At 68.3% G+C, this 54,287-nt stretch carries 44 protein-coding genes, 1 tRNA gene and 1 pseudogene; 32 read left to right on the forward strand and 14 right to left on the reverse strand.

Annotated features, from left to right (window positions below):
• Window positions 1–188: 188 nt before the first annotated feature.
• The 6 genes from ACFXHE_RS02685 to ACFXHE_RS02710 form a co-directional block, all read right to left on the reverse strand.
• Window positions 189–1,151 (reverse strand): DNA polymerase domain-containing protein, encoded by a 963-nt coding sequence (locus ACFXHE_RS02685; protein ID WP_379379098.1) that lies wholly within the window; start codon window positions 1,149–1,151, stop codon window positions 189–191.
• Window positions 1,152–1,213: 62 nt separating this feature from the next.
• Window positions 1,214–2,443, reverse strand: coding sequence for a VWA-like domain-containing protein (locus ACFXHE_RS02690; RefSeq protein ID WP_379379100.1), 1,230 nt, complete (start codon window positions 2,441–2,443; stop codon window positions 1,214–1,216).
• Window positions 2,440–3,687: an AAA family ATPase gene (locus tag ACFXHE_RS02695; protein WP_379379102.1), complete on the reverse strand. Its 1,248-nt coding sequence runs from the start codon at window positions 3,685–3,687 to the stop codon at window positions 2,440–2,442. The genes ACFXHE_RS02690 and ACFXHE_RS02695 overlap by 4 nt, the downstream gene beginning before the upstream one ends.
• A gap of 39 nt (window positions 3,688–3,726) precedes the next feature.
• Complete coding sequence (locus tag ACFXHE_RS02700; RefSeq protein ID WP_379379104.1) at window positions 3,727–5,133, reverse strand: hypothetical protein; 1,407 nt, start codon at window positions 5,131–5,133, stop codon at window positions 3,727–3,729.
• A gap of 145 nt (window positions 5,134–5,278) precedes the next feature.
• The gene (locus ACFXHE_RS02705; RefSeq protein ID WP_379379106.1) at window positions 5,279–6,547 is read right to left on the reverse strand and encodes a glycosyltransferase 87 family protein; all 1,269 of its coding nucleotides are present in this window, start codon (window positions 6,545–6,547) and stop codon (window positions 5,279–5,281) included.
• A 78-nt stretch (window positions 6,548–6,625) separates the two neighbouring features.
• A complete protein-coding gene (locus tag ACFXHE_RS02710; RefSeq protein ID WP_379379108.1) occupies window positions 6,626–8,635 on the reverse strand; it encodes a serine/threonine-protein kinase in 2,010 nt (669 codons plus the stop codon).
• 505 nt (window positions 8,636–9,140) lie between these two features.
• Here ACFXHE_RS02710 and ACFXHE_RS02715 point away from each other — a divergent pair.
• The 6 genes from ACFXHE_RS02715 (at window position 9,141) to ACFXHE_RS02740 (ending at window position 16,981) form a co-directional block, all read left to right on the forward strand.
• A complete protein-coding gene (locus tag ACFXHE_RS02715) occupies window positions 9,141–9,551 on the forward strand; it encodes a hypothetical protein (protein WP_356999960.1) in 411 nt (136 codons plus the stop codon).
• Window positions 9,551–10,927 (forward strand): hypothetical protein, encoded by a 1,377-nt coding sequence (locus ACFXHE_RS02720; protein WP_379379110.1) that lies wholly within the window; start codon window positions 9,551–9,553, stop codon window positions 10,925–10,927. The genes ACFXHE_RS02715 and ACFXHE_RS02720 overlap by 1 nt, the downstream gene beginning before the upstream one ends.
• Window positions 10,924–12,264, forward strand: a complete 1,341-nt coding sequence (locus ACFXHE_RS02725) for a VWA domain-containing protein (RefSeq protein ID WP_379379112.1) — start codon at window positions 10,924–10,926, stop codon at window positions 12,262–12,264. Before ACFXHE_RS02720 ends, ACFXHE_RS02725 begins: the two co-directional genes overlap by 4 nt.
• 10 nt (window positions 12,265–12,274) lie before the next feature.
• Window positions 12,275–13,393 carry an AAA family ATPase gene (locus ACFXHE_RS02730; protein ID WP_354835976.1) on the forward strand — a complete coding sequence of 373 codons (1,119 nt, stop codon included), beginning with the start codon at window positions 12,275–12,277 and terminating at the stop codon, window positions 13,391–13,393.
• Window positions 13,390–16,191, forward strand: coding sequence for a DUF5682 family protein (locus ACFXHE_RS02735; protein WP_379379114.1), 2,802 nt, complete (start codon window positions 13,390–13,392; stop codon window positions 16,189–16,191). Before ACFXHE_RS02730 ends, ACFXHE_RS02735 begins: the two co-directional genes overlap by 4 nt.
• A gap of 160 nt (window positions 16,192–16,351) precedes the next feature.
• Window positions 16,352–16,981: a hypothetical protein gene (locus ACFXHE_RS02740; RefSeq protein ID WP_379379116.1), complete on the forward strand. Its 630-nt coding sequence runs from the start codon at window positions 16,352–16,354 to the stop codon at window positions 16,979–16,981.
• Window positions 16,982–17,063: 82 nt separating this feature from the next.
• Here ACFXHE_RS02740 and ACFXHE_RS02745 read toward each other — a convergent pair whose 3' ends face one another.
• Window positions 17,064–17,789 (reverse strand): BTAD domain-containing putative transcriptional regulator, encoded by a 726-nt coding sequence (locus ACFXHE_RS02745; protein ID WP_379379117.1) that lies wholly within the window; start codon window positions 17,787–17,789, stop codon window positions 17,064–17,066.
• Between the two features lie 399 nt (window positions 17,790–18,188).
• Here ACFXHE_RS02745 and ACFXHE_RS02750 point away from each other — a divergent pair, with 399 nt between their 5' ends.
• From ACFXHE_RS02750 to ACFXHE_RS02860, 23 genes and pseudogenes are all read left to right on the forward strand, one after another.
• A complete protein-coding gene (locus tag ACFXHE_RS02750; protein WP_379379119.1) occupies window positions 18,189–18,785 on the forward strand; it encodes a TetR/AcrR family transcriptional regulator in 597 nt (198 codons plus the stop codon).
• 242 nt (window positions 18,786–19,027) lie between these two features.
• The gene (gene fabD / locus ACFXHE_RS02755) at window positions 19,028–19,960 is read left to right on the forward strand and encodes an ACP S-malonyltransferase (protein WP_379379121.1); all 933 of its coding nucleotides are present in this window, start codon (window positions 19,028–19,030) and stop codon (window positions 19,958–19,960) included.
• Between the two features lie 87 nt (window positions 19,961–20,047).
• On the forward strand, window positions 20,048–20,473 hold the full coding sequence (locus ACFXHE_RS02760; RefSeq protein WP_379379123.1) for an acyl carrier protein: 426 nt from the start codon (window positions 20,048–20,050) through the stop codon (window positions 20,471–20,473).
• Window positions 20,473–21,252 carry an SDR family NAD(P)-dependent oxidoreductase gene (locus ACFXHE_RS02765; RefSeq protein ID WP_379379125.1) on the forward strand — a complete coding sequence of 260 codons (780 nt, stop codon included), beginning with the start codon at window positions 20,473–20,475 and terminating at the stop codon, window positions 21,250–21,252. Before ACFXHE_RS02760 ends, ACFXHE_RS02765 begins: the two co-directional genes overlap by 1 nt.
• A gap of 21 nt (window positions 21,253–21,273) precedes the next feature.
• Window positions 21,274–21,723 (forward strand): hypothetical protein, encoded by a 450-nt coding sequence (locus tag ACFXHE_RS02770; protein ID WP_379379127.1) that lies wholly within the window; start codon window positions 21,274–21,276, stop codon window positions 21,721–21,723.
• The gene (locus ACFXHE_RS02775; RefSeq protein ID WP_379379129.1) at window positions 21,723–23,027 is read left to right on the forward strand and encodes a beta-ketoacyl-[acyl-carrier-protein] synthase family protein; all 1,305 of its coding nucleotides are present in this window, start codon (window positions 21,723–21,725) and stop codon (window positions 23,025–23,027) included. Before ACFXHE_RS02770 ends, ACFXHE_RS02775 begins: the two co-directional genes overlap by 1 nt.
• Complete coding sequence (locus tag ACFXHE_RS02780) at window positions 23,024–23,521, forward strand: 3-hydroxyacyl-ACP dehydratase FabZ family protein (RefSeq protein ID WP_379379131.1); 498 nt, start codon at window positions 23,024–23,026, stop codon at window positions 23,519–23,521. Before ACFXHE_RS02775 ends, ACFXHE_RS02780 begins: the two co-directional genes overlap by 4 nt.
• Window positions 23,518–24,792: a beta-ketoacyl-[acyl-carrier-protein] synthase family protein gene (locus ACFXHE_RS02785; RefSeq protein WP_379379133.1), complete on the forward strand. Its 1,275-nt coding sequence runs from the start codon at window positions 23,518–23,520 to the stop codon at window positions 24,790–24,792. Before ACFXHE_RS02780 ends, ACFXHE_RS02785 begins: the two co-directional genes overlap by 4 nt.
• An 18-nt stretch (window positions 24,793–24,810) precedes the next feature.
• Window positions 24,811–27,216, forward strand: a complete 2,406-nt coding sequence (locus ACFXHE_RS02790) for a beta-ketoacyl synthase N-terminal-like domain-containing protein (protein WP_379379135.1) — start codon at window positions 24,811–24,813, stop codon at window positions 27,214–27,216.
• A gap of 13 nt (window positions 27,217–27,229) precedes the next feature.
• Window positions 27,230–28,360 (forward strand): 3-oxoacyl-ACP synthase III family protein, encoded by a 1,131-nt coding sequence (locus tag ACFXHE_RS02795; RefSeq protein WP_379379137.1) that lies wholly within the window; start codon window positions 27,230–27,232, stop codon window positions 28,358–28,360.
• Window positions 28,347–28,886 carry an ester cyclase gene (locus ACFXHE_RS02800; protein WP_379379139.1) on the forward strand — a complete coding sequence of 180 codons (540 nt, stop codon included), beginning with the start codon at window positions 28,347–28,349 and terminating at the stop codon, window positions 28,884–28,886. The genes ACFXHE_RS02795 and ACFXHE_RS02800 overlap by 14 nt, the downstream gene beginning before the upstream one ends.
• Window positions 28,883–30,106 (forward strand): FAD-dependent oxidoreductase, encoded by a 1,224-nt coding sequence (locus tag ACFXHE_RS02805; protein WP_379379141.1) that lies wholly within the window; start codon window positions 28,883–28,885, stop codon window positions 30,104–30,106. Before ACFXHE_RS02800 ends, ACFXHE_RS02805 begins: the two co-directional genes overlap by 4 nt.
• 1 nt (window position 30,107) lies before the next feature.
• The gene (gene ubiG, locus ACFXHE_RS02810) at window positions 30,108–30,815 is read left to right on the forward strand and encodes a bifunctional 2-polyprenyl-6-hydroxyphenol methylase/3-demethylubiquinol 3-O-methyltransferase UbiG (protein WP_379379143.1); all 708 of its coding nucleotides are present in this window, start codon (window positions 30,108–30,110) and stop codon (window positions 30,813–30,815) included.
• Window positions 30,812–31,777 carry an NADP-dependent oxidoreductase gene (locus ACFXHE_RS02815; protein WP_379379145.1) on the forward strand — a complete coding sequence of 322 codons (966 nt, stop codon included), beginning with the start codon at window positions 30,812–30,814 and terminating at the stop codon, window positions 31,775–31,777. Before ubiG ends, ACFXHE_RS02815 begins: the two co-directional genes overlap by 4 nt.
• Window positions 31,767–32,174 carry a hypothetical protein gene (locus ACFXHE_RS02820; RefSeq protein WP_379379147.1) on the forward strand — a complete coding sequence of 136 codons (408 nt, stop codon included), beginning with the start codon at window positions 31,767–31,769 and terminating at the stop codon, window positions 32,172–32,174. The genes ACFXHE_RS02815 and ACFXHE_RS02820 overlap by 11 nt, the downstream gene beginning before the upstream one ends.
• A 193-nt stretch (window positions 32,175–32,367) precedes the next feature.
• Entirely contained in the window at window positions 32,368–32,802 is a 435-nt protein-coding gene (locus ACFXHE_RS02825; RefSeq protein ID WP_379379148.1) for a DUF1772 domain-containing protein, read from the forward strand.
• A gap of 66 nt (window positions 32,803–32,868) precedes the next feature.
• Window positions 32,869–34,677: a BTAD domain-containing putative transcriptional regulator gene (locus ACFXHE_RS02830; protein ID WP_379379150.1), complete on the forward strand. Its 1,809-nt coding sequence runs from the start codon at window positions 32,869–32,871 to the stop codon at window positions 34,675–34,677.
• A 2-nt stretch (window positions 34,678–34,679) separates the two neighbouring features.
• Complete coding sequence (locus tag ACFXHE_RS02835) at window positions 34,680–35,183, forward strand: DUF2505 domain-containing protein (protein WP_379379152.1); 504 nt, start codon at window positions 34,680–34,682, stop codon at window positions 35,181–35,183.
• Window positions 35,180–36,112: an SDR family NAD(P)-dependent oxidoreductase gene (locus ACFXHE_RS02840; protein ID WP_379379154.1), complete on the forward strand. Its 933-nt coding sequence runs from the start codon at window positions 35,180–35,182 to the stop codon at window positions 36,110–36,112. Before ACFXHE_RS02835 ends, ACFXHE_RS02840 begins: the two co-directional genes overlap by 4 nt.
• A gap of 5 nt (window positions 36,113–36,117) precedes the next feature.
• Window positions 36,118–38,304, forward strand: coding sequence for an MMPL family transporter (locus tag ACFXHE_RS02845; protein ID WP_379379155.1), 2,187 nt, complete (start codon window positions 36,118–36,120; stop codon window positions 38,302–38,304).
• Between the two features lie 609 nt (window positions 38,305–38,913).
• Complete coding sequence (locus tag ACFXHE_RS02850; protein WP_379379157.1) at window positions 38,914–43,512, forward strand: hypothetical protein; 4,599 nt, start codon at window positions 38,914–38,916, stop codon at window positions 43,510–43,512.
• Between the two features lie 736 nt (window positions 43,513–44,248).
• Window positions 44,249–44,851 (forward strand): annotated as a pseudogene (locus ACFXHE_RS02855) (replication-relaxation family protein).
• The gene (locus ACFXHE_RS02860) at window positions 44,755–45,606 is read left to right on the forward strand and encodes a recombinase zinc beta ribbon domain-containing protein (protein WP_379380358.1); all 852 of its coding nucleotides are present in this window, start codon (window positions 44,755–44,757) and stop codon (window positions 45,604–45,606) included. Before ACFXHE_RS02855 ends, ACFXHE_RS02860 begins: the two are co-directional and overlap by 97 nt.
• A 76-nt stretch (window positions 45,607–45,682) precedes the next feature.
• On the opposite strand, the gene ACFXHE_RS02865 is transcribed toward ACFXHE_RS02860, so the two are convergent.
• Window positions 45,683–45,758, reverse strand: a tRNA-Ala gene (locus ACFXHE_RS02865).
• A 129-nt stretch (window positions 45,759–45,887) separates the two neighbouring features.
• Here ACFXHE_RS02865 and ACFXHE_RS02870 point away from each other — a divergent pair.
• A complete protein-coding gene (locus ACFXHE_RS02870) occupies window positions 45,888–47,480 on the forward strand; it encodes a DUF222 domain-containing protein (RefSeq protein WP_379379159.1) in 1,593 nt (530 codons plus the stop codon).
• Window positions 47,481–47,669: 189 nt separating this feature from the next.
• Window positions 47,670–47,990: a hypothetical protein gene (locus ACFXHE_RS02875; RefSeq protein WP_379379161.1), complete on the forward strand. Its 321-nt coding sequence runs from the start codon at window positions 47,670–47,672 to the stop codon at window positions 47,988–47,990.
• Between the two features lie 16 nt (window positions 47,991–48,006).
• On the opposite strand, the gene ACFXHE_RS02880 is transcribed toward ACFXHE_RS02875, so the two are convergent.
• From ACFXHE_RS02880 to crcB (ACFXHE_RS02905), 6 genes are all read right to left on the reverse strand, one after another.
• Window positions 48,007–48,744, reverse strand: coding sequence for a DsbA family protein (locus ACFXHE_RS02880; RefSeq protein ID WP_379379163.1), 738 nt, complete (start codon window positions 48,742–48,744; stop codon window positions 48,007–48,009).
• Window positions 48,745–48,816: 72 nt separating this feature from the next.
• Window positions 48,817–50,043 carry an MFS transporter gene (locus tag ACFXHE_RS02885; protein WP_379379165.1) on the reverse strand — a complete coding sequence of 409 codons (1,227 nt, stop codon included), beginning with the start codon at window positions 50,041–50,043 and terminating at the stop codon, window positions 48,817–48,819.
• 77 nt (window positions 50,044–50,120) lie between these two features.
• On the reverse strand, window positions 50,121–51,761 hold the full coding sequence (gene pgm, locus ACFXHE_RS02890; RefSeq protein ID WP_379379167.1) for a phosphoglucomutase (alpha-D-glucose-1,6-bisphosphate-dependent): 1,641 nt from the start codon (window positions 51,759–51,761) through the stop codon (window positions 50,121–50,123).
• 47 nt (window positions 51,762–51,808) lie between these two features.
• Window positions 51,809–52,171 (reverse strand): fluoride efflux transporter CrcB, encoded by a 363-nt coding sequence (gene crcB, locus ACFXHE_RS02895; protein WP_379379169.1) that lies wholly within the window; start codon window positions 52,169–52,171, stop codon window positions 51,809–51,811.
• The gene (locus ACFXHE_RS02900; protein WP_379379171.1) at window positions 52,168–52,512 is read right to left on the reverse strand and encodes a DUF190 domain-containing protein; all 345 of its coding nucleotides are present in this window, start codon (window positions 52,510–52,512) and stop codon (window positions 52,168–52,170) included. Before ACFXHE_RS02900 ends, crcB (ACFXHE_RS02895) begins: the two co-directional genes overlap by 4 nt.
• A complete protein-coding gene (gene crcB / locus ACFXHE_RS02905; RefSeq protein ID WP_379379173.1) occupies window positions 52,505–52,936 on the reverse strand; it encodes a fluoride efflux transporter CrcB in 432 nt (143 codons plus the stop codon). The genes ACFXHE_RS02900 and crcB (ACFXHE_RS02905) overlap by 8 nt, the downstream gene beginning before the upstream one ends.
• Before the next feature lie 131 nt (window positions 52,937–53,067).
• Here crcB (ACFXHE_RS02905) and ACFXHE_RS02910 point away from each other — a divergent pair, with 131 nt between their 5' ends.
• Window positions 53,068–54,225 carry a lipase family protein gene (locus tag ACFXHE_RS02910; protein ID WP_379380360.1) on the forward strand — a complete coding sequence of 386 codons (1,158 nt, stop codon included), beginning with the start codon at window positions 53,068–53,070 and terminating at the stop codon, window positions 54,223–54,225.
• Window positions 54,226–54,287: the final 62 nt, after the last annotated feature.

Below are 54,287 nucleotides of genomic sequence, written 5' to 3' on the forward strand. Positions count from 1 at the left end.
GACGCCCAGGGTTAGGACAGATTTCTCCGGATCAAGGGGTAATCCTGCGCCGACGCTCGTAACTCTTTCCGGTATTCGGCGACACCCCCGGCGCTCGCCTATTTCCGCGTGCCCTTTCTCGAATACATGCGGATTCATCCAGTACGACGCCGACGAGCACCTGCTGACCCGGGACGCGGCGGCCCGAGTCAGTTCTCCCGGCGGGCGCGGGCGCGGCGCTTGCCCTCGTGCATGGCCTGCACCCGCGCCACCGGGATGGTGTGCCCCTCGGCGATGAGATCGGCTGGGAGAGACTGGGGTTCGGGCATGGCCTCGGCCCAGGGATCGCGGTCGCCGAGCATCTTGGCCGCCGTGCGAATCGTGAAGTCGTGCGGGTCGACGTCGGGCAGGTCCGCCCAGGCGACCGGGAACGAGACGGTCGCGCCCGGGCGGATCCGCGGGCTGTAGACCGACACCACCGTCGCGCCGCCGGCGCGGGTCGAATCGAGAAAGACCTTGCCGCCCCGGTCTTCTCGAATGAACGCCGTGGTGGCGAGCTGCGGATCGAGACGTTCGGCGCGCGCGGCGATCGCCCGGGTCGCCGCCGCGGCATCCTCGAGATCGACGCCCGGCACGACCGGGACGAAGATGTGCACGCCCTTGGAGCCACTGGTTTTCACCGCGCCCGCCAGCCCGTCCGCCGCCAGCGCTTCCCGAATGAGCTGCGCGGCCCCGACCACCTGAGCGAAGGGCTGATCCGGCGCCGGGTCGATATCCAGCACGAGATGCGTTGGGCTGCCGGAATAGTCGGCGAGACCCTCCGCGTACAGCAGTGTCACGTGGTACTCCACCGCGCGCTGATTCCCGAACCACAGCAACGTCCGCACGTCATCGCACAGCGCGTAGGACACCTCCCGTTTCGAACTGCCCGCCCACAGCGTCACCCGCCGCACCCACTCCGGTGTGTACTTGGGCAGATTCTTCTGCATGAACGGCTCCTGCCCCGGCCGCACCCGCACCACCGACAGCGGCCGCTCCCGCAACGACGGCACCATCCGCTCCCCGATCGCCTCCAGATAGTCGATCAAATCGCCCTTGGTGGCCTCGGCCCCGTCGAACAAGGGACTGTCGAGACTGGAGAACTTCAGCCCGGCCCGCACGTCATCGCCCATCGGCCCACCATGCGCCACACCCGTACCGCCGTCAACCATCCCGGCCGTGGCAGTCCGCGCCGTCACCCGATATCGACGACCCTTGCCCAGGCGGGCGGGCGGTCCGGTACGTACTCCGGATCGTCTTCCCGCCAGACGGGGTCCCGGCGGAACAAGCCCACGACCGTGCGGCACGCGGGGCGGGCGGCCGGCCACGGCGTCTGACCGTCCGTCAGCACCACGACCACATCCGGACGAGGTTGCGCACGTAGCGCTTTGGCGAAGCCGGTGCGCAGATCCGTTCCCCCGCCGCCGATCAGCGGGATGCCCTCGGCACGGCACAGCGGATCCGCGATCCGGGCCGCGGCGTCGCACGACAGCACGGTGACCAGGTCACGGCGGCCGCCCACGGTCCGGGCGATGGCTGCCGTTTCGAGCAGCGCGCTGCCCAGTTCGGCGTCGCTGACCGACCCCGAGGTATCGATGATCACGGTGACGCGGGGTGGGGTGCGCCGCAGGCTCGGCAGGACGACGCCGGGCACTCCGGCCGAGCGCCGCGCGGGCCGCCCGTAGCTGTAGTCCGCGCCGGCGCCTGGGGCGGAAGCCGCCGAGCGGATCGCCGCTCCCAGCAGATCCCGCCACGGCTGCGGCGGGTGCACCGCCTCCTCCGCCCACCGGCGCCACCCCTCGGGTGCGTGCCCCGGACGGGCGATGATGCCCTGTGCCACGCGAAATCGGACGGCGTCGCGTTCCTGTTCGCTCAGTCCGTCCGCGCCGTCCGGCCCCAGTTCCCACTCCCGGTCGAGGCCGTCGGCGCCACTGCCGCAGTCCAGCCAGGCCAGGTCCGCGGTGCGCGGCCCGAGGCGGAACTGACGCAGATAGTCCTCCATGAGCTCACCGGAGCCCAACCCCAGCGTCGACGGCAGCACTGCCCCCTCGGGCTGGACCAGGCCGTCGCCGAACGCGTCGTCGTTGATCTCGGCATCCGCGGCGATATTCATCCGCAGTCGCTCCGCCGGGCCGGTCAGGTCGTGCTCCCGGGCGAATCGGTCACTGCGCCTGTGATGTTCGCGCAGCAGATGCGACACCTCGTGCACCAGGACCGAGGCCAGGTCCGCCACCGGCGTGTAGTTCACGAACGCCGGCGACACATAACACCGCCAGTACCGGTCCACACCCATCGTCGGCACCCGCGGCGACTCGACCAGGTGCAGGGCGAACAGCGCGGTCGCCAGATATGGCCGGGCCCGGGCGGCCAGCAGCCGGGCGGCGAAGAGCTTGTCGAAGTCGAGCCGCGCGGTGTCCGGTGTCATCGGCGCGCCTGCGCGGCGACCCGGGCCGCGGCGCGATCCGCGCCCTGCGACACCGACACCATGCCGGCCAGTCGTTCGATCGAGGCGGGCACGTCCCAGTCGTCCCGGCGCAGGGTGGCGAGGGTCGTCGCGGGGACGACCACCAGGTCCGGCGCACCGGATTCCACGGCCTTCACCAGCAGCGCCCACGCCGCGTCCCAGCGGGATCGCTCCGGGCGCAAGCGGACTGCCGCCACCACACCGTCGAGCACGGCCTGACGGAGATCGCCGCGCTCGGGCAGCTCGGCGGCGGCCGGATCGGCGAGCAGCACCTCGGGATCGGGCAGGTCCATCCGGTCGATGCTGGTCAGCAATTCGAAACCTGGACCGTCACCGACGGCGCCCCGGACCAGCAGGGACAGCACATCCCGTCCGGAGCCGGCCGCGGTGGCGAAGGCGATCAGCCGCACCGTCATCTCCCAGCTGCGCGGCGACGGCCAGGCGCCACCCCTGCGGGTTTCGGTGCTGGGCAGTTGATGGACGAGTTTGGGACGCGCCGCGAGCAGCGCGCACACCGCGCGGCGTGCGAAAGCCACTGCCTCCGTGACCTTTTCCGGATCGAGCGTGGGCAAGGTCGCGCGCGGCCAAGTGCCGCCGAGGCCCCGGACGACCACATCGTGATCGTGCGTCCACTGCAGGTGCACGAAGCGGTTGGCCAGCGGCGGACTCAGCTCCCAGCCGTCGGCCGCCGAGGAGCGCGGGTTGGCGGCGGCGACGATGCGGACACCGTCGGGCAGGCGCAGTGCACCGATCCGCCGTTCCAGGACCAGGCGGAGCAGGGCGGCCTGCACGGCCGGCGGTGCGGTCGACAGTTCGTCCAGGAACAGCAGCCCGCGACCGGCCCGCACCAGGCGGACGGCCCAGTCCGGCGGCGCCATCGGCACGCCGTGCGTCGCCGGGTCGTCTCCGACGATGGGCAGACCCGAAAAGTCCGACGGCTCATGGACACTCGCGATCACGGTGGTCAGTGGAAGATCCAGGGATGCGGCGAGCTGGGTCAGGGCCGCGGTCTTGCCGATCCCGGGCTCGCCCCACAGCAGCACCGGCAGGTCGGCGGCGACCGCCAGTGTCAGCGCGTCCAATTGGATATTCGGGCGCGGCTCGGTGGTCACCGCGCCCAGCAGGTTCAGCAGTTCACTTGCGACGTCGAGTTGGGAAGGGTGGGCGTGCTCCGCGGCCGGAGCACACGTGGTTTCTACAGGCATGTGTGAATCACCTTTGGGTGTAAAGGAATTGGGGAAGGATCAGCGTGCGGTCGCGTGGCGCGGATGCGCGCGACTTGCGCTGCGGCATCGGCGAGCATGATCGTGTTCGGCCGCCGGTGGGGTCAGCGCTGGTCTGGTCAGCCCGGCCCGGAACAGTCCGTAGCCGATCCGCCGTTGCGCGGAAGCCTCGAGCTCGTCTCGCAGCGCTCCCGCACGCAGCAGCGCGTCGGGGCCGAGCAGACTCTCGACGACGGCCAGTGCACCGGCGGTGTCGCCGTGGTCCAGCCGTTCACGAACGCCGACAAGACAATCCGGATGCCGATGTGCCCGGTCGATGGCCTGCAGACAGGGCAGCGGAGTGCCGGTCAACGCGACCAGCAGCTCCTCCCTGCGGATCTCCGCCGGATCGTGGTCCAGTGCGGCCAGCACCCCGTTCACCAGTCCGATGCGGTGCAGCTCGCCCCGGCAGTCCACCAGGTGCGGCCGGCCCGCCGGGTCGGCAATCGGGGAGACAGCGGCCGGCGAACGGTCCGGCACCAGTGCCGACGCGACAAGTGGATGCAGCAGATCCGGCGTGATCGCACCGGCACGAAGCAGTTCCAGATCGGGTAACGCCCAGGTCGCCGCATCCGGCAGCACTGGCAGCGCGGATATCCCGCCCCGCGGAAACGTCTCCTCGATCCGCAATACCGGCGAATCATCCTCGGGCACAGACACATCGGCGACGACGCGCCGCCGTGCGCCACACCGCACCAGGACCGGCCCGGCCCGGCGCCCATGGGCCTGCAGCAGTATTCCCGCCTCAGCCGCCCATCGGTCGACGGCGCACCCCGGCGGCACCAGCTCCGACAGCCCGGAGTCCGGCGTGCCTTCGTCGGCGAGTCGCGCTGCACCGGAACGCATCCGCAGCTCATCACTGCTGCGGGCATCCCACAGATGACGGTGCAGATCGAGCCGGAACCGCCGGTTGGGACGGGAGTGCGGGTGCAGGCCGGCACCGGAGCGGGATCCGTCCCAGAGTGCGAGGCTGATTCGCTGGCCCGCATCCGCCCAGGCGGGCGCGGTCCGGACGACCAGATGCACGGAATGCTCTCTGCCGCAACAGATTCCGCAGTCCTCCGGATCGTATCGTGCCAGGGTGATCGTCAGCCCCGGCCGAAGCAGACCGTCGGGAGCAATCCGCGGCATGTGCCAGCGCAACAGGTCCGGTGCCAAGTGGCGCAGATCGGCCCGCACCCGAGCGGCGAGTTCCCGGCCGTGGGCGCGCACCAGCGAACGCATATCGATATCGACATCGAAACCCGCTGCGGCACAAGCCCCAGCCCAGTCCCCGACACAACGCCGGGCAGTCGCGGTCTCGATCATGGACGGCGGCACGGCGTACTCACGCACGCGCAGCCAGCAGGAAAAGCGGGAATCGTCCCTATTCGTACTCGAAGTGCGCATCAGCACTCACCTGGCACGAACGGGACCCCCAATCTTTGTTCAGAAGGAGTCAACACCTGGCCGAGAATAACCCCTTCCCCCGATCCGGTCCAGCCGCGGTGCATTACCGCGAGCTGATACAGGAAATGGTGAAACAGGAAGGGGCCTAACGGACCAGCGCGCCAACCGCATGGTTCTGGTCGACCGGCCGCGCGCGCCGGGTGCTGAGCAGGAACAGCGCCACCAGCAGCACGCTGAACCAGACGTAGGTGTTGCCGATGAGGTGCTGCCAAGGCGTCCAGTGCGATTCGCGATGTTCACCGTCCGGGAGCCAATTCTGCGGGCCGATCACGAAGATCGCGGCCGTGATCGCGGTGACCAGGTACCAGCCCGTGGCACGGCGCCAGGGCAACCGGGTCGCGTAGCCGAGCATCGCCAGCAGGGCCGGGGCGATCCAGATCCAGTGGTGCGACCAGGAGATCGGAGACACCAGCAGCGTGAAGACCGCGTTGATTCCGAGGGCCAGCGGCGGGAAGTCCGCCGCGCGGCGCATGGCGGGCACCACCAGCGCCAGCAGTGCGGCGCTCAGCACCAGCCACAGAATCGTGAGCAGTGGCTTGTGGATCTCGAACCGAGCCAGCACCGCCTGAATCGACTGATTGGTGTGGAATGCCGAACCGCTGAGCCCCGACACATTGCCCAACCCGCCGAACCAGTACTTCACCGACGCCTGCGGCAACACGGCAAAGGTCAGCGCGGTCGCAACGGCACCGGTGACCGCGGCCGTGACGGCGGCCTTGTAATCACGGCGGATCAGGAAGTAGAGGATGAACGCGGCCGGCGTCAGCTTCACCGCGGCCGCGATACCGATCAGCATGCCGCGTCGCCACTTCGGCTTCTCCGTCAGGCAGTCGGCCACCACGAGCACCATCAGCAGCAGATTGACCTGCCCGAAATCCAGCGTCGAGTGGGTCGGCTCCAGCAGCAGGGCCAGCGGCGTGGCGCAAGCGGTCACCCACAGCCCGAGCCGCTGCCGGCTCTCCCCCGGCCACACCCGCAGCGCCACCAGATAGAACGAAATCGCCAGCGCGGCCACCGAGGTCACGAAGAACCCGGTGCGAGCCACGTCCCAGGGCAACGCCGCGAACGGCGACAGCACCAGCGCGGAGAACGGCGGATAGATGAAAGGCAGCCCGATCCCGATCGTGGTCTGCGGCAACTGCCCGTACATATCCCCGCCGTGCCATAGCGTCTGCACGCCCAGCCGATACACCTGCAGGTCGATGAACCCACCGGTGATCTGCTTGAACGGCCACACGGGCAGCATCAGGCACAGCGCGGTGAAGGCCACACACAACGCCGGAACCAGCCACATCACCCGCCCGAAACGGCGGGTCAGCGACTTCGGGTCAGCAACAGCGGTAGAACAACTCATCCGACATCACATTATCGGCGTCCCCTCCCAGGCATGCACCCGCACCCACCGAGACTCGCCAATGGAGATCGATGCCGGTCACAGACGGCCGCGCGCACCGCTCGGACCAGCGCGGCCGCCGCGCCCGTGTGGGGCTCCCGACCGCTGGTCCTGCCGCCGAGACGACTCCGATGCCGTATCGGGGTTCGGCTCGTCCGTGCCCGCGGCACACGTATCGGATGCGGACGCAACCCGTTCGAGTGCCTCGATATCTTTCTCGATGACCCCGTAGAGCAGATAGGCGAGCACGAAGCCGATGATGCCGCCGATGCACAGGATCCGGACCGCCCAGATAATGGATTCGATCTCCGCACCCGGAAGGAACGTTATGCCGGTCACGCCGACCAGCGGCACCGCGGCCGCCACGGTGAGGTAGAAACCGGTGCGCCCGGCGAGGCGGCCCAGGTGGTCGATATCGGCGGCGTCGGACCGTCCGTGCACCAGGAAGACGGGATACAGGCACCGCACCACGTACCAGGTGACCGCGAAGTACGGATACGCCACCGCGATTGCGCCGCACACGACGACCGACAGCAGGAAATGCACGTAGGTGCCGCGTGGAACGCCGCCTGCGATCAGGTTCAGCATCAAAGGGACAATCACGCCGCAGAGCACCCAGAACACGAAGGCAATCCGCGCCGCCCGGCTACCGAGCCGCAGCGCATCGATACGCGTCCGAGTGAGGGTCTGGTCGCTGTAGTTCCATCCGAGCCGCAAACCAATGGGTACGACAATCAGGCGGCGCGACGCATAGAGAATCAGGATTCCGCCCACCGCGATAGCGAGCGGATACAACACCGAGGCGACATAGTCGAAGGACCGCTGAGCTGCGGGCGCGAGCTTACTGACGATGAGCGTTTTGTTGTAGTAATAGTTGTACCCAGCCGCCACCACATTCGGTATCCCGATCGCTATCGCGATCATCGGCAGCGGCCACAGCGGTCCGGTCGGCCGCCGGGAGTGCTGCGGCGGGTCGACCAGATCCCGGGCCCGGGGGTCGAGGCACAGCTCGAATTGCTGAGCCAGCTCCGCGCCATTGGCCCACCGATCATCCCGTCGTGGCGACAGGCAGGTCAGCAGCACGCGGCGCAGCGAGGCCGGGCAGTCGGCGGGCAGGTCGTCCAGGAATTCCTCGGCGATCGGGCGGCGGCGGATCGCGAGCTCCTGCTCGACATAGTCCTGCGAATCCTTCGCCTCGACCCGGGGGAACGGCCGCCGCCCGGTCAGCAGCTCCCACAACACGACGCCGAGGGCGTAGATGTCACTGCGCGTATCCAAGTCGTCGACCGTGCCGGGCAGCGACGGGTGGCTCGCCGCGAGATGCTCGGGCGACATGTAGGCCAGGGACCCGCCGAAATACGCCACCGGACTGCTGCCCGCGAGGTGGTCACTGAAACTGATATTGAAATCGGCCAGCTTCGGCACACCGTCGGCGGAGAGCAGGATGTTCGCGGGCTTGATGTCGCGGTGCAGTACACCCTGTCGCTCGGCGTAGTCCAGTGCCTCGGCGAGCCGGCGTCCGAGCCAGGCCACGGTCTCCGGCCACGACAGGTCGGCGATTTCCTCACGCACCCGCAGGCCGGTGGTGCGGATCTCGCCCTTCTCCTCCAATGCCGCGTCGACGGCGTCCAGCAGCAACCGCCCGCTGCGTTGCTCCGGCCGGGTCTCGCGGACCCGCGTCAGCACCGCTGACAGCGTTCCCCCCGGCAGGTACTGCATGTACAGGAGTTTCAGCCCGAGGCCCGGCAGCACCCGCTGGTCGTAGACCCGAACGATGTACTCGTGCTCCAACCGGGCGAGCGTCTTGGGTTCGATGCCGTGGTCCGTGGAAACCTTCACCGCCACCAGTCGCTGCATCGAGCGCTGCCGGGCCAGGAACACCCTGGCGAACGAGCCGTGACCCAGCTCCAGCAGCAGATCGAAATCGTCGATCCGATTCCCCGGCTCGAGTTCGTCACTCGCGATCGGCGCGCTCGACCGCTCACTCACCGCCCGATCGGCCAATGGATCGAAGGCAGCGGTGGCATCGCCGGTCGGCCGATCACCCATTGCACATCACCCCGAGCTGAAACCCCGAGCCATGATCGATTTTATCGCGCGGCGAGTTGCAGAGCGCACCGATCTTCGTGGAGCTGAGGGGACCATCCATGGGCACGGATGCGACGGAAATCCGAGTGACCGTTGCCGGTTGACGAGCCGGGTCACGGCACCGGGCGATGCGAATGGCGATGAATTGCACAACATCCCGAGCCTGGCATCGGAATTGCGTTGCGAGTCAATGAAATACGTCCGCTTCGGGCCCCGCGGCTCCGTTCACGGCAGCCGCCGTCGCCGGCGGATGGGCCCGGGAGCTGCCACGGGAAGGGGTCCTCACCAGCCGTGTCGGGGGTGGGACGGGACTTGTCGGTGGGGTCACATACCTTGGGCGCATCGTGATCGACCGGGAGGGAGAACGATGGCCTCGAATCCGAGTGCCACGCCGGGTGAACCGGCTTGGGAAAGCGCTGCTGTGGTGCGGGTTTTGCCCGCTGTCGCGCCGCGGAAATTGAACAAGGTGCCGTTCGTCGAGCTGGCCGACGGACGCCTGCAGGGGGTGGTGTCGAGTGGCTCCGATATCTCACGGGTGTACGTGGCATCGGTGACCGCGGGGACGCACGGGCTGAGCTGCAGCACCAACAACAACCGGCCGTGCGGCGGGTTGAACCAGGGGTGGGCCTGCAAGCATCTGGACGCGCTGATCGATGAAGCGGTGCTCCAGTACGGGCAGGATCGGGTGGCGCGGTTTCTGCGGGTCGAGGTCCCGGAGGGTTCTCGACTTGCCCACTGTCTCAATGGAACTCGTGATCCGGCTCCGGCCGCCGCGGTGTTCAGCCGGTTCCTGCGGCATCTGACCTATCTGGAGCTGCCGGGTAGCGCGACGCCGATTCCGGAGCTGCACTGGTTCCCGGCGGGGGTGGGTCGCTGATGCAGGCGGTACAACTGGCGGCGCTGGTGGATGGGCCCGTCGGCGTAGAGGCAGCGCTGGACGCGGTGAGCGGGTTCGATTCCGCTCTGGTCAATGGCTTCGCCCGGGTTTCCGAACCGCAGAGCGCGGCGCTGGCGGCACTGTCCGCGGCGGTGGCGGGTTCGCCTCTGGCCGAGGCGGTTTCGGCGGCGGTGTCGAAGGTGAGCACGGGGGCGATCGGCACGGATGAGCTGTCGGCGCTGGCCGCCGCCCGGGCCGCCCTGCTGGGCGCGGTGCACGACGCACTGGTCGACCAGGCCGATACGGCCATGGGCCGCAATCGATCCGAGTGGACGGGCACGCCGGATGCGGCCGCACCGAGCCCGCTCGCGGCGGGTTCCCGCGCCTGGCTGGGTGAACTGGCCATCGCCGGATGGCGCGGCGTGGACCATGACCTGGTGGCGGCCGCGGATCAGACCGTGGAGTCGCTGCTGGCCGAACCCGCGCGGCGGCGGCTGGCGATGCTGCTGGACGGCTTCACCGCCGAACTGGGCGCGTCCGCGCCGATCGCCACCATGGACCGGGTACCCGCGCGACGCTGGGCCGATCTGTGGACGCGCGCCCTGCTGCTGTCCTGGCGCGGCGCGGAATCCGCTGCCACCGAGCCGGTTTCGGGTCGCCTGCTCCCGCTCGGCGTGGACCTGCACGAGCACGGGACCGCGGTACAGGCACAGGTGCACGGCGTGCTCGAGGTCGCGGGCGCACCGGCCCGCCGGGTGCGGGTGTCGGTGGCGGCGGCCAAGGTGGACACCATTGTGGGACCGGCGGTGTGGCAGCTGCTGGGTGTGCATCGCCAGTTGCTCACCGCACTGGCCGGGCAGCGCGCCCTGGAGCTCACCGATATGCCGCTGACGGCGACCGGTGACCTGCTGTGGGATGACGATCGGGCGAAGGCTGGGGAGGCCGCCGATCCGTTCGTCACCGCCACCGTGCAACTGCCGCAGGCGCAGGCCCCGGCCGTCGCACCGCTGGATCGCGATCCGGTGCACATCGCCGAACCGGTTGTGCTCGAGGGGTACCGGTTCCGCGACGGCGTACTGGAGATGGGTGACCAGCGGATCCGGGTGGAGCTGGACGCGCTGCCGTCCGCCGGTCCACTCACTCCGGCCGGGGTGACCGGGTCCAGCGTCATGATCGGATTGCTGCGCTGGGATGCGGGCGTCTGGTCGGTGCGGCCGCTGGCCGTGCAGCGCAAGGTCAAGGGCGCGCTCACCGCCTTCCACAACGGTGATTGGGCGCTCGGCCCGACGGATCCGAAAGTCGCCAAGGCACAGGCCAAGTCGGGCGATGCCGTGGCGGTGCTGCGCGAGCGCGCGGGACGGCTGCTGCGCAAATGACGAATCATGAAACGCGACGCCAGATCCTGTACTGGCGTCTCCTGGCCGGTGTCTTCACCGGAGATCAGCAACCGGCGCTGGAGCAGGCCAGCGCGGGCATCGTCGACGATCTCGGTCTGCCGCTGGCCGTGCTCGATCCGGGCATCTCCATCGACAATGTGGTGCAACGCTATCCGGAGATGCGGGCGGAGTTCGAAAGCCTCGACTTCTCCGAAACCGGGGACTCCGCGACCGAGGGAGCGGCGGCCGAAGACGCCGGGAGCGAGACCGAAGACGCGGCGCTCCAATCCATCGGCGCGGCCGATGTCCGCACCGCCGCACTGGTTTCCAAGCTGCTGCTGAACGTCTTCGCCACCGGCTCCGGCCAGGTCAGCGCCACCCAGCTGGCGGGCTGGCAGTCCGATGCGAACTGGCTGCGGCGCTGCCTGGGCGAGGAGCAGGCCGGCGCCGTGCAAGGCGTGCTCACCGGTCTGGAAGGCGAGCTGGTGTCCCGCATGCGGCTGCGCGAGGTGCTCGCCGATCCGCACCTGGCCGCCCAGCTCACCCCGAGCATGTCGCTGATCGAACAACTGTTGCGCGACAAGCACAATCTGTCCGGCGTGGCCCTGGCCAATGCCAAACGCCTCATCCGCCGCTACATCGACGAGGTCGCCGAAGTGCTGCGCACCCAGGTGCAGCAGACCAGTGTCGGCACCGTCGACCGCTCGGTCCCGCCCAAGCGCATCCTGCGCAACCTGGATGTGGACCGGACCATCTGGAAGAACCTGCCCAACTGGAACCCCCAGGACGAGCGGCTCTACGTCGACCGGCTCTACTACCGCCAGACCGCCAAGCGCACCGTCCCCGCCCGCATGATCGTGGTGGTGGACCAGTCCGGCTCCATGGTCGACTCCATGGTGAACTGCACCATTCTGGCGTCGATCTTCGCGGGCCTGCCCAAGGTGGATGTGCATCTCATCGCCTACGACACCCGCGCCCTGGATCTCACCCCGTGGGTGCACGACCCGTTCGAGGTGCTGTTGCGCACCAATCTCGGTGGCGGCAACGACGGCCCGGTCGCCATGGCCATGGCCCAGCCCAAGATCACCGACCCGAAGAACACCGTGCTGGTGTGGATTTCGGACTTCTACGAGTTCGATCGCTCCCAGCCGCTGTTCGAGGCCATGGAGGCGGTGCACCGCTCCGGGGTGAAGCTCATCCCGGTCGGCTCGGTGAACAGCTCGGGCCACCAGAGCGTCAACCCGTGGTTCCGCGAACGGTTCAAAAACCTTGGCACCCCGGTGATTTCCGGACGCATCCAGAAGCTCGTGCACGAACTCAAGAACTTCCTCGACTAGGAGACCCATCATGAACGACGTTTTGCGCGCCCCCGCCGAGGTCAAGTACGCCGAGGAACTGGATTGGCTGGAGTCCATCGACGACGGCCCCAAGCCGTTCGCGTGGCGGCTGAGCCCGAAGATGGTGCGGCTGTTCATACTCGGCTCCGAACGTGCCGACGGACTGGACCGCGAGGTGGAGCAGAAGTGGTTCGGTGACCGCAGTTTCGTCGAGCGCAGCATTGTCACGCTGGCCTCGGACCGGGGTCTGCTGCTCATCGGCGATCCGGGTACCGGCAAGAGCTGGCTGGCCGAGCTGCTGTCGGCGGCCATCAGCCGCAATTCCACGCTGGTGGTGCAGGGCACCGCCGGCACCACCGAGGACCACATCAAGTACTCGTGGAACATCTCCATGGTCATCGCCAAGGGTCAGTCGCGGGAGTCGATGATCCCGTCCCCGATCATGACGGCCATGGAGCAGGGCGTGATCGGCCGCTTCGAGGAGCTCACCCGCTCCACCAGCGATGTGCAGGACGCGCTGATCTCCATCCTGTCGGAGAAGTACGTCTCGATCCCCGAGCTCGATGACGACAATGTGGTGTTCGCGCAGCCGGGCTTCTCCATCATCGCCACCGCCAACAGCCGCGACCGCGGCGTGAACGACCTGTCCTCGGCACTCAAGCGGCGCTTCAATTTCGTGCGAATTCCGGTGGTGTCCAACAAGAAGAGCGAGGCGGAGATCGTGCGCTTCCGCACCGCGGAACTGCTGCGTCGCCATTCCATCGAGCTGGAACTGCCACCCACGCTGCTGGACATCCTGCTGGAGAGCTTCGCCGATCTGCGCGCCGCCGCGGCGGCCGCCACCAGCGACGACGACAAGCTGGAGTCGGCACTGTCCACCGCCGAGCAGATCGGCGTGCTCGAGGACGCCATCCTGCACAGCCAGTTCTTCGGTGCGAAGGAACTGCGCGCGGAGACCCTCGCCGGTTCGCTGGTCGGGTCCCTGGCCCGGCGCACGCCCGAGGATCTGGCCATTCTCAACAAGTACCTGCACGGCGTCGTCGAGCCGCGCACCAAGGACAAGAAGGGCGATGCCGCCTGGGGCGAATTCCTCGAGGGCGGCCGGGCGGCGATCGCGAGGCTGTCGTGAGCGTGTCCGACATCCGGCCCGCGCCGAATACCTTTGCCGCGCTGCGTGATCAGCTGGCGGACGCGGCCGTCGCGTTCGCCGGCGCACCCGGGGCGGCGGGCGACATCCTGGCGGGCATCGTCGACGATGTCGACCGGGCGCTGTCGGAGCGGCTGGAGATCTTCCCGGTCTGTCACCACTCGCCCGCCTCCGGTCTGGCCATGGTGCGACGGCTGCGCGAGAAGCAGCCGAGCGTCATCTACCTGGAATTGTGCGAGGACATGCGGCCGCTGCTGGACGAGCTGCGCAACTGCCGCCTGCCGATTGCGCTGCAGGCCTTCGCCACCGAGATCGAGGGCTTCCCCGCGGAATGGGCGCCGCTGTCGGTGGTCGCGCCGATCACCGAATCGTCGGCCGAGTACCAGGCCATCGCCTACGCGCTCGATACGCCGGGCGTCGAACTGGTGCTGGTGGATCGGTCCACCGATCACGTCTTCCAGTGGGCTCCCGAGGCGAAGCAGTCCGAGACACCCGCCGACGGCGAGCAACCCGAGGACGACGGCCTGCACGGCGGCGCGGTCGGCCTCGAAATCGGTGATCTGCGACCGCGTTTCGCCGAACTGGAAGAACACCTGCTGCACCACGGCAAGGTCCGGCACTGGTCGGAATGGTGGGACCAGTACGTCGAGCAGCCCCTCGTGGACGCCGACTACGACACCTACCGCCAGGTCATGGTGATGATCGGCAGCCTGTTCCGGCGACTGCGGCGCGGCAGCACCGTCGAGGACGAGGACCGCGAACGGTACATGTGGACCCGCATGCGGGAACACCTGGCCGCCAACGACATCGATCCGGCACAGGCGTTGTACGTGTGCGGCGCGGCCCATGCGGCCAGCCCGGTCGAACAGTTCGGACTGGCCGCGTCGGAGCCGTTCGAGATCTCGCCGCGCTCGGCCACGAAATGGCACTACGGGCTGATCCCGTCCAGCCACTCCGCCATCGAGGCGCAGTTCGGGCTGGCCGGCGGCGCGGTGTCGATCGCGGCGGCCACCTGGGCGAAGGGATTGCGGCGCGGCAAATTGCAGTCGTTCCAGCTGGAAGGCCAGCAGGGAGCGAAGAAGCGCGCCAAGCAGCCGCCGTTTCCGGCGGAACCGGAAGCCGGAGTGACGGACCGGCTTTCGGGCTTCCTGTCCCGGCCACCGGTCCTGGACCCGCTCGACGAGGCCGAGCTCCTGGAATGGTCGGTGGATATCGTCCGGCTGGCCCGGCGCAACGGCTACCTGGCCAGCACCGCCGACGCCATCGCCATCTTCGAGACCTCGATCCTGCTGGCGGGCTTGCGCAATCGTGCCCGTCCGACGCCGTACGACTTCCAGGACGCAGCCGTCACCTGCCTCGAGAAGGACCGGGTGCCGGGCCGGCGGGATGTGCGGCGGCTGTGCGAGATCCTGCTCGGCGGCGACCGCATCGGCCAGGTCGGGTACGCGGCGCTGCCGCCGCTGGCCCGCGACGTGCTCGACCGGCTGGCACCGCTGGGACTGGATCTGTCCAAGCGGACGCTGCAACGCGCGCTGCTGGACCTGAAGGCGAATCCGGACCTGCGGCCCTGCTCGGATCTGCTGTGGCTGCTGCGCAGGCTGCTGCCGCAGGACGCGCTGCGGCCCATCATGGGCTCACGCGGACTGGGCGAGACCTCGATCCAGGAGAGCTGGGACATCGGGCTCGGCAAACATCAGCGCTCACTGGTGGAGCTCGGGTACGAGGGCGTGTCGGTGGAGCAGGTGCTGGAGCAGCGCCTGCGGCGCGCGGTCGCCGCGCCGGACGCGACCGCGGCCGTGGCGCTGGGCGCGGTCGAGGACGCGCTGGTGTATCTGGGCTCGGTCCGGCTCGCCGACGAGCTGGGCCACCGCGCGGTCGAACTCCTCGCCGCCGAACGGACAGTGGACGACGCGCCCGTCGTGCTGCGGCGGATCCGGGTGCTGCTCAACTACTTCCGCTCCACCGAGGACGGCCTACCGGCCTGGTGCGAACGGTTCGTGACAGCCGGGTACGCGCACTACTGCACCCTGCTGCCCACCGCCTTCGCCGCGGAGGAGACCGGGCCGGCGCAGGTAGCGGCCATGCTGGGCTTCCTGTTCGGGATGGAGAACCTGGCGCTGTCGCTGGGCTGCGATCACACCCAGCTGGAACTGGCGGTGCTGCAATCGCATCCGGAGGCGCCGGCCAAGGTGGCCCTGCTGTGGGCGGCGCGGTTCCAGCTCGGCCTGTTGACCATGGCCGAGCTGCGCGCGCGGTGCGACGGGATGCTGGCCAATCCGCTGGTGCTGCCGACGGTTCCGCAGTACGTGAGTGGTTTCGTGCAGGCGATCGACCCGGCTCCGGCCCTGAAACCCTTTGTGGTGGAGCTGTTGTCGAAGGCCTTCGGCACGCTGCCGGACGCGGTGCTGCTGCCCTGGCTGCCGAAGTTGATCACCACCCTGAAGCATCAGGCGGGCGACCTGATCCCGGGCCTGGTCCGGGAAGCGGGCCGCACCTTCCCCGGCGCGCTGCCCGCCGTGGACGCCTTCGTCCCGCCGTGGTCGGTCGAATTCACCACGGCCGCACCGCCGGTGGCCGCCGCACCGCGCGGGCCGGTCACCGAACTGCTGGCCGCCCACCCCGCCGCCTGCAACGCGCTCAGCGGACTGCTCGGCATCGAGGGCGGCTGGCAGGAGGCCGGCCCGGCCGGAAACCACGAGGTAACCGGCCTGCTCGAGCGATTCCCCGGCACCGCTGCGGCATTGGCCGCGCTGCTCGGCGTGCCGGCCGCGCGGAGCTGACGCGGGTCCGGCCGGCTCGTCCTTCCGACGGGCGGCCGGCCGGACAGTCATTCGAACCGTGCATTGCTGGTAGGCGGGCCGCACAGCACAATTCAAACGGTTCGGTCTCGAATTCGGGAGCGCCTCGCGATCGGGCACGAGAACACGTTACAGTCCGCCCGTGAAATATCTTGTGGGATGCGCAATGGCCCTGTCGTTCGCGGCGGGTTCACCGGTGGCGCAGGCGGATTCCGCACCGACCTGTACCGACACCCCGAACGCCTACACCGCCGGCTGGCAGACCGGCTGGGCTACGTATCAGGCCGAGCAGAAGAGTCCGTCGTCCGGCACGTCGTCGCGGACGGTCGATCTGCCGATCACCATCAATGCGCCGATCGCCAAGGTATGGACGGTGTACTCGAACCTGCGCAACGACATCGGGCGGCATCCGTTCCTGAAGGACATCATCGTGCATCGCACCTGCACCGACGGCGCCACCGAGACCATCGATTTCACCGCGCTGGAGAACATCCCGATGGGCTCGGTCGACTACCCCGCGAAAACTCAGGCCGAACAGCGCCTCTACGCGGTCGATCACTACTACCTCACCGACAGCTATGACTCGCCCGGCGTCATCACCCATCAGAAGGTCACCTTCGTCGACAACGGCAACGGCACCACCTCGGTGAACGAGCACCTCACCTTCATCGCCAACCCGCTGCTCATCAACTTCACCGTCGACAACGGCGTCTCATCCCACCAGGCGTACCAGGCGGCCCTGAAACGCGACATCGAAAACGGCACCCTCTGAATGCGGAAAGGCCCGGTCCATCAGGACCGGGCCTTTTCCCATGAGCAGGGTTGCTCGGGCACGGCGCGCTCGGTCTCCGCGGTCAGGCGATCGAGCCCATGCGATTCGAGACGCCGTCGCGAGCCCGGCGGCCCGCACGGACCGGGCGGGAACCCTCCAGGAATTCACTGCCGAGCAGGCGATGCCGCAGCGACCGCGTGTCCTGGTTGGGATCGATTTCGAACTGCTCCCGCAGACGTTGCGCACACAGCGCGTACCACTGTTCCGCCTGCTGCAGCTCCCCGCGCCGGGCGTGGATCGTCATCAGTCGGCGAAAAGCCGCCTCGTTCGCCGTATCGATGGCCAGCGTGCGGCGGCACGCGTCGGCGGCGTCGGCGAGTTCTCCTGCCTCGAGCGCGTATTCGGCCAGCGTGTTCAACGCGCTCAGGATCATCGAACGCAGCCAGTGCCGGTGTTCGATCACCCAGCTGTCGGATTCGCCATCGAGAAACTCGCCCGAGTAGAGTGCGGCGGCCCGTCGATACAGGCCCAGTGCCTCCTCCCGCAGGCCCCGCGCGGCGGCCTCACGCGCGGCCGCCGTATACCGCTCGAATTCCTGGCAATCGACGATCACATCGTCACTCACGTCCATGATGTAACCGAAATCCCGGAACTCGATGCGCAGGTCTCGCCGTTCGGTTCCGAAGTGGGTATCCAACGTTCTGCGCAGGGCGTGCACCGTAACCTTCAACGACGTACTGGGCCCATCGATGTCCGGCCACAACAACTCTCGTAGCCGCTCCTTGCCCACAACGCTGTTGCGGTTCACGAGCAACACTCCGAACAGTGATCGAGCCTTGCTCGCACGCCACCGAACACAATCCGCACCGGAGACCGAAATGGCGAACTCGCCCATCAGTTTGACATGGATCGCCCGTTCACCAGATGCTCTCAATGAAACTCCTTGCGTCATGGGCGAACCGCAGAAATATTCAAATCTATTTCGCCACAATCCATCTCGCATCCCATTTCCGCTGGCGGCTATGTTCGCACGGCCAACTTGCCTGCGCAAGTGGATGTTTCGCAAATTGACTTCAGCCGCGAGACTTCTTCAAACGACCCACGAAACAGTAATGTTTCCTTCACGCCGCTACCTGGCCGATCGGACGAAAAGTCATGTTCCGCTCATGTTTTGCCGCCACGCCGAGTCGTCTGCGATCATGATCGCGTGTCCGAGCTAGGGCGCCTCCGACGCGCACCTGTGCAGTCGCGCAGCAGGGAACGTGTCGAGCGCATCCTGGACGCGGCACGGGAACTCGTGGACGAGCACGGCGTGGAAGCCGTGACGACCCGCGCGATCGCCGAGCGCGCCGCCGTGCCGATCGCGACGCTCTACCAGTTCTTCGCCAATCGGGAGGCGGTGTTCCGCCAGCTACTCGACCGCGACCTGGACCGGATCGACCGGCGGGTCGCGGCGGAGATCGAAACGCTTCGCGCGGACAGCATCCCGCACGCGATCGACCTGTTCGCCGCCGTGCATCGCACCCACTTCCTGCGGCATCTCGAATTCGTCGCGCTCTACTTCGCCTACGGCGACAGCGACGTGGTCCACGTCCATCAGCGCCGTTGCGCGCACTCGTTCGGCCACCTGCTGCTGAAATCCGGGGTGATGCCCGCACACACCGATCCCCGGGTGTTCGGGGTCGCGATCGCGATCGCCGAGGGCACCATCGAACACGCCTATCGGGACGCTCCCCGCAACGAGTGGGTGGTCAGCCAGGGCCGGCTGGTACTGCGGCTCTATCTCGAAAGCCACTGCGGCTGAGGCCGGATCGCGCCCGCCGACCCCTAACCCGGTCCTAACCGCCCCTGGTTAGCGTCGCGCCATGTCCAGTTACCGCACGAGCAGCGGCCGGCAGAAAAGCGGGCGTCGCTCAGATAGTTACTGCGTGTTTGGTTTTCCTCGAGGACTGCTCGAGCCGGGATTCACATACTCGGGGCGAGAACAGCGACGTTCGGGATTTGTCTCGCAGTAGCCGTGGCTACCGGCAGGATTCGGAAGACAACATGAACGCCAATGTGATCGCCATGTTTCCCGGCCAGGGTTCCCAGCGCGAGGGCATGGCCGCCCACCTGATCCGGGAACACCCCGGCACGGCGGGGGTGGTATTCGAGCGCGCCGACGAGGTGCTGGGCCTGCCCCTGGGCAAGCTGTGCACCGAGGGTGACGCGGAACAGTTGCGGGCCACCGAGATCGCGCAACCCGCGATCCTGGCCACCTCCTTCGCGATCTTCGAGGTGCTGCGCGCCGAGGGCTTCTCCCCCGACATGGTGACCGGGCACAGCCTCGGCGAGTTCACCGCCCTGGTCGCGGCCGGGGTGCTGGACCTCGCCGACGCGCTGACCCTGGTGCGACGCCGGGGCGAGCTGATGGCGGAAATCGCCGCGGCGATACCGGGTGCCATGACGGCCGTGTCCGGGGTGCCGGCGGCGCGGATCGAGGAGATCTGCGCGGGAGTGGCGGGCGTGGTCGAACTCGCCAACTACAACGCACCCGATCAGTCGGTCATCTCCGGCACGGCGGACGCGGTGGACGCCGCCGTGGAGTTACTGCGCGAGGAAGGCGCGGGCTCCTTGGTCGCGCTGCGGGTCGGAGCGCCGTTCCATTGCTCGCTCATGGCCGCGCTGGAGGAGCGGTTCGCGGCCGACCTGCATCGTGCCGAATTCCGCGCCCCCGCCATCGATGTCCTCAGTTCCGTTACCGCGCAGAAGATTTCGAGCGGCAATGATGCCCGCGACCTACTGCGCCGACAGCTCACCGCCCCCGTCCGCTGGATCGAGGTGATCGGCACCGCCGCCGATCTCGGCTGCACCGACTACCTCGAGATCGGTCCCGGACGCGTGCTGTCCGGGCTCGCCAACCGCATGCTGGACGCGGCCACCGTGCGCAGCACCCAGGACGCCCGCCGCATCGCCGCGGCCATCGCCGCCTACGCCTGATCCGCCGAATCCGGCCGATCCCCACCCCTGTGGCGTCCCGCGCCCAGGGGACCCAACGGTGTCCCCACCACGAAGGAAGAGATAACCATGCCCGAAACCAGCACCGATTTCGCTCCCGCCGTCATCGACGCGATCGCCGACGCCCTGGGCATCGACCAGTCCGAGGTGACCCTCGGCGCCACCCTCATCGACGAGCTCGGCGCGGAATCCATCGACCTGCTCGACATCCTGTTCCGCATCCACCGCGACACCGGCGTGAAGATCGCCGTCGCCGATGTCCAGGAGCTGCTGCAGGGCGGTATCCCCGACGACGAGTTCGGTGACGAGAACGAGATCGTCTCCGACATCGGCCTCGCACACCTGGAAAAGGTGCTGCCGCAGTTCGATCGGACCAAGCTGAACGGCCCACTGCGCGGTGAGCAGGTGCTCGGCCTGGTCACCGTGCGCAATCTGGTGGACCTGGTCGCCCAGCGCGCCGCTGCCGGTCCGGCCGACGCCGAGGCTGTCGCCTGATGTCCGGCGACTTCGCCGGCCGGGTCGCGCTGGTCACCGGCGCGTCCCGGGGCATCGGGCGGGCTGTGGCCCTGACGCTGGCCGGTCGCGGCGCGGCCGTGGCCGTCAACTACCGCTCCCACAAGGACGAGGCCCTCGAGGTGGTCGCCGAGATCGAGCGCTCCGGCGGGCGCGCGGTCGCTATCGGGGCCGATGTCGCCGACGGCGGCGCGGCCCGCGATCTGGTGGAGCAGACGCGAGAACAGTTGGGCGGCTTGCACATTCTGGTCAACAACGCGGGCATCACCCGCGACGGCCTGCTGCACGACATGGATCCCGAGGTGTGGTGGGAGGTCATCCGGGTGAACCTGGGTGGCGCCTTCAACTGCACGCATGCCGCGGCCGGGCACCTCATGGCCCAGGGCGAGGGGGCGATCGTGAACGTGTCGTCGATCATGGGCGAGAAGGGGCTCACCGGGCAGTCCAACTACTCCACCTCCAAGGGCGCGATGAACGCCTTCACGCTGGCCTGCGCGGTGGAGATGGCCCGGTTCGGGGTCCGTGTGAATGCCGTTCTGGGCGGCGTGATCCCGACCGATCTGATCGGTGACCTGCTGCAGCGCGACGGCGGGCGCGGGCGCACCCATGTCCCCATGCGCCGCTACGGGACCGTCCAGCAGGTCGCCGAGGCGGTGGCCTACCTGGCGAGTCCGGCCGCCGACTACGTGACCGGCGAGTTGCTGCGCGTGGACGGCGGACTGGCGGTGCAGCTCAGCAATGGCCGCCTGGTCTCCCGCTGAATCGGAAAAGGAGTGACTGCCGTGCGATTTCATCTCATCGACCGCATCGAGTCATGGGAACCGTTGCAGCACATCACCGCTCGCAAACTCACCTCGGTCTACGAGAACGTCTGGCAGCCCTCCGCCGGCGGCCCGGTGCTGCCCTTCGGCCTCGCGCTGGAGGCGCTGTGCCAGGCCGGCGCCTGGCTGGTGCTGCTGAGTTCGGCGCACACCCGCCGGGCCGCGCTGCTCACCGTGGGTGAGGTGACCGTGTACCGCGACGCGGTGCCCGGTGACGTGCTGCGCATGACCGCACAGGTGGTGCACGCGACGCCGGAGGCGGCGGTGGTGGACGGCTGGATCGAGGTGAACGGCGAGCGAATCCTGTTCGCCCGCAACATCATGTGCGCCCTCATCGAGGCCGATCGGCTCGACGATCCGGTCGACACCGAACGGATGGCGCGCCAGCTGCTCGGCGAGGAGCTGGTCTGATGAGTGCCACGAACGCGGCGGGACTGCGGCGGGTGGCCGTGACGGGCGTGGGAGCGGTCACCCCCCTGGGCGTCGACGCGCCGACCACCTGGGCCGGAATGGTGGCGGGCCGCAATGCCATCGGGACATTGACCACTTTCGACTGCACCACCTTCCCGGTCCGGATCGCCGGGCTGGTGCCCGACTCCTTCGATCCGGCCACCGCCGTCCCGGCGGCCGCCGACCGGCGCTGGATGTCGCGGCCGGGGTTGTTCGGGCTCGCCGCGACCGGCGAGGCCCTGCGGTCGGCGGGCCTCGACCCGCTCACCGAGACCCCCTACGCGCCGTCGGATCGCGGTGTCGCCATGGGCGCGAGCGTGGGCCGCCCGGATCTGAACCTGGTGCTGAAGGTATCCGAATTGCGTTCTCGCACCGGGCAACCCGATGCCTTCGTACGGCCCGCGCCGTCGGCGACCCTGACCGGGAATCAGAACCTGGCGCTCAATGCCATGGTGCGGCTGATCGGCGCGACCGGGCCCATGGTGGGCATCCACACCGCCTGCGCCGGCTCCGGGCACGCCCTCGGCGAGGCGTTCCGGCTGATCCAGGAGGGCGATGCCCGCATGATGGTGGCGGGCGGCTACGACTCGCTCACCACCTGGGCCGACATTCTCGGATTCGGTCTGCTGGGCGCGATGACCGACCGCTACAACGACAATCCCGCCCAGGCGTCCCGGCCCTTCGACGCCGACCGCAGCGGGTTCGTCATCGGCGAGGGCGCGGTGGCCTTCGTCCTGGAGGATCTCGAGTCCGCGCTGGATCGGGGTGCGCCGATCCTGGGCGAGTTGCTCGGGTACGGGTCCACCATGAACGCCTGGCGCATCACCGACTCGCCACCGGACGGCTCGGGCGCGATCGAGGCCATGGAGTCCGCGCTCGGCGAGTCCGGCTTGGGCACAGCCGATATCGACTACATCGCCGCGCACGGCACCAGCACGCCGGGCAATGACGTCTCCGAGACCCGGGCGATCAAGAAGGTCTTCGGCGACGACGCGCACCGGCTGGTGGTGTCCTCCCCCAAATCCATGACCGGGCATCTCACCGCCGCCGCGGCGGCGCTCAATCTGCTGGCGGCGCTGGGCGCGCTCCGGGATTCGGTGGTGCCGCCCACCCTGAATCTCGACACCCCGGACCGGGCACTGGATCTCGACTACGTCCCCCATCGCGCGCGCTCCATGCCGGTGCGCGCGGCCATGATCAATGCCCTCGCGTTCGGCGGTTCCAATACCTGCCTCGTGGTGGGCACACCCCAGGAGCTGCCATGACCGCGTCCTACACCGTGCCCACCGCACTCCCGACGCCCGCCGAAGTCCCGGCCGCGGGTATCGGCACCCCGGGATTCGATCGAATCCTGGAGGTGAGTCCCGGAATTCGCGCCGAGGCCCTGCTGAACGTGACCGGCACCCTGCCGTTCTTCGACACCCATTTCCCGCGCCGGCCCATCCTCCCCGGCGTGCTGCTGACCGAGAGCATGATCGCGCTGGCCGTGCTCGCGGCCGGTGATCCGCTGCTGCGGCTGCGGGCCGCCGACGGGCTGCGCTTCCGGCGCTTCGTGACGCCCGGCGACCAGGTGCGCATCACCGTCGAAACGGCCGGTGCCGGCCCGGATCCCGCCGAATCCCGGTGGAAGGCCACCGCTCGCGTGGGCGAGGCCACCGTCGCGGCCGTCCGCACCCTGCGCCTGGTCCGCGGGCCCGTCGCCGAGGTAAATGGGCACACCGCGGAGGCGAATGGGCGTACCGCCGAGGCGAAGTCGTGAACGCGCGGCGCGTCGTGATCACCGGGATCGGTCTGGTCACGGCGCTCGGCGAGGGTGCAGACGACACCTGGTCGGCGATCGTGGCCGGGCGCACCGCCATCGGCCCCCTGCGCGCCTACGATCCGTCGCCGCTGCGCACCCGGCTCGGCGCGGAGATCCCCGACTTCGACCCCAGCCGGTTCCTGTCGCTGCGCTCCATGCGCACCTCCACCCGCGGCGACCAGTACGGCGTCGCGGCGGCCACCCTCGCGCTGCGGGACGCGGGACTCGAGGAACGCGACCTCGGCCACCGCACCGGCCTGTATCTCGGTGGGAACAAGGACATCTGCCAGCGCGACGACTCGATCGCCGATATGGAGGCCATCCGCGGCGCGGACGGCGGACCGGACATGCGGCGGCTCGGGGAGCTGGCCCGCTCGATCGTGCCGCCGCTGGCGTACGTGGAGGGTTTGCAGAACGGCGGGACCTACCACATCTCCTCGCTGTTCGGCCTGCGCGGACCCAATGCCTTCTATGCGGGCGCGGCGGATTCCGGGGCGACCGCGATCGGGCGGGCCATGCGGGCGATCCGCCGGGGCGAGGCCGATATCGCGGTGGCGGGCGGGTACGACGACGCCACCAACTGGTGGGCCATGGCCAAACTGGACGGGCTCGGGGTGCTCTCGCCACGCAACGACCTGGGCGGCAAGGCTTTTCGCCCCTTCGACAGGGAGCACAGCGGTTCGGTCATCGGTGACGGCGCGGCGATCCTGATCCTCGAAGAGCGTGATCGGGCACTGCGACGCGGCGCGCGCTGTTATGCCGAGCTCGCGGGCTATGGCATGGGCAACGACTGTGTGCGCGTACCAGCCTCCGATCGGGACGGACGGGGACTGGCCCGCGCCATCTCGACGGCCCTGTCCGACGCCGGAGCGCCGGCGGTGGACGCCGTGTTCTCCCACGGCTGCGCCACCGCGCTCGGCGATGCCAGCGAGGTGCGCGCCCTGCGCACCGCCCTCGGTCCCGAAGCCCACAGAGCCGCGGTGACCAGCGTCAAACCACAGACCGGTCACCTGGTGGGCGGAGCCGGTGCGCTCAATGCCGCACTCGCGGGACTGGCCCTGGACTCCGGCGTCGTGCCCGCCACCGGCAACCACGAAACACCCGCGCCCGGCTGCGATCTCGACATCGTGTCCGGCGCCGCGCGCCAGGCGAATCCGCGGGTCGCGCTGGCCCTGGCTCGCGGCCTGGAGGGCCAGGCCGTGGCGCTCACCCTCACCGCATCGAACTGACCGACAGGAACTTCGGCCATGCACGAAACCCCCCATCCCGCGCCGCACCGGCGCATCGTGATCACCTCGCTCGGTGCGATCACCGCGCACGGCGTCGGCGCGGAGGAACTGTGGCAGCGGGTGCGCGGCGGCGAGGTGGCCATCCGGCCGCTGCGCGAGCTCGCGGTGCCCGGACTCGCCGGAGCCATCGGCGGCGAGATCCTCGACCCGCCGCGTCCCAAGTACGACTATCTGACCCCGCTGGGCCTCACCGACCCCGAACCCGCCGTCGACTACGCGCTCATCGCCGCCGAGGAGGCCATGGCGGGCGCGGGTCTGGGCGTGCTCGAGGACGGCGCGGAACCGAGACCGGACGCCCTACCCGCGCACCGGTGGGGAGTGGCATTCGGCAGCTGCAACAGCGGAATCCGCAGTGCCGAGAAGGCGGTGCGCCGCGCGGTCGCCGCCGGCCGGTCCGTCGACGCGGACGGGCTCGGTCTCGGTGACGACCGGCATCTGCTGCTGGTGCCGCCACAGTTCTGCGCGGAGGCGCTCAGCGCGGCATTCGGACTGAAAGGTCCTGTGCTGTCGGTGAATACGGCGTGCGCGTCCAGCGCTCATGCGCTGGCGCACGCGGTCGAACAGATCCGCGCGGGCCGGGCCGACGCCATGCTGGTGGGCGGCAGCGACGCGCTCACCGAGATGGCGTACTACGGATTCACCAGCGTCGAATCGCTGTCCGCGCGCCCGGCCCGGCCGTATTCCCGTGATCGCGACGGGCTTTCGCTCGGCGCGGGCGCGGGCATGATGGTGCTGGCGGCCGCCGAGGTGGCGCTGGCGGCCGGTGCGCCGATCCTCGCCGAGGTGCTCGGCTACGGCATGTCGGCCGACGGCTACCACGCCACGGCCCCGCATCCGCAGGGCGCGGGCGCGGCCCGGGCGATTCGCGCGGCCATCGACACCGCCGGTCTGGCGCCCGAGGATGTGCCCTACATCAACGGCCACGGCACCGGCACCCCGAAAAATGATGCGGCGGAGAGCAATGCGGTGCGGGCCGCACTGGGCGAGGCCGCGTCGACGGTGGTGCTCAGCAGCACCAAGTCCATGATCGGCCATCTGCTGGGTGCGGCCGGGGCGGTCGAGGCCATCGTGACCATCCTCGGGCTGCGCGATGAAATGGTCCCGCCAACAGCCGGTTTCGCCGAGACCGACCCGGCCTGCGGCCTGGACCCCGCACCCGAGGCGCGGGCGCTGCCCATGCCGGTCGCGGCGTCGAACAACTTCGCATTCGCCGGAGCCAATGCCTGTGTGGTGTACGGCCGGCCCGGTACCGCCCGCACCGATCTCGACCCCGTCGCCGCCGACGAGGTCGTCGTCACCGGGATCGGCGTGCTGATCGGCGGGGCATCCGATGCCGATCAACTCTGGGACGCCTGGACCGGTGACACCGTGACGACGGAGCCGCACCAGGGATTACGGCTCGCCCGCGTCGGCACCGACCCGGGTGCCGATATCCCGGCCAAGGCCCGCCGGCGCATGGACCGCCTCGGGCAGCTGGCGGTCGCGACCAGTCAGCAGGCGCTCGCCGCGGCCGGACTCACCGCCCACGAGGGCGTGGGTGTGGTCGTCGGCACCGGTATCGGGCCGATGAGCAGCATTTCCCGATTCTTCGAACCGACCGTGCTCGGCGGACCCACCCAGGGCAGCCCCGCCATCTTCCCCAACACCGTCTTCAATGCCGCCGCCGGACAGGTGGCCATGGCCTTGGGGGCCAAGGGCCCGACCTCCACTCTGACTTCGGGCCACGCCGCCGGGGCCGCCGCCCTCGGGACCGCGTTCGACCTGCTGCGCGCCGGACGCGCGGACGCCGTGCTGTGCACGGGCGCGGACGAGCTGTCCCCCTACGCTCTCGACGCGTACCGGGGTGCGGGGCTTTTCACCGGCCGCCACGGCCGGGGCTTCCGGCTCGCCGAGGGCAGCGTCACCCTGCTGCTGGAGCGGGCCTCGGTGGCGCGGCAGCGGGGCGCCACCCCGATCGCGGTGCTCGCGGGGTACGCGACCACCTCCGATGCCCTGGGCATCGCCCGGTGGGATCCGCGCGGCCGCGGGATGGAACGGGCCATGCGCGACGCCCTGGCCGCGGCCGGGGTATCCCCCGCCGACCTCGCCGCCGTCTGGACCGCCGCGGCGGGCCTGCCGGTGGTGGACGGCCCGGAGCGGCGTGCCATCGACCGGCTCGGTCTCAGCGCGAATTGCGCCCGGCCCGAGCCGAAGCGGGTCCTGGGCGATCCCATCGGCGCGGGCGCGCAACTGGCCGCCGCGCTGGCCATCACCGCCTGGCAGCGCGGCGGCGACCACGGCCCGGTGCTGGTCAACGGCTCTTCGCTGGGCGGCACCCACACCAGTTTCGTGCTGCGGCATCCCGCCGCGGTCATCCACTCGTGAACGGAGACACCACATGCCGAATCCCGAACCACGTCACGTCTCGATCCTGGCCACGGGCTCGTTCCTGCCCGGCGACCCGATCGACAATGCCACCCTGGAGCGCCTGTGCGGCGCCCTGCCCGCCGAGGTGCTCGACAATATCCAAGTACGCCAACGGCATTGGATGATCGATCCCGCCACCGGCAAGCACGGCACAGGCACCAACACCATGGCCGCCACCGCCGCACGGCGCGCCCTCGCCCGCGCGGACATCGATCCGGCGGAGGTGGACCTGCTGGTGGTGTCCTCGGCCAGCCCCGAATACCAGCTGCCTGCGGTGGTCACCTACGTCCAGGAGCAATTGGGCCTGGCGCACTGCGCGTCCATCGAATTCCGCGCCGCCTGTACGGGTTTCGTGCAGGGGCTGGACTACGCGCGGCGCATGCTCGCGGACGGCACCTACCGCACCGCCGTGGTGATCGGCGCGGAGGCGATCTCCCCGCTGCTGGCCCCGATGTACCTGGGCATGGACCCGGAGTCGGTGCGCATGCGTGACCGGCTGGTCATCAACTCCTTCGGCGACGGGGCCGGGGCGGTCGTGCTGCGCGCCGGGGGGCCGGGCAGCGCCGACCCGAACGGCGAATTCCAGTTCGCCACCGCTTGTTTGGGCGGCGACCGCAAGCCCGGCATGCAGATCGTGGGCGGCGGCACCCACGAGCCCGTGGCCGATCAGGCCAAACGCAAGCGCCTGGTGGAGATGAAGCTCGATGTCTCCGGGACCGCCACCTTCGGGCCGAAGGTCTTCGTGGCGGGCATGCGCGACATGCTGAACCGCACCGGGCTCACGGTGGCCGAGATCGACGCCTGCGTGCTGCCCGAGGGCAATGCCGACTACTTCACCGCCGAATTCGACGCCGCCGGAGTCTCTCCCGAGGACCAGGCGGTGCTGGCGAAGAACATCGTGGAGAACCTCGCCACCGTCGGCGCGACCGGCTCCGCCGCCGTGCCACTGGCCCTCGACGAGGGCTGGGTACAGGGCCGCGTCCGGCCGGGCGACCGGGTCCTGCTGCTGGCCGTGGAGGCCAGCCGCTACCTGTACGCCGGCCTGTCGCTGCGCTGGGAAGCGCCCGCGCCCGGTGAGGAGACCGCGAATGTCCACGCCTGAGCCGGTTTTCACCCCCGAGGACAATGCCCGCATCATCCGGCGGGTGTTCGACGAGTTCGTCAACGCGGGCGACTTCTCCGTGGTCGACGAGATCTACGCGCCGGACATGGTCGATCACCAGCCCCTGCCCGGCGCGCCGGAGGGCACCGAGGGCGTCAAGTACACCATCGCCGGTCTGCGCCAAGGCTTTCCGGACCTGCACGTCACCATCGAAGCGCTCAGCGCGCACGCCGACCACGTGGTCATCCACAACACCTGGCGCGGCACCTTCACCGGTGAGTTCCTGGGAATGGACCCCACCGGGGAACAAATCGAATTCCACGGTGTCGTGGTGTGGCGGCTGGCGAAGGGGCTGATCGCCGAGCGCTGGGGCATCGGCGTCGAGTCCTCCATGCTGGAGGCGCTGGGCCTGGGCTGGCTGATGTCGGGCGCGTTGGCCCGCAAGGGCCGACGCCGCGGCGGCGGGATGGATCTCGCGGACCTGGCGGCGGCCGCCACCGCGCTGACCGCGACGGAACAGCCGTGACGGCCCAACCGTTCACCGTCCTCATCTCCGGCGGCGGCATCGGCGGCCTGGCCGCCGCACTCGCCCTGCGGGAGCGCGGCATTCGCGTGCGGGTGTTCGAGCGGGCCACCGAACTGCGCGATGGCGGTGCCGGACTGCACATCTGGACCAATGGCACCATCGCGCTGCAACGGCTGGGCGTACTCGACGAGGTGCTGGAAACCGCGCCGATCCAGCACATCACCCACTTCGGCACCTGGCGCGGTGACCTTTTCGGCGCGTGGCCGGTCGGCGACTTCGTCGACCGGTACGGCGCTCCGACCATCGCGGTCGAACGCTCGGTGCTGCATCGGGTGCTCAGCGCTGCGGTGTCGGCGTATCCGGCCGGCACCGAGATCCGCACGGGCGCCGGAGTTGCCGGCTTCGAGCAGGACGACGCCGGCGTCACCGTGGAACTGTCCGACGGTGAGCGGGTGCGCGGCGACGTCCTCATCGGCGCGGACGGCATCAACGGCGCGGTGCGCTCCGGACTGCTCGGCGAGCGCCCGCCGCGCTACACCGGCTACATCGCCTGGCGCGGCAAAGCCGAACTGCGACACGAGAAGATCCCGCCGGGCACCTTCCACGCGCTGTTCGGTCCCGGTACCCGCTTCACCTTCTACGACGTCGCCCCTGGCGTCGTGCATTGGATGAGCGTCGCCAACGGCGCACCCGGCGGCCGCGATACGGGCGACGTCCGGGCGATGCTGCTCGAGCGCCATCGCGGCTGGATGCCGCCGATCGCGGACATCCTGGAAGCCACGCCGCCGGAGGCCATCATCCGCAGCGATGTCCTGGACCGGCCGCCGGACCGGCGCTGGGGGTCCGGCCGGGTCAGCCTGCTCGGCGACGCCGCCCACCCGATCACCTTCAATATCGGCCAGGGCGCGTGCCAGGCGCTCGAGGACGCGCTGGTGCTCGCCGAGGAACTGGACCCCATCGATCCCGTGAACGCGTTGCGCCGCTACGAGAAACAGCGCCGCGCCCGCACGGCCGGTCTGCAGCAGGTCGCCCACCGCATCGGCCGACTGGGCGCGCTGGAGAACCCCCTGCTCATTCGGCTGCGGGAACTCGGCATGCGCGCGGTGTGGCCGCGGCTGGTGTTCCGGATCGCCGAGCGCGACCAGATCGCCTACGCCACCCGCTGGCACACACCAGCGAAACCCCTGCCGGACAAGAGTTTTCAGACAGACGGAGCATGACATGAAGCAAACCCAGACGGAGAGCGACTTCTTCGGCGACTTCGCCGAATCCTGGTGGGACGACGATTCCGCCATGAAAGGGCTCACCTCCTTCCAGCGCCCGCGCTTCGAGTACTTCGACCGATTCGTGAGGGACTGGTCGGGCAAGAAGGTTCTCGACGTCGGCTGCGGCGGCGGCTTCACCACCGAGTTCCTCGCCGGGCGCGGGGCCGTGGTCAGTGGGATGGACCCGTCCGCCCGCCTGGTCGCCGCTGCCCGCGCGCACGCCGAGGCCACCGGCAAGGCCATCGACTACGCGGTCGGGCGGGCCGAGAAGCTGCCGTACCCCGACGCCGCCTTCGACGTCGTCACCTGCGTGGACGTGCTCGAGCACGTCGACGATCCGGCGCTGGCGGTCGGCGAGATCGCCCGCGTGCTGCGCCCCGGCGGAATCTTCTGCTACGACACCATCAATCGCACGCTCATGGCCCGGATCGTCATGATCTGGATCCCCGAGTACCTCACCGGCATGGTGGCCCGCGGCACCCACCATCACCACCAGTTCATCAAGCCCGCGGAGCTGCGCCGCCACCTCGACGCGGCGGGCCTGACACCGCTGGCGAAGCAGCGCGGGCTGACCATTCTCGGCAAGCGGCGCGACGGCAACCTGCTCATGTTCACCACCCCGGACCTGTCCTCCACTTACATCGGCGCGGCGGTGCGGTCGTGAAGGCGGTCTTCTACCGGCGCTACGGCGACGCGTCGGTCCTCGAATACGGCGAACTGCCGGTGCCCAAGATGGCGCTGGACGGGGTGCTGCTCGACGTCAAGGCGGCCTCGGTCAACCCGATCGACTGGAAGGCGCGCGAGGGCTATCTGGATCCCTTCGCCGACACCGTGTTCCCCATCGTCCCCGGGGCCGACGTATCCGGGGTGGTGCGCGAAATCGGCATCGGCGTGACCGAATTCGCCGTGGGCGACGAGGTCGTCGGCTGTGTCCGCGAGGACTATCTGAGCCGGGGCGCCTTCGCCGAGGTCATGCCCGCCCCGGTGCGAGCGCTCGCGCTCAAGCCGCCGAATCTGGGCTGGGCCGAGGCCGCCGCCATGCCGCTGGCCGCGCTCACCTCCTACCAGGCACTGGTGCGGGTGCTGGATGTGCGACGCGGCGAGACGGTGCTGGTGCACGGCGCGGCGGGCGGCGTCGGCAGCGTCGCGGTGCAGCTGGCGGTGCACCTGGGCGCCCGCGTGATCGGCACGGCCAGCGACCGCAATCACGCCTTCCTGCGCGAACTGGGGGCGGAGCCGGTGAATTACGCTGTGGGACTGGCTGATTCGGTGCGGTCGCTCGCGCCGGCCGGGGTCGATGTGCTGCTCGACGCGGTCGGCAAGCGCATTCAGCGCACGGTGCTGCCGCTGCTCGCGCCCCACGGCCGGTTCGCCTCGGTGGTCGATCCCAAGGCCCGCGAACTCGGCGGTGCGTACGTGTTCACGCGACCCGACACCGGGGACCTGCCGGTGGTGGCCGCGCTCGCGGGCAAGGGCGTGTTCCGGGTACCGGTCGGGGCGGTCTACCCGCTGCCCGACGCCGCGCAGGCGCACTTGCTCAGTCAGGGCGGGCATGCCCGCGGAAAGGTGGTGGTCGCCGTCGACGTGGCCGCCTGTGCGGAGGAAAGACCTTACGATGAACGGTAATTCGATGCTCGCCCGTCGTACCCAGGCGATGGTGCGGCAGGCGGCGTGGTCCCAGGCACTGGCCCGCATCGCCATCGGCACCGGCATGCTCACCGCGCCCGCGGCCGTCGCGAAGTCCTGGTCCGGTGAGTACGACGAGGACGCCTCCTCGCTGCCGACCCGCGCGTTCGGCACCCGAGACGTGGTGATCGGGCTCGGCACCGTCTGGTCGCTGCGGCGCGGACATCCGGTGCGGCACTGGTTCGTCCTGGGCGTCGCGCTCGAACTGGTGGATGCGACAGTGACGCTCAACAAGCGCGCACGCCTCGGCCGCACCGGGCCTCCGGACACCTGGGAGTTGCTCACCGCGGCCGGATTAGCGGGGGGAATTATGGTAGCCGCGGCCTTGCGCGAGTAATACCTGACCAGCTCCACTTATATCGGATCACAGCCCACACCGGGCGGGAACTGGCCATCGTGACAATCACAGCTCGGTGAAACCTGTTGTGCCGCAAGGTGCAACATACTATTCACGACACCTTGCGACGATAACTACGCCGAGGATTCTTCCCATGAATTATTTCTTACTGTCCGCCATCGGAATTTCAATCATGACGACGGCTGTGGTCTACGGGACGGATTTTTTCTGCGCCCTGGTGCTGCGCACGGCGCTGGCTCGCATCGACGACCGCGCGCTGACCGCCGCCACCGGACGCATTCACGAGGTCGCCGACAAGCGCATGCCCATTCCCGGCGCCGTCGGCGTGGTCGCGGCGGTCGTCGCCACCGGGGCCGCCTTCCTGGACGGGAAGGCGGTCGCGGGCATTCTCGCGGCGGCGGCCGTGGTGGCCCTGGCCATCTGGCTCGGTATCTACGCGCGGGTCAGCGCGCCGGTCAACAAGGAACTCACCGCCGCGGTGCTGGCCGACCGGGTGCCGGTCGACGTCCGGGACCTGCAGCGCACCTGGGACAGCGTCATCGTGGTCCGCGTGATCCTGCAGGGAATTGCCCTGGTCGCACTATTTCTCGCGGCGCTCTCGGTGTAATCGAGTGCGCCGCACCACAACCCGCCCGCGCGTTCGCGCGCGACGGCGGGAAACGAAGGCGTGGCAATGATTCAGTTCAAACTCCTGGGACCCGTGCAGCTGCACGTGCACGGCAAGATCGTGGACCTGGGTCCGCCCCGGCAGTGCAGCCTGATGGCCGCGCTGCTGGTGGATTCGGGCCGGCCGCTGTCGATCGACACCCTGATCGACCGGGTCTGGGGCGACTCCCCGCCGGCCGCCGCGCGCGACGCCGTCTACACCTATGTCGCCCGGCTGCGCGGTCTGCTCACCGAGGCCACCTCCGGCACCGGCGCGGACCCGGTCCAGGTGCACCGCGGCCCCGGCGGCTACATGCTCTCCACCCCGCCGGAATCGGTCGACCTGTGGCACTTCATGGATCTGGTCGACCGGGCCCGCGCCACCGACATCGACGATCCCGATCGGGTCGAGCGGCTGTCGGCGGGGCTGAACCTGTGGAACGGCAGTGCCATGACGGGTCTGGACAGCGAATGGGCCCGGCGGCTCAGCGAATCCCTGCACCGGCTCAAGCACGAGGTGACCGCGGACTGGGCCGACGCGGAGATCAGGCGCGGCAATCATTCGCTGGTCATCAACCGGCTGCACACCACGCTGCTCGAGGATCCGCTGGTGGAGGGGTTGCAGGAGCGGCTGATTCGCGCCTACTTCCTCAATGGCGAGACCGCCCAGGCGCTGCGGCAGTACGAGCTGGCGCGCCGGCTCATCGCCGACGAACTGGGCGCGGACCCGAGTCCGGGGATGCGGGATCTGCACAGCCGCATCCTGCGCGGCGACCTGCCCGAGCTGGACGCACCGGCCTACCCGCCGCTCACCGTGCGCGCCGAATCCGGTGGCCTCCGGCCGCACGGCCTGGCCCTCGCGCCCGATACGCTGCCGCTGGCTCCGCTCGGATTCAGCGGCCGGGACACCGAATTGGCGACCCTCACCGGCATGCTGACCGACGATCCCGCACCGCGGCCGGTGCTGGTGACCGGCGGCGCGGGGGTCGGCAAAACGGCGCTGGTCCTGCAGGCGGCGGACTGCCTGCGCGACCGCTTTCCCGAAGGACTGCTGTACGCCGACCTCGCCGAGGGGCCGTGCACCACCCCGGAGACGGTGCTCGGACGGCTGCTCACGGCGCTGGGCATACCGGCCGACGCCATGCCGAAGTCCCTGGCCGAGCGGGTCAATCTGTACCGGGCGCGGCTGGCGCATCGGCGGGTGCTCGTCATTCTGGACAATGCCGCCACCGAATCCCAGGTCATCCCGCTGCTGCCCCCGGGCGGCGTCGGCACCGCCCTGATCACCAGCCGATTCGCCCTGGGGCTCACCACCGTTCGCACCTTCGTCCTGCACGAGCTGTCCCGCACCCAGGGACTGCAGATGCTGGTCGCCACCGTCGGGCGCGCCCGCGTGCTGCCCGAATGGGAGGACGCCGGGACGGTCGCCGACCACTGCTCCGGCATTCCGCTGGCCTTGCGCGCCGTCGCCTGCCGCATGACGACGCGGCCCCATTGGACCTTCGCCCACATGCTCGCCCGGATCAGCGATGAACAGCGCCGCCTCGAAGTGGTGTCGTATCAGGCACTGGACATGCGCGCGAGCCTCGATCTCACCTTCGACCGGCTCGACCCCACCGCCGCCGGACTGTTCCGGGAGCTCGGTCGCCGGATACCGGCCGGAACCGAGTTCACCGCACCGGCATTGGCCGATCTGCGCGTCGATCAGGTGGAGGACGCCCTGGACCGGCTCGTCGACGCCTACCTGCTGTCCGAGGTCGGTCGCGACGATGCCGACCGCACCCGCTACCGAATGCTCGACATCCACCGCATCTACGCCAAGAACCTCGGAGACTGATCATGTCGCGTTCCGTGCAACACACCACCCCCTACCCGTACCCCGACACCCTGTTCCATCGCGTCCTCGGCTCCCGCGATTATTGGGAGCAGCGCATTCGCGAAATCGACGGTCCCGACGCGGAATTGGCCGCCTTCGATGCCGCGGGCGGCCTGGCAATGGTCACCGTGAACACCGTCATCCCGGCCTCGGCGCTGCCCGGTCCGGCCGCGACCTTCCGGCCCCACGGGGTGCGCTACGGCTACAGCGAGTCGTGGAACGAACCCGAGGACGGCGTGGCCCGGGGACGGATGCAGGGGCAGGTGGAAGGCATGACCATCTCACTCACCGCCGATCTGGTGGTGCGCCGCACGGAGATCGGTTGCGAGTTCACCATGTCGGGCTCGATCGAGGCGCGAGTTCCCCTGATCGGCAGGCTGATCGAGGCCGATATGAGCAAGACCTTCGCGAGCACCGCCGCCGCCATCGACGAATTCACGATGAAGTGGCTGGAGAACGCGGAATGAGCGACCCCGTGCTGATCACCGGGGCGACCTCGGGCCTCGGTCTGGAGACCGCGAAATGCCTGGCCGCCGCGGGTATTCCGCTGATCCTCGGATGCCGTGACCCACAGCGGGCCGAGACTGCGGTTCAGCGGATCCGCGTGCACGCGCCCGATGCCGGGATCGAACTGGTCGAACTGGAGCTGGCCTCGCTCGATTCGGTCGACGCGGCCGTGGCGGAACTGCGCCGCCGGAAGAATCCGCGGCTGGGTGCGGTGGTGTGCAATGCCGGCCTCCAGATCGTGGACCGCGTGCGGACCTCCCAGGACGGCTACGAACTCACCTTCGCGGTCAATCACCTCGGGCATTTCGCGCTCGTCACCGGGTGCGCCGATCTACTCGCACCGGGCGCACGGGTCATCGTGGTGTCCAGCGATGTGCACCAGGGACCGCGCAAGTCCATGGGCTTCCCCGCGCCGCAATGGCGTCACCCTGGCCAGCTGGCGGACCCGGACGACCAGCGGGACTCCGGTGTGGACGGCCGAATCCGTTATGCCACCAGCAAACTCGCCAATGTCTATTTCACCTATGAGCTCGCGCGGCGTTGGCACGACCGGGGTATCACGGCCAACGCCTTCGATCCCGGGCTGATGCCGCAGACCGGGCTGTCGCGCGGCTACCCGACTGTGGCGCGCATCGGATTCCGTTTCCTCGCGCCGGTTCTCATCAAGGTCATGCCCATTGCCCGCACCGTCACCCGGTCGGCGGCGGACCTCGCCTGGCTGGTCACCGCACCCGAACTCGCCGACACCACCGGTAAATACTTCACGGGGGCGGCGGAGGTGCCCAGCGCACCGGAGTCCTACGACGAGGAGCGAGCCACCGAACTCTGGCGGGTCTCCGAAGATCTGGTCCGGGCCGCGCGACACGTGCCGCCCGCCGAATGGCGGTGAGCCCCATGCTGACTCGAATCGCACTCTTCGCCCAGCGCCGCGCGCGGGCCGTGCTGGCGATGGCGGGGCTGGCAGCCGTGCTCTGCTACGCCGTCGGCTGGTCCGCGCCGATGCACCTGCAGTCCGGTGGCTTTCAAGCGCCCGACTCCGAATCCACCTGGGTGGAACAGTATCTCGAACAGCATTTCCCCGGTGCCGCACCGAACGTCGTGCTGTTGCTCACCGCGCCCGACGGCATCGACGGCCCGGCCGCCACCACGGTGGGACGGCAGCTCACCGATGAACTGCGCGCCGATTCGGATCTGCAAGGCGTGCAGTCGTATTGGAGCGTCGCAACCGAGATGCGGCCGGCCTTGCGCAGCAAGGATCAGCACAGCGCCGTCATCGTGGCCTTCGCGCGCGGCGATGACACCGCCGCGCCCAAGGTGGCCGACGCCATCGCCGAGAAGTACAACGGCACCCGCGACGGGGTCGGGATCCGGGCGGGCGGTGAAGCGGTCGCGCTCGCCCAGATGAGCCGCCAGGTGACCCTCGATCTGGTGCTCATCGAATCGATTGCCGTCCCGCTGGCCGGTATCGCCCTGGTGCTGGTGTTCGGCAGCCTGATCGCCTCCATGCTGCCGCTGCTGGTGGGTGTGGTGACCGTCGGCGCGGCGCTGGCGGTTCTGCGCGGGCTGGCCGCCGTCGGGCATGTCTCGATCTTCGCGTTGAACATGACCACCGCGCTCGGGTTCGCGGTGGCGCTCGACTCCAGCCTGTTCATGGTGAGCCGGTTCCGGGAGGAGATCGCGGCGGGCGCGGACACCGTCGAGGCCGTGGTTCGCACGGTGCGCACGGCCGGGCGCACCGTGTTGTATTCCGGTCTGACCGTGGCCCTGTCGCTGTCCGCGCTGCTGGTGTTCCCGCTGTACTTCCTGCGCTCGTTCGCCTACGCGGGGCTGGCCGTGCTGGCGGCGGCGGTATTCACCACGCTGCTGGTGCTCCCGGCGGCCCTGGCGCTCATGGGTTCCCGGGTCGACGCCTGGGATGTGCGGCGGTTCCTGCGCCGCCGTCTCGGACGCCCCGACCCCGTACCCGTTCCCGTCGAAGACGACCGCTGGTACCGCTTCGCCATGGGTGTGATGCGCCGTCCCGTGCTGTGGATCACCGCCGTGGTGGCGGTCCTGCTGCTGCTCGGATCGCCGTTCCTCACCGTGCGTTTCGGCTGGGCCGACGATCGGGTGCTCGCCGCCGGCTCCAGCCGTGATGTCGGCGACGCCTCCCGGTCCGACTTCTCCGAGAACCTGACCGCGGGCATCCTGGCGATCCTGCCCGATGATCACGGCGACACCGCGGCGGTCGGCGACTACGCGAAGACGCTGTCCCAGATTCCCGATGTCACGTCGGTACTGTCCAGCGCAGGGGCCTACGCAGGCGGATTCCAGGCGGCCGGACCACAATCCGCACTGACCGGGGACGCGGGCACGTACCTGCGGATCGGCACCCGCCTCGACCCCTATTCCACGGCGGCGACCACTCAACTCGACCGCCTGCGCGCGGTCCCCGCCCCGGGCCGGGTGCTCTTCGGCGGACCGGCGGCCCGCAATGCCGACTCGGTGTCCACCCTGGCCCGGCGAGTTCCCCTGGCGCTGAGCATTATCGCGGTGTCCATGTTCCTGGTGCTGCTGATGTTCACCCGCAGTGTGGTGCTGCCGATCAAGGCGCTGGTGCTGACGGTGCTGTCGCTGGCGGCCACCTTCGGCGCGATGGTGTGGATCTTCCAGGACGGACACCTCTCGGGCGTACTGGGATTCACCTCGACCGGCTATCTGGTCCCGACCATGCCGATCCTGATGTTCTGCCTGGCATTCGGCGTATCCATGGACTACGAGGTGTTCCTGCTGTCACGCATTCGCGAGGAGTATCTCGCCTCCGGCGCGACCGGTCGCGCCGTCGCCGTCGGAATCGCCCGCACCGCAAGGATATTCACGGCCGCAGCGGCCCTGCTGGCCATCGCCTTCGTCGGCATGGTGTTCTCCGGGGTGTCCTTCGTCCAGCTCTTCGGCCTGGGACTCACCCTGGCCGTGCTGGTCGACGCGACGATCATCCGCACCATCCTCGTCCCGGCCCTCATGCAGACCATGGGCCGCCTCAACTGGTGGGCTCCGGGCCGGCGGCATCCGGAACCAGCCGAAGTGGCCTGCAGCCCGTAGGTGTTGAAATCAGCAAGGCGGCGCTGTCTGAGCCTGCCGACCGCCCGGATTCATGCATCGCAGGAAAAGCAAAAGAGCCGCAGGTCATTGACCTGCGGCTCTGTCGTTCGGTGGACCTGACGGACCAGCATACGAACCGCGTGGTGCTGGTAGAAGGACCTGACATCGCGATTCGCAGTGGGATCCCGCCTACAAAACGCGACGTATCCACCACGTCCATAGCGACATAAGCCAACGACTGGATGAAACGCAGTCGCGACTCGCTGGTGTCGCGAAGGCGACGACCTAGGTGGGCGGGGAGGGCGCAGCTATCGCGCCGGGAGCCGGGGGTGACGCGCCACGATCCACCACCACCCCTCCTCCTTGATGAGCGCAGAGCGCGGCCATGGCCGGTTCGATGTCGCCATCCGCCGCGACCGTCCGTGCCGCCTTGTGCACGTCCGGGTGATATCCGGCCGAGGAAAGTTGAAAGTGCCGCCACCTAGGCCGACCCCCGACTGTCCCATCCAATTCGCCAGTCTCGCAAGCGAAACGACAGACGATGGGACCGGCTGTCGGTGCCGAACCGTAGCATCTGGAACGTTGGCCTCGTGAACTCAAGGAGCACAAGTGGCGGGCGAACCATCGGAACCGTCCAGCCGGTACCTATACGAACGTCTCGGCAAGGAACGATTCCAAGAACTGTGTGCCGCGTTGCTGAAACATTGCTACCCTGACGCGACCTGCTATCCGGTCGGTGAGTCAGACGGCGGACGAGACATCACTCTGGACCGGGATGCGGTGATCTTCCAGGTCAAATGGTCGAAACGGCAGCCTCCGAACCCGGCGACCTGGTTGAACCAGGCGATCAGTAGGGAGACGCCCAGCATCCGTCGGCTGGTGGCGGCCGGCGCACGTGAATACATCCTCATGACCAGTGTCGCTGGGACCGCCACGCCCGACATCGGGTCGATGGACAAGCTGGTGAAGCAACAGCTCGAGACCCACTCGAAAGTCTTCGGCATCATCATGCGATGCGAGTGGCGTGCGGATATCGACGCTCGAATCGCGTCGGCACCAGAGGATCTCGTGTGGAGCTTTCCCGAGATGCTCGCAGGAACCGAAGCTATCAGATATCTGGCGGAGACCGGGCCGAGCGACCAAGCCATGGAATTTGGCTGGAACCTTCTGGACCGCCTAGCGGTTGCACTGCGAGACCGTACCGGTTTCGCGCTGAGCGGGCCCGAAGGAAATCTGGAGATCGACCGGGTCGAGGCTCGACACTCACTTCTCGACACGCTTCTGAACGTGGCGGGCGAACCGAGTGTCGTCATCGTGAGCGGCGAGCCGGATATCGGTAAGTCGGCACTCACCGTAAAGGTCGCCGAAGAACTGCGATCCCGAGGCGGCTGTCTGGCAACGCTCAGCCTGTACGACCTCCCCGAGACTATGGTCGAACTCGAAACTGCTCTGGGTACAGGGTTTTCGGAAGTCCTCGCCAGTCGCCAGGCCGAGCACTCACTCATCGTGATCGACGGTGCCGAGGCAGTTCTGGAGGGCAAGTCCGCTCTACTGTCACAACTTGCAACCGCTTCCTTGCGCGCTGGATTCGGCGTCGTCGCAGTGACTCGCACGGATGCCACCGTTGCCGTCGCCGACAGTTTGTCCATTTCACTCCGAGCTACAGGCATACCGCGCCCGTGCCGCACACATGAAGTGCCACTGCTCCTCCCATCGGAGCTGCTGGAGATCGCCGAGTACTTTCCACGATTGTCGGGACTGGCCGATCAGCAACGTCCAGGATGGGTGTTTGGCCGCCTCGGGCTGATCGACATGTTGTTACGCAGTGGCGACGCCGCTGCACTGCCCGACCGCCCCCTGTCCGAAGCGGACGTCTTCTCCGCCATTTGGAGCCGGGTCGTACGGCGGCCGACCGCTGCTACCCGCGATGCACGGCACTACACCCTCCTTATGCTCGCACGTCGCCGGCTGTTGCCTGATTCGCCGCCGGCATCGGCGGTTGAGGTCGAGGCATTGCCTTCGCTACGCATGGACGGGTTGCTGCTCCGCAATACCGACGACAGAGTGTGGAGTGCGAGCGAGGACTTCGCGAACGATCTGATCCGCGACTTCGCAGTCGCGATGTTGATCCTGTGTGACGGGTGGTCCGTGTTACGAGAGGCGGGAGCACCGCGATGGACACTGCGTGCTACTCGACTGGCCTGCCAAGTTACCTTCGCCTCGCCTCGAACAGAATTCAATGCCGAATACGCGCGGTTGCTGACGATCTTCCGCGACCTAGCGAAAGAATTCGGACGTCGCTGGGCTGAGGTCCCGTTGGAAGCTGTTCTCACAGCGGGTGATTCCCGTCCTATGATGGAGCACGTCTGGCCGGTATCACCGGATGAGGACCGTCGAGATCTGATTCGTCTTGCCGTGGATCGGTACACGTACGAAGGCGTCGGCGACCCCGCCATTTTGGGCCCCCTCGTCGATCACGCATACCTCCGGATTCCTCTGGAGGACCGAAGCGTCCTGTGGCCAGGATCCTCCGTCGAGCACCTGGTCCTCGCCTGGCTACGCGGCCTACTACTGGCCGAAACGGACCCTTCGGGTCACCGCACTCAAGTACGCGCTCTGACGCTGACGCACGAGTGGCACCTCAACGATTCCTTTCCCTCGGAGGTGTCGGCGCTATTGGGACCGGACCTGGACGAACACGCCGAGAGGTTCCTCCGCGACCGAGGCGCAACACAAGGAATACAGCCTTTCGGCATGCGCCGAGTACTCGAATCACGTTGGGCAACAGAATCATTGGCATCCAACAACCTCGCACTACTCGCAGATATCACCGAGTCTTATTACTGCGGAGGCGCCACACTCGCCCCGCCCGTGAACAATCTCGCACGGATTCTGCTCGATACCGCTGATTGGGTTCCTGGCCCGTTTACCGCCATGATCGGGGCCGACCCGGCCGTTGCCATCCGAGTCGTCCAGACCCTCTTGAATGACTTCGCGAAACGCGACGGCGAAGAGCGCGCAAAACACATCTCCAGCGAGATCAACGGTGCCGAGCTGGAGTTTCCCGATGGCGTGCGCAGGTTCTGCTACGGCAGCTTCAGTCATTGGGATATGCACTGGGGAATCGACTTTCGAGCCGCCCACGAACCGGCATTCGCGGGATTGTCAGCATTGAAACGCTATGCCGAATCGCTGATCGAGTCCGAGGTACAACCGATCGGGCGTGTCGTCGAAATGCTGCTCGGCAACTGCCACAATCTCGCGATGCCGGGATTAGTGGTCTCGCTACTGATAGACCATTTGGACCAGGTCCAGGACGAGCTGGACTGCTGGCTCCGACAGCCCGAGGTATGGAATCTGGAACGACACGGCCTTCTGAGCCACAGGTTCATGACGAAAACCGAAGGTGGCCAGGAGCTTCTGGCTCAAAGAACCGAGGTCACCCTTTCTGTCGCTGTCTGGAGACTGGTGACCGCCGCGCTCATTGGCCGCTCTGACGAATATATGCAACTGCTCGGAGGAATCGGTGCGGAGCTCTTGCAGCGTAGCGAGCGCCTGACTCAGCAGGATGCCGAGTACACACGCGCCTGTGCAGCCTTACTCGACGCCGGCAACTACCGGCTCCGAACGGACAACGATGTCGTCGTGGTCGTCGATCTCCTGACGACACTGCCCGCACTGGTCGAGGTGCCCGAAGAGCAGGAGCCCAGCTCCGACGAAATATCGTGGCAGACAATGAATCGCATCGGGCTGCGATACATGCTCGGACGCGAGGACGTGCTCCCCCACATCGCCGGCGATCTGCGAACAGTCCGCGCTCTGGAATGCGATCTTCCAACGGTCGACTCCGACAAGACCATACGAAACACTATCGCGCAGGTATCCCTGGCCGCAGTGGTCGCCCACGCCAGATCCGCCATTCGATTCGGCGATGACGATATTCATTGGGCCACAACCCGACTCCTGGCGGCCTCGGCCGACCAGTTCATGCCGCGGCTCGGGTTCGAACACACGTTGTCCGGACTGGCAAGCAGTCCCTCGACGAGCCACGGTCTCCTCTACTTGTTCTCCGCGAACTTCCATCACGTACCGCTCGATTTCGAGTGTCTGAACGACGCTCTCGAAATGTGTGTGAAGGAACCGCTCAGCAATTTCGGAAAGGCCCTCGAGGACGGAACATCGGAACTTTGGGAGGCACCTTGTCGGAACACAGGCACGACGCGTGGATGCGTACATCAAATGGCGATGGCATCGATCGAGTCATGGATCTGCCACCACGCGCCGGCCTATGGCGACAGGGGGTCAAGCCTCTGGCTTATGCCGCCGACCGAGGCGCTGTCTCGCACCGAGCGGCTCGATCTGGGAGCCTTGGCCGGGCCGATCACCGCCTGCTATCAGGCAGCCGAGAGCCGATGCTGCGTCAGTGAACAAGCCTCGGTGTTGCTCAAAGCCATGCTGATGATCCAACGCAGGATCAAGGCACCAGTCCGCACAACTACCTCAGAACCACCGTGTGCCGTCGGTAAAGCCGTGCCCCACGTGCTCGCGTCCGAGGCCGTTCAGGGCCGGGTCGAACTGCTGCGAGAACACTTGAAGGCATTGGCGAACTCTGGCGCCGCCCTGCAGGAGGTGCTCTACGGCCTGGCGTGGCAGGCAACCCACAGAGCGGAAGTACGCCGTGCCCTCCCGCACATTTGGCCCGGCATCATTCGGATCGTGCTCGACTCGCGCACTGGATCGAACACAGCGAGCGACGAGATCGCTTATCTCCTTCCAGCCCCGACAGCCGAGGAAGACAGCGAGTGGTCCGAGGAATACAGATTGCACTACCGGCCGCCGGAAATTCGACGACCGGCCGAGGTTGCCGCCGAGGCGAGTAAAGACTGGATAACCCCAGACCAACTGGGTTCACTTATCGATGAGTGGGTTCAGATGGCCCGAGGGAACGCTCAAGCCGTCGATCAGCTTGTGCTTTTCGCTCGAACCACAGATGTCACATGGCAAGCGACAGTTGCACTGCGCTTGATGGAGGCGCTGATCGACTACAAGAGTCCGTATCGCTGCAAGCATATTCCGCAATGGCTGACCGAGATTCGCCGGGCCGTCACTCCAGGCTCCGATGCCGCAGCAGCCTTTCTACGAATAGTCGACGCACTGGTCGCCCACGGCGACCGACGTGTCGTGCAACTGCAACTCGAAGCCGAATGAACGAATTACGAACTGGGATAACTCGTCGCCGAGCAACTCGCGACCAACAGCACCACCGTGGTGCTCGGCTGCCGTGGCACCGTCAAAGCCGACCTCGCAGTACCAGCGATCAGCGCACGAGTTGCGAGTACTCGGGTGCGGTGGATGCGCTTGAATCAGGCGGATCTGTTCTCGCTGCCTGCGACAGTAGAAGCCCTCGGTCTCGACAGACTGGACGCGGTCATGCTCAGTGCGGAGTCTTGTCGGAATTCGATCGTCACGTGAGCGTCCCGAGGCATGAATGATGTTCGCGGAAACCGTCTCGGGCCCCGCGGGGACAGTTCGCAAACGGCCGAATTGGTGGACCTGACGGACCAGCATACGAACCGCACGGTGCTGGTCGACGGGCCGGACATCATGATCCGTGCGGTGGGCACCCGGCAACCGGTCGGCGGTGATGCCCGATGAACGGCCGCGACGACAACCCGGCTGCGGATGGGTCAGCGTTTGGCGGCGCGGATGGGGCGGCGGGTGCTCGGCGTCCTAGCCGCCACCCCAAACGCCGAACACGCCAACCATACCCGCGCCGCTCAGGGGCAGGATCGAGGTACGGGGGCGAAATCCAGAATGAACATCAATACTCATACACATTCCCGCGTAGGGCCGCGCGGCGGCCGCTGGGTGCAACGGGGCGGGCACCCAGACGCCGGTCCCTGGTTCCGTCTCCTCGACCGTGACCGACGTCTTCTCTCCCTGTTTGCCGCAGCACAAGGTCTTCACCACCGATCAGATCGCCGCCCTCGAATTCTCCTCCGTCCGCCGCGCACAGGACCGACTGCGCAAACTCCGCGAGATGGGCATGCTCTTCGCCTTCCGCGAATCCCTCTAGGGCGGCGGCACCAGCCAAACCCGCCACGCCCTCGGATATCCCGGCGCACGCCTGATCTCCGCCCAACGCGCCGACAAGCCACCAGCCCCTGACGCGCACGCCCTGATGCTCGAACGTCTGGCCTGCTCACCGACTCTCGAGCATCGCCTTGGCGTCAACGACTTCTTCTGCGCCTTGGCCGCCCACCGCAACCCCACTCATCGCCGCGATATCACGCACCCTGATCGGTGGTCGGAGCGGCAGTGCGGCGAGTTCTTTCAGCTCGACAAGTATTCCGGAGAACGAGTCCGACTATGCCCGGACGGATACGGTTGCTGGGAACGCCACAACTGCGCGGTGCGGTTCTTCATCGAATTCGACACCGGCACAGAATCATTGACCACCCTCACCCACAAACTCGATGCCTACCACAATGGTCCGGTCACCATGTACTGCGCATTCTCAACAGCCGGATCTATCTCGGCGAGTTGACGTTCCGCGACAGCACCGTCACCAACACCCACCCCGCCATCATCGACACCGACACCTTCGACCACGCCCAATCAGTCCTCGAAGCGCGCGGGGAATCCCACGCCCACCGCGCCGCGAACTCCTCGGGCTATCTCCTGACCGGCCGCCTGCGTTGCCCGCGTTGCGGGCGCGCCATGATCGGAACCCGCGCCACCGGACGCTCCCGCACCTACCGCTACTACACCTGCTTCAACCGCACCCGCTACGACACCGACAAGTGCGACTTCACCCGCCTCGACGCCGACTCCGTCGACGCAGCCGTCCTCGAAGCCCTGAGCAACTTCTACCGCACCCGCCACGACCTGATCAGCCAAGCCATCCACGCCCAGAAGCGACACCACCGAGACGCCAGCAGCGACACCCGCGCCGAACTGGCCACCATCTCCGCTGAACTCGCCAAGGCTCAGCAGGCGATCGACCGGTATCTGAACGCCTTCGAAAACGGCACCCTCGACCCCGAACTCCTCGCCGGACGACTCGGCGAATTGCGCACCAAGACAACCCAGCTCGCCACCCGCCGCGACCAACTCACCGCCGCTTTGGCCAGCGAACCCACAGCCCCTGGACCCGCCACGCTCGACGTCATCGCCGACCACATCGCCAACATCATCACCACCGGAACCTGCACCCAAGCCAAGGCACTCATCGAGGCCCTCGTCGCCCAGGTCGCCATCACCGGACCAGACCGCCTCGTCCCCACGTTCCGCATCCCCTAACCCGGAAACGACATTGGGGCTGGTACCGCTTCTGCGGTACCAGCCCCAATGGAGTCGGTTCGTGCAATGACACGATTGGTGGAGCTAAGGGGACTCGAACCCCTGACCCCCACACTGCCAGTGTGGTGCGCTACCAGCTGCGCCATAGCCCCGTGTTCACTTCTCTGCCAGCGGGGCGTTGCCCTGCTTGCTTGAACGAAGTTACACGACTGGTGTCGAACAAACCAAATCGCCTGTACAGAGGCTGGCGGCGGCGATCTTCTCGATGTAGTCTCGAACGCATGTTCGATAGCCGAGAGGTGGAGGCGATGGGCGAGGAAGAGCTGATCGACGCGCTGCGGCGGGCACACGGGGCGGCGGCGTTCGCACAGGCGGCGGAAGTCACAGCGGTGCGGGAGGTGTATCGCCGGCATCGGGCCGGGAATGCCGCGCCGGGAGCGGGCGGGGTGCGTGCCGGGGAGTTCGCCGCGGCGGAGATCGCCGTGGCGGTGCACGTGTCGGAGGCGGTGGCGGCGGCCCTCATCGATATCGGGTTGGCGCTGGATTCCCTACCGCAGACCAAGCACGCCTTCGCGGCCGGGCGGATCGACCTGTCTCGGGTGCAGGTGATCGCGGACAGTCTGCGCGGCCTGCCGCACGAGGTGCGAGAAGTGCTGGAGCCCAAGCTGATCGAGGCGGCGCTGCGCTCGGACCCGGCCCGATTACGCCAGACCGCCCAGCGCTGGGTCACCCGGCTGGACCCCGAAGGCGAGACCCGCCGCCGCGAGGAGCGCGAGCAGGACCGCGACGTCCGCATTCGCGCGGTGCAGGACGGCATGGCCGTATTCGACGGCCTGCTGCCCGCCGCCGGAGCCCAGGCGCTCGCCATGCGGCTACGCGAAATGAGCCTCCAGGTCTGCGAGGCCGATCCCCGCACCATGTCCCAGCGCCGCACCGACGCGCTGGTCGCGCTCGCCGACGGCTCCGGCCGCCTGCGCTGCGGCTGCGGCCGGGGACTCGACTGCCCCAAGGCCGATGCCCCCACCACGCCCCGCCGCCCACTCATCCAGGTCGGGGTCTCCGCCGAAACCCTGCTCGGCCTGCGCGACGATCCGGCCTTCCTCGCCGGCTACGGCCCCATCGACGGTGCCCTCGCCCGCACCCTTGCCGAACACGCACGTTTCCAGGTGATTCCGGAGTACTTCCCGAACGAGGCCGCCCAGGAGGCGAACGCCACGGACGGAACGGCCCCCCGGCGCGCCGAACCGGCCGACGCGCCGGGCCCCCGCACCTCGCGCAGGCCGGAGTCACGGACCATCCCGGTCCGGCAGGCTCCCTGGGAACGCGCCATGACCGCTCTGGATACGAAACCCGTTGCGGTACGCGCTTTTTCGAGCGCGCCACCCCGTGAGGTTCGCGCCGTCGATGGCCTGTGCCGCTTCCCCGGCTGCACCATGCCCGCGGCGGAAACCACCCTGGTCCAGTTCGAGCCACATCCCTCGCGCGGCGTCCCGGGCCCGAATCCCGCCTACCGCGCCGTCCTGTGCACGCATCACCATCGGCTGAAGTTACTGGCCGACAAGGGAAAACACCCCTGGCGCGTCTATCTCTCGGACACCGATCGCATGCGCTGGATCGACCCCAGTGGCGAGTCGCACGAAACCGTCCGCGAAGGTGCGCGCTACCTGTTCCCGCACACCGATATCGACGCACCCGCCAGGCCACACCCCCTGCGCGTCGTTCCCGACCCCATCGAAACCGCCACGGGTGGAGCACCTTTCACCCAGGACCTGGCCTACCCGATGGAGTCCCACATCCTCATCCATCCCCAGCTGTCCCGCGCCACCCCGGACAACGACATCCCCGAAACCCCCACCCGAGCCGCATCGCGCTGACCCGCAAGATCCCCTCCCCGACCACGGAGCCGAGCCCCCAGCCCGGTTCCCTCCCCGGGGTGCGGCTCACTTCTCCGTTCCCCCGAGGGCCGCACCCCACCCATTCCGCCCGGCATGCGGTGGTGCACAAGAACATCCGAATTCCTGTGCACCACCGCATGTTCCGGCCCACCACGGCATGCTGGTCGCATGAGCGACCACGAACCGAGCGCGGAAGCCGACCTGCGGGACCCGCTGCTGCTGGAACAGCGGCGGCAGCTACTGCAAGATCGGCTGCAGACCCTCCGAGCGGACCTGGCGGACCTGACCGCCGCCTACCGCGATCTCCCCGACTCCGGCCTGCTGCTCGATACGCCGGGCACCGGCGCACTCACCACCCCGGCCTACTGCGTCGCCGGCGCCGCCGAGGTGTTCGACGAGGCCCTCATCGAACTCGATGCCGCCGAGGACGCGCTGGGCCGGGCAGCCACCTGCACAGGTCGCCTGCGCTGGCCCATCCTCGACGTCTGAAGCCTTACCGCCCCGCCTATTTCGCGGCGTCGAGGACCCAGTTCTTGTTGTTCACGTCGACCTTCTTGCCGTCGATGAAGACCGACGGGGTGGCGGCGCGATTGTTGAGGGCGTCGTTGAGGGCCTTGAGTGCGGCATCGGCGTGGGCGCGGCCGGTGTCGGCGCGGTCGCCGGAGGTGATGCACTTGGCGACATCGTCACCGGCGCCCGCCTCCTTGGCGATGGCGGCCAGTTCCTTGTTGTCGTGGTCGGAACCGCCCTCGGCGGGCTGCTTGGTGGTGAACAGCAGCGAGTGGAACTTCGAGTAGACCGGACCGTCACCGGCCTGGGCGACGCACTCGTTGGCGGCCACCGCGCGGGTGGAGTAGTCCTTGCTGCTCGACCGCGGGTCGAGGAAGTTCACCAGGCGGTACCGCACCGCGATCTTGCCGAGGTCGACCTGCTGGGCAATCTCCTGCCCGTAGATCTTCTCCAGCTGACCGCACGCCGGGCACAGCGGATCCTCATAGATGTCAAGGGTTTTCACATTGGGCTTGCCCAGCACAATGGCTCCGTCGGAATCCAGCGCCACCGACACCGCAGGATCGTGCACCGGACCGTACCCGTCGTTGCGCACCTCGTCCCCGCCGCCGCGATTCCACAGGTAGAGGGCCGCCACGATCACCACGACCACGACAACGGCCAGCCCGGCCAGCGCGTAGGTGGTCTTGCTCGAGACCGGCCGCGGTGTGTGCTTCGAAGTCGGTTTGCTCACCCGCAACACTCTGCCCGACGCCCTCACCCGAGCAACACCCACCCCGCCCCACCAAAATCTGCGGCCGGCCCGCTAGGCGGCGGTGGATGCGGCGGGTTCTCTTCGGCGGAGGGTTTCCGGCACCAGCAGCCAGACCGCCGACGCCGAGGCCAGCAGGGCGCCGGTCACACCGAGGGCCACGCCGTAGGAGACGCGGTCGGCGAGCATGCCGATCGCGTAGGGGCCGAGGAAGGTGCCCAGGTCGGCGGACATCTGGTAGCCCGCGAGGACCGGGCCGCCGCGGGTGCCGGGGCCGATGATGTCGGCGACCGCCGCTTGCAGGGCGGGGGTGAACATGCCGGAGCCGATGCCCGCCACGCAGGAGGCGACCAGGAGCCAGACGAGGGTGGAGGCGAGGCCGATGCCCGCGGTGCCGACTGCGCAGACCAGGGTTCCTGCGATGAGGAAGGGCTTGCGGCCCACCGTGTCCGACCACCGCCCGGACAGGAACAGCACCGAGGCATTGCCGAGGGCGAAGGCGGTCAGGGCCACGCCTGCCAGGGCGGCGTCCTGCTTCAGGACCTCCACCACGATGAGCGGCACCAGCGCCATGCGCACACCGAAAACGGCTGCACCATTGCCGAAGTTGGCCCACAGCGCGGCCCGGTAGGCGGGCCGGGCCAGCCCCTCGCGGAAGGTCAGCACGGGCGCGCCGTTCGATTTCTCCGGCAGGGCCAGCGGGGAATCCCGCAGCGCCACATAGACGATGAGGCTGGCGATCAGCAGCGCCACGCAATAGATGAGGAACGGAGCGCGCAGGCCCAGGAAGGACAGCGCACCGCCGACCAGCGGCCCGCTGATCGAGCCGATCAGGAAGCTCGTCGAGTACACCCCCGACACCCGCCCGCGTTCGGCGGGCGGGGACATCCGGATGACCAGCCCCAGCGAGGACACCGTGAACATCGTCGACCCGATCCCACCCAGTGACCGCAATACCAGCAGCTGCCAATAGCTCTGGGCCAGCGCGCACGCACCGGTCGACACCGCCACGATCAACAGCCCGGTCAGATAGACCGGCCGCTCCCCCAGCTTCTGCAACAACCGACCCGCCAGCGGCGCGAAGATCAACCGCATCAACGCGAACGCGCTCACGATGAACGAGGCCGCGGCCACCCCCACATCGAAACTCCGCGCGAACTGCGGCAACGCCGGGGCCACCAACCCGAACCCGATGGCGATCGTGAACGCCGACCCCACCAGCACCCAGATCTCCACCGGCAGCCGATGCCGCCCGCCGACCGGCCCCTCGACCTCACTCACCACGACGCACCGCCCACCCGGATCCGCCCGGCGCACACACCAATCCATCCATTCGCCACACCTGACCGAAGACCGCGCTATTCACCCGTGAGGGCGTGTCCGACGATCTCCTCGGCCGCGGCCTGGACCTGCGCGAGGTGCTCCGGCCCCTGGAAGGATTCGGCGTAGATCTTGTACTTGTCCTCGGTGCCCGACGGGCGGGCGGCGAACCAGGCGTTCTCGGTGGTGACCTTGACGCCGCCGAGGGCCGCGCCATTGCCTCGGGCGCGGGTCTGGATACCGGTGATGGGTTCGCCGGCGATTTCGGTCGCGGTGATCATGTCGGGCGTCAACGCCGCCAGGCGGGTCTTCTGTTCCGGGGTGGCGGTGGCGTCAACACGAGCGTAGGCGGGTGAGCCGTAGCGTTTCTCGAGTTCGGTGTAGCGGGTGGACGGACTCTGCCCGGTGACGGCGGTGATCTCCGCGGCCAGCAGCGCGAGCACGATGCCGTCCTTGTCGGTGGTCCACACGGTGCCGTCCATGCGCAGGAACGACGCGCCCGCGGATTCCTCGCCACCGAAAGCCAGGCTGCCGCTGAACAATCCGGGCACGAACCACTTGAACCCGACCGGCACCTCGTACACGTCGCGGCCGAGCACGCCGACCACCCGGTCGATCATGGAGGACGTCACCACCGTCTTGCCGATCTTGGTGAGCGCGTCCCACCCCATCCGGTTGGCGATCATGTACTCGATCGCCACCGCCAGGTAGTGATTCGGATTCATCAGTCCCGCATCGGGAGTCACAATCCCGTGCCGGTCCGCGTCCGCGTCGTTGCCGGTCGAAATGTCGTAATCGTCGCGAATCGCCACCAGCGACGCCATGGCGTACCGCGACGAGGGATCCATCCGGATCCGCCCGTCGGAGTCCAGCGTCATGAACCGCCAGGTCGGATCGACGAACGGATTCACCACCTCGAGTTCGAGGTCGTACCGCTGCCCGATCTCCTCCCAGTAGTCCACCGAGGCCCCGCCCATGGGGTCCGCGCCCAGCCGAATCCCGGCGCCCCGAATGGCGTCCAGATTCAGCACATTGGGTAGGTCCGAGATGTAGCGGTCCAGGTAGTCGTAGCGCTCCACGTTGGTGGCCAGCGCCTGCGCCAGCGAGGTGCGCTTGACGTCGGCGAGCTCGGTGCGCAGCAGCTCGTTGGCGCGCGCGGCAATGGCATCGGTGGCGATGGTGTCGGCGGGACCGCCGTGCGGCGGGTTGTATTTGAACCCGCCGTCGCGCGGCGGATTGTGCGAGGGCGTCACCACGATGCCGTCGGCCTGGTGCCGGGTCCCGCCCCGATTGTGCCGCAGCACGGCGTGACTCAGAGCCGGTGTGGGCGTGTACCTGTCGCGCGAGTCGATGACGGCGGTGACGTCATTGGCGGCCAGCACCTCCAGCGCGGTGGTCCAGGCGGGCTCGGACAGCGCGTGCGTATCCCGTGCCAGGTACACCGGCCCGGTGATGCCGCGTGAGGCACGGTATTCCACGATCGCCTGGGTGATGGCCAGGATGTGCGCCTCGTTGAAGGCGCAGTCCAGGCTCGACCCGCGATGCCCGGAGGTGCCGAAGGCCACCAGCTGCGCGGGATCCGACGGATCCGGAATCCGGCTGTAGTAGGCCGTCACCAAGTGCGCGATGTCCTCGAGGTCCGTGGCCCGGGCCGGTCGTCCGGCTCGATCGTGGGCCATACTCGCACCTCCCTTCCGTATCGCCTGCGCCCGGCTGGTCATGAGAATCACGGCCACACCCACTGCCCGAGGAAGGCACCGAGGTAGGCCGCGGCCAGGCTTGCGCCGACGCCGATCACGACGTTCGCCACCGCATAGCTGTAAGCGCCCTCCTCGGCCAATCGAACCGTTTCGTACCCGAACGTGCTGAACGTGGTCAGCGCGCCGCAGAACCCCGTTCCCACGGCAGCCAGGAGCCAATGATTTGCTCCCGCACCGATCAACGCGCCCAGCACGGCCGAACCGCCCATGTTCACCGCCAGTGTGCCCAGGGGGAGAACACTATCGAATCGATAGGCCACCGCGCGATCCACCAGATACCGGACGGGCGCCCCGAAGAGCGCGCCGAGGATCACCAGCAGCCCTGTCACCGCCGCACTCCGGCGAAGACCTCGACCGGCGAAAGCGCCACCGTCACCGAATCCAGCAGGTCCGCATTGCTTTCCACGAACGCCCGCAGCCGTGCGGTGTCGTCGATGATCATCAGCATCACCGGCAACCGCTCAGCCAGATCGAGCAGCCGGGCGGTGTGGATATGGGAGGACACCCCGTAGCCCTCGACGCCGCGCCACACACTGGCCCCGGCCAATCCGGCGTCCCGGGCACGCCGCACGATCTCGTGATAGCGGGGCCGGTGCCTATAGGTGTCGTCCTCGCCGAGCAGCACCGTCAGCCGAGACGCGGGTACCCACTGCCGAACCATGTCACTCATCGCCTGCCCCCAATCGTCGTGCCGTCTCCGATACCCATCGTGTCGCACTCACGCCCAGCAGGACCGAAATCAGTCCTGTCACCACTGTTCCCCCGAGGTAGGCCAGTCCGGCGCCGACCCGGCCCGATTCGAGCAGTGTACGAACTTCCACCGCGTAGGTGGACATGGTGGTGAATCCGCCGAGAATCCCGACCCCGAGAAAGGGCCGCAACAGCCGGTGCGCCACCCAGATCTCGGTGATACACACCATCAGTACCCCGATGAGGAAGCAACCGATCACATTGACCGCCAAGGTCTGCCATGGAATCGAGCCGTGGTGCGGCACCCACAGGCTCATGGCGTAGCGCGCTTCCGCGCCGATCGCGCCACCGAGGCCGATGACACCGAGCAGGGCGGCGTCCACGCCCGCGACTCTCGCTGCCACCGCCCCTCCTCTCCAATTAGCCAAATCATTGCTGTTCGGCGTGTTGGTGAAGCCGAACAGCAGCCCGGAACTGCGAGGATAGTGCCGCTTACCCGGAGTTGTCCCATCGGCCTCGAGGAGTCAAGTTGGCGGTGCGGCAGTCGATCAGAAAGTTGCTGGTTCAAGGGTTCGGAATCGCCACGGTACTGGCGGCCGCCATGGCCGCCACCCCCGCGGCCCACGCCGGGGCGATTTATCCGGTTTCCGACCCGGACGGGTTCTACTACGCCACAGGGAATCTCAACGCCGCCCATAACGGTGACGTGCTCGATTCCCGCCTGGTGCCCAACCATCCCTGGCCCGGAGCGACGGTGTGGCAGCTGAAGTTCCGCTCCACGAACTCCACCGGCGTGCCCATCGCCGCGGTGACCACCCTCATCACCCCGGGCCCCGGCCCGCGACCGCTGGTGTCGTATCAGCCGTTCGTGAATTCCCTGGGCATGCAATGCGCGCCGTCGCACGCCCTGTTCAACGGCGGCGTGCGGGAGGCTGCCGCTTTCCCGCTGCTGCTGGCGCGCGGCTGGGCGATCGCCGTGCCCGATCACCTCGGCCCCGACAGCGCCTACGGCGCGGCCCGCATGGGCGGGCAGATCACCCTCGACGGCATTCGCGCCGTCGAGCGTTTCGCCCCGGCGGGGCTGGGTGATTCGCCGGTCGGCCTGGCCGGTTACTCCGGCGGTGCGATGGCCACCGGTTTCGCGGCCGCCATCGCCCCCAACTACGCGCCCGAGCTGCCGATCGTCGGCGTCGCGGAGGGCGGCGTGCCGGTCAATCCGGGCAAACTGGCCATCCAGGTGGGCAATACGCCCCAGCCGCTGTTCGGCCTGGGCTTCGCGGTGGCAGTGGGCATGGAGCGCGAGTACCCCGCCCAGATCCAGCTGGACAGCTCGCTCACCCCCTTCGGCTTCTGGATGCGCGACCGCATCGCCAATTCCTGTGTGGACGACATCATTACGGTCGGCGCGAACCACAGCATCGGCGACGTCTTCCACCCCGGCAAGGAGAACGACCCGGACCTGATCCACACCATGCACGCCAATGCCCTCGAGGTCGTCCCGGAGCTCATCCGCCAACCCCTCTACGAATGGCACGGCAGCAACGACCAGGTCCCCCTGGACCTCGCCCTCGAGACCGCGGACCGCTACTGCGCCGCCGGCACCCCGGTCCAGTTCGACATCATCCCCGGCGCCGACCATGGCACCGCCATGGTCGGCGCCCCCCCCCCCCGGGGCTCCCCCAGTCTGATATAAAAAAAAACCAGCCCCCCACACACACCAAAAAAAGGTATTGCGACTTCTGGATTTTAAATGGG

The organism is Nocardia sp. NPDC059229, assembly GCF_042754165.1.
Classification (GTDB): Bacteria; Actinomycetota; Actinomycetes; order Mycobacteriales; family Mycobacteriaceae; genus Nocardia.

Bases quoted from the DNA above. Each gene is read 5' to 3' on its own strand.
- ACFXHE_RS02695 (WP_379379102.1), bottom strand. From the start codon at position 3,687: ATGCCTGTAGAAACCACGTGTGCTCCGGCCGCGGAGCACGCCCACCCT.
- ACFXHE_RS02730 (WP_354835976.1), top strand. From the start codon at position 12,275: ATGAACGACGTTTTGCGCGCCCCCGCCGAGGTCAAGTACGCCGAGGAA.
- ACFXHE_RS02840 (WP_379379154.1), top strand. From the start codon at position 35,180: ATGAGCGACCCCGTGCTGATCACCGGGGCGACCTCGGGCCTCGGTCTG.
- ACFXHE_RS02780 (WP_379379131.1), top strand. From the start codon at position 23,024: ATGACCGCGTCCTACACCGTGCCCACCGCACTCCCGACGCCCGCCGAA.
- ACFXHE_RS02765 (WP_379379125.1), top strand. From the start codon at position 20,473: ATGTCCGGCGACTTCGCCGGCCGGGTCGCGCTGGTCACCGGCGCGTCC.
- ACFXHE_RS02820 (WP_379379147.1), top strand. From the start codon at position 31,767: ATGAACGGTAATTCGATGCTCGCCCGTCGTACCCAGGCGATGGTGCGG.
- ACFXHE_RS02760 (WP_379379123.1), top strand. From the start codon at position 20,048: ATGCCCGAAACCAGCACCGATTTCGCTCCCGCCGTCATCGACGCGATC.
- ACFXHE_RS02700 (WP_379379104.1), bottom strand. From the start codon at position 5,133: ATGCGCACTTCGAGTACGAATAGGGACGATTCCCGCTTTTCCTGCTGG.
- ACFXHE_RS02690 (WP_379379100.1), bottom strand. From the start codon at position 2,443: ATGACACCGGACACCGCGCGGCTCGACTTCGACAAGCTCTTCGCCGCC.
- ACFXHE_RS02875 (WP_379379161.1), top strand. From the start codon at position 47,670: ATGAGCGACCACGAACCGAGCGCGGAAGCCGACCTGCGGGACCCGCTG.
- ACFXHE_RS02720 (WP_379379110.1), top strand. From the start codon at position 9,551: ATGCAGGCGGTACAACTGGCGGCGCTGGTGGATGGGCCCGTCGGCGTA.
- ACFXHE_RS02790 (WP_379379135.1), top strand. From the start codon at position 24,811: ATGCACGAAACCCCCCATCCCGCGCCGCACCGGCGCATCGTGATCACC.
- ACFXHE_RS02870 (WP_379379159.1), top strand. From the start codon at position 45,888: ATGTTCGATAGCCGAGAGGTGGAGGCGATGGGCGAGGAAGAGCTGATC.
- ACFXHE_RS02725 (WP_379379112.1), top strand. From the start codon at position 10,924: ATGACGAATCATGAAACGCGACGCCAGATCCTGTACTGGCGTCTCCTG.
- pgm (WP_379379167.1), bottom strand. From the start codon at position 51,761: ATGGCCCACGATCGAGCCGGACGACCGGCCCGGGCCACGGACCTCGAG.
- ACFXHE_RS02900 (WP_379379171.1), bottom strand. From the start codon at position 52,512: ATGAGTGACATGGTTCGGCAGTGGGTACCCGCGTCTCGGCTGACGGTG.
- ACFXHE_RS02710 (WP_379379108.1), bottom strand. From the start codon at position 8,635: ATGGGTGATCGGCCGACCGGCGATGCCACCGCTGCCTTCGATCCATTG.
- fabD (WP_379379121.1), top strand. From the start codon at position 19,028: ATGAACGCCAATGTGATCGCCATGTTTCCCGGCCAGGGTTCCCAGCGC.
- ACFXHE_RS02775 (WP_379379129.1), top strand. From the start codon at position 21,723: ATGAGTGCCACGAACGCGGCGGGACTGCGGCGGGTGGCCGTGACGGGC.
- ubiG (WP_379379143.1), top strand. From the start codon at position 30,108: ATGAAGCAAACCCAGACGGAGAGCGACTTCTTCGGCGACTTCGCCGAA.
- ACFXHE_RS02825 (WP_379379148.1), top strand. From the start codon at position 32,368: ATGACGACGGCTGTGGTCTACGGGACGGATTTTTTCTGCGCCCTGGTG.
- ACFXHE_RS02835 (WP_379379152.1), top strand. From the start codon at position 34,680: ATGTCGCGTTCCGTGCAACACACCACCCCCTACCCGTACCCCGACACC.
- ACFXHE_RS02830 (WP_379379150.1), top strand. From the start codon at position 32,869: ATGATTCAGTTCAAACTCCTGGGACCCGTGCAGCTGCACGTGCACGGC.
- ACFXHE_RS02685 (WP_379379098.1), bottom strand. From the start codon at position 1,151: ATGGGCGATGACGTGCGGGCCGGGCTGAAGTTCTCCAGTCTCGACAGT.
- ACFXHE_RS02795 (WP_379379137.1), top strand. From the start codon at position 27,230: ATGCCGAATCCCGAACCACGTCACGTCTCGATCCTGGCCACGGGCTCG.
- ACFXHE_RS02705 (WP_379379106.1), bottom strand. From the start codon at position 6,547: ATGAGTTGTTCTACCGCTGTTGCTGACCCGAAGTCGCTGACCCGCCGT.
- ACFXHE_RS02845 (WP_379379155.1), top strand. From the start codon at position 36,118: ATGCTGACTCGAATCGCACTCTTCGCCCAGCGCCGCGCGCGGGCCGTG.
- ACFXHE_RS02800 (WP_379379139.1), top strand. From the start codon at position 28,347: ATGTCCACGCCTGAGCCGGTTTTCACCCCCGAGGACAATGCCCGCATC.